We start from the raw sequence: 57,671 nt of genomic DNA, 5'->3' as shown, positions 1-57,671 counted from the left end.
CGCCGTGCTGCTGCAGCAGGAGCGGTCCACCGTGCTGTGGGTGACGCTCAACGGCGGTGTCGCATGGGTGGTGTACGGCGCGATGCACTACGTCGGCGGCATCTCGCCGGTGGCGTCCACGGCGGTGGCGGCGGGCCTGGTCGGGCTGTTCGGGCAGTTGCTGTCCCGCTACCGGTTCGCGTCCGCGCTGCCGTACACCACCGCCGCGATCGGGCCGCTGCTGCCGGGCTCGGCGACGTACTTCGGTCTGCTGTCGATCGCACAGAACAACATCGACAAGGGGCTGGTGTCACTGGCCAAGGCGGTGTCGCTCGCCATGGCCATCGCGATCGGGGTGAACCTGGGCTCGGAGATCTCCCGGCTGTTCCTCCGGGTGCCGGGTGGCTCCGCCGCGGGGCGCCGGGCGGCGAAGCGCACGAGGGGCTTCTGAGCGGCGGGGCTCAGGGGGCGCGGTAGTAGTCCCCGTCGTAGGGGTGCTGCTGGTTCCGGACGTCCTGCCGGCCGCCGTACGGCTGCTGCGGGTACTGCTGCGGCGGGTACTGCTGCGGCGGGTACTGCTCGCCGTAGTACTGGTCGTAGTCCCCCTGCCCGTACTGCTGCTGCTGTTCCTGCGGGTACTGCCCGTACTGCTGCTGTTCCTGCGGGTACTGCCCGTACTGCTGCTGTTCCTGCGGGTACTGCCCGTACTGCTGCTGGTTGCCGTACGCCTGGCTCTGTTCCTGGTACACCGGCTCCACGCGGCGCAGGCGGGTGGTGGCGTCGTCCATGACCGGCTGCTGGTACTGCCGCTGGGACGGAGGGTGTTCCTGGTACGCGGCGGCCGGCTCCTGCGGGCTGGTCTTCGCCTTGGCGCGGGCCCGCAGGAACTCGATGGCGATCGGGACCACCGAGACCAGGACGATCAGGATCAGGATCGCCTCGATGTTGTTCTTGACGAAGGCGTGCTGGCCCAGCCAGGAGCCGAGCAGGGTCACACCCGCGCCCCACAGCACGCCGCCGATGACGTTGAAGACCAGGAACGAGCGGTACCGCATGCCGCTGACGCCCGCGATGATCGGCGTGAAGGTACGCACGATGGGCACGAAGCGGGCCAGCACCAGGGACTTCGGGCCGTACTTCTCGAAGAACTCGTGCGCCTTGGCGACGTTCTCCTGCTTGAACAGGCGGGAGTCCGGGCGGTTGAAGAGCGAGGGTCCGACCTTCTTGCCGAACATGTAGCCGGCCTGGTCGCCCAGGACCGCGGCGAGGCAGATCAGCGCGATGGCTCCCCACAGGGGGAAGTCCATCTGCTTCGACGTGATCAGCAGACCGCAGGTGAACAGCAGGGAGTCGCCCGGCAGGAAGAAGCCGACGAGGAGGCCGGACTCGGCGAAGACGACGAGGAGCAGGCCCCAGATGCCGTAGTCACCGAGGAGGGTGTTCGGATCCAGCCAGCTCGGGCCGAGTGCAAGCGTCATCACGGTTCCGGGCTCCTGAGGGGGTGGGGAGATGCGGCGGCCGTACGGCCGGATGGGTGCTGCCGCACAAAGTATCAACGCCAGGTGTCCGCCCCGGGTTCCAAGGGCGCCGAAGAGGATGCGCCGTGGGCCCGCCGGATCCGGGCTGTGAGCCTCCCCCAAGCACTCGGCCAGCCCCGCGACCAGGCCATGGAGCGGCTGGTGGAGCAGGCACCCGCGCGGCGCCGACGCGGCGCCGGCGTTCCGCTTCGACGTGGCCGAGGCGGCGGACGCGGGCACGGAGGTGTGCGCGTACGGCACGGCGGTGGTCCCGGCCCGGGGGGTGACGCTGCGGCCGCCGCCCGGGCCGGGACCGGTCAGGAGGCGTGGCGGGCGGCGTTGGCGAGGATCGCCTCGCGCATGTACGCGGCCAGGCCCGGCCGGATGTTCTCGTAGGTCGCCGTGAAGCGCGGGTCGGCGACGTACATCTCGGCGAGGCACGTGTGCATCTCGTGCCCGCAGTCGTAGTAGCTGCCGGAGATGAACCGGCGGTGGTCCTCGGCCACGTCCATCGCCGCCTCGGAGCCGGCCGGCGTGCCCGCGTCGAGCAGCTGCGCCATGCGCCGGTGGATGGCGTCCTGCTCCTCGTTGATCCGCTTCCAGTCCTCCTTGGTGTACGCCGCGGTACGGCGCTGGGACTGCCGGTAGGCCTCCGTGTTCCCCCAGCGCTCCTGGACCTCGTCGGCGTACTGGTCGGGGTCGAAGTTCCCGAACACCTCGAACTTCTCCTCCGGCGTGAGATTGATCCCCATCTTGTGTGCCTCCATGGCGTGCTCCACGGCCGCGGCCATCTTCTGCAGCTTCTCGATCCGGGCGGTCAGCAGTTCGTGCTGGCGGCGCAGGTGCGCACGCGGGTCTGCCTTTCCGCCGGCCTGCTCGTCGAGCAGGGCCGCGACCTCCTCGAGCGGAAAGCCGAGCTCCCGGTAGAACAGGATCTGCTGCAGCCGGTCGAGGTCGGCGTCGTCGTAGCGCCGGTGGCCCGCGTGGCTGCGCCCGCCCGGGACGAGCAGGCCGATGTCGTCGTAGTGGTGCAGCGTGCGCACCGTCACCCCGGCGAATCCGGCGACCTGGCCCACGGAGTAGCTCACTTCCGCTCCCTTCTCGGTACGCCCTCCACCCTGAGGCCTGACGTGGCGTGAGGTGCAAGCCCGTCCCCCGCTCTGAATGTTGCACCCTTTTTGCCGGGTTGATCCGCTTATGGTGTGCCCGTGGCCCAGGACACCGCGCAACAGGCACCCGCCCACGGGGCGGCCCCGGCACGCGCCCTGCTGCCATTGATCCTGCCCGCCCTCGTCGTCGGGGTCGGCTCGAGCCTGCTCCTGCTGGTGGTGAGCGGGCTGGCCGAGCGGCTCCAGAAGGTGCTGTGGGGCGACCTGCCCGACGCACTGGGCATCGGCCCCTACTCCGTGGCGTGGATGCTGGTCATGCTCACCGCGACCGGGATCATGGTGGGGCTGGTGGTGTGGAAGGTGCCGGGGCACGCGGGACCCGACCCGGCCACGCTGGGTCTCTCGGCCGCGCCCATGCCTCCGATCGTGATCCCGGGCCTGCTGGTGGTCACCATGCTGATGCTGGCGGGCGGCCCCAGCCTCGGCCCGGAGAACCCGATCATCCTGGTGAACGTGGCGCTCGCCTTCTGGGTGGGCCGCCGGCTGCTGCCCCGGGTACCGGGCGTGGTGTGGCCGTTGCTGGCGGAGGCGGCGACGATCGGCGCACTGTTCGGCACGCCGGTGGCCGCGGCGCTGGTCATCTCCGAGGCCATGGCCGGACGGCCGGTGCGCGGTGCGCTGTGGGACAACGTCTTCGCGCCGCTGGCCGCGGGAACCGCCGGGGCCATGACGATCAACCTGCTGGCCCAGCCGGTCTTCGATCTGCGCCTGCCCGAGATGGGCGGTCCCCGTTGGGTGGACGTGGCGGCCGCCCTGGTGGTCGCCTCCCTGGCCGCGGTGCTCGGCATGTGCGCGGTGTACGCCTTTCCGTACGTCCACAGGGTCTTCTCCCTGCTGGGGCACCCCATGCTGGCGCTTCCGCTCGGCGGACTCGTGCTGGGCCTGCTGGGCGCCCTGGGCGGCCGTCTGACGCTCTTCAAGGGGCTGTCGGAGGTGGAGGAGCTGGCCCGGAACCCGGAGGGCTGGTCGGCGGGGCAGTTCGCGACGATGTCGGTGGTGAAACTGGCGGCGCTGCTCGTCGCCGCGTCCTGCGGCTTCCGCGGCGGGCGGATCTTCCCGTCCGTCTTCATCGGCGCCGCCTTCGGTCTGGCCGCCCACGCCGCGGTGCCGGCGGTGCATCCGGCGGTGGGCGTGGCGACGGGCGTACTGGGCATGCTCCTGGCCGTCACCCGGCAGGGCTGGGTGAGCCTGTTCACGGCGGCGGTCCTCGTCGGCTCGCCGTCGATCCTCGCCCTGCTCTGCGTCGCCTCGCTGCCCGCCTGGTTGCTGGTGACCGGACGGCCGCAGATGCAGCTCAAGGAGGACGGGACGGCGATCAGATGACCGGCCCGGCCGTTGGTTCCCCTTCCCAGGAGGCTGTTGCATGCCGCTTCACCGAGGGCACGAGAAGCCCGATGAGCGTCCCCTGTCCGTCAACCCCTTCTACGGGGAGGCGAATCCGGCCGTCGAGATGACCGAGGCCCCGCCCAAGCACCGGCTGCCGGAAGCGCCCCTGATGCCCTCGACGGCGTACCAGGTCGTGCACGACGAGCTGATGCTGGACGGCAACTCCCGGCTGAACCTCGCCACGTTCGTCACCACGTGGATGGAGCCGCAGGCGGGCACCCTGATGAACGAGTGCCGCGACAAGAACATGATCGACAAGGACGAGTACCCGCGCACCGCCGAGCTGGAGCGGCGCTGTGTGGCCATGCTCGCCGACCTGTGGAACGCGCCGGACCCCTCGGCCGCCGTGGGCTGTTCGACCACCGGGTCGAGCGAGGCGTGCATGCTCGCGGGGATGGCCCTCAAGCGGCGCTGGGCGGCGCGCAACGCCGACCGCTATCCCGCGCGGGACGTACGGCCGAACCTCGTCATGGGCGTCAACGTCCAGGTCTGCTGGGAGAAGTTCTGCAACTTCTGGGAGGTGGAGGCCCGCCAGGTGCCCATGGACGGCGACCGCTTCCACCTCGATCCGCAGGCCGCCGCCGAACTGTGCGACGAGAACACCATCGGGGTCGTCGGCATCCTCGGCTCCACCTTCGACGGCTCCTACGAGCCGATCGCCGACCTGTGCGCGGCCCTGGACGCCCTGCAGGAGCGAACCGGCCTGGACGTCCCGGTGCACGTGGACGGAGCGTCCGGGGCGATGGTCGCGCCCTTCCTGGACGAGGACCTGGTGTGGGACTTCCGTCTCCCGCGCGTGGCCTCGATCAACACCTCCGGGCACAAGTACGGGCTGGTCTACCCGGGTGTCGGCTGGGCGCTGTGGCGCGACAAGGAGTCGCTGCCCGAGGAGCTGGTGTTCCGGGTCAACTACCTGGGCGGCGACATGCCGACCTTCGCCCTCAACTTCTCCCGGCCCGGCGCCCAGGTCGTCGCGCAGTACTACACGTTCCTGCGGCTGGGCCGCGAGGGCTACCGGCTGGTGCAGCAGTCCACCCGGGACGTGGCACGCAGCCTCGCCGACCGCATCGAGGCGCTCGGCGACTTCCGGCTGCTGACCCGCGGCGACGAGCTGCCGGTGTTCGCCTTCACCACGGCGCCCGACGTCCAGGCGTACGACGTCTTCGACGTCTCCCGGCGGCTGCGCGAGGCCGGCTGGCTGGTACCGGCGTACACCTTCCCGCCGAACCGGGAGGATCTGTCCGTGCTGCGCGTGGTCTGCCGCAACGGCTTCTCGGCGGATCTCGCCGAACTCTTCGCGGAGGACCTCGGCCGCCTGCTGCCGGACCTGCGCAGGCAACCGCATCCCCAGATCCGGGACAAGGCCGCGGCCACCAGCTTCCACCACTAGTAGTGCTGTGGCCGGAAAGGTTTGCCGGAGAGCTCGCGGCGTCCGGTGCGGTGCATCGCAGGGCGGAGCATCGCCCGCGTACCGGATGTACTCGGGTGATGCGACAACGCGGCGAGGTGCCGTGCCGGGCGTCGCGAGCCGGTGAACCTTTCCGGTCGCAGCACCAGGTCAGCACTAGGTCCTGTCGTCACATGCCCGTCGTCCCAGGGCCCGGGCGGGTTCGCCGCCCGGGCCGGACCGCCCCGGGTCCGGGCCACTGACCGAACTTGATCAGTGGTCGTCCCCCGGATGCCGCTCTCCCGTCGCGTACGGGTTCTCCTCGCCCTCGGCCAGGACCCCGACGAACGGCTCGCCCTCTCCGGCGAAGGTGTAGGCACCGCCCTCCAGCCGCTCCACGAGCCCCCTGGTCCAGGCGGCGTGGGAGTCGGCCGTGTGGACCCAGAGATTCATGATCTCTCCGATGTGACCGAGCCGTTCGGGACCGTCCTCGGGGACGTAGTGCCCGGTGACGGTGGTCCGCCACTGCCCGATCCGCCGGATCCGCTCCCTGAGCAGGGCGATCGCCTCCTCCCTCGGCAGATCGACGAGGAAGCCGACGGCCGCGGACTGGATGTCCGTCTTCTGGTCGTAGGAGACCAGGGCCTCGCGCAACAGGCGGAAGTACTCCTCGTCCCCGGCGTCGGTGATCTCGTACTCGGTGCGGGGCGGGCCGCCGGCCGTGGAGGGGGCGGTCTCGTGCGCGTGCAGCAGCCCCTGCTTCTCCATCTGCTTCAGCGCGTGGTAGATCGAGCCGGGCTTGGCGTTGGACCACTCGTGCGCGCCCCAGTACTCCAGGTCGTTGCGCACCTGGTAGCCGTGGGCCCGCCCGTGCTGACGGACGGCGCCCAGCACGAGGAGACGGATCGCTGACATGCCGTCCAGGTTATTGCCGCGGGCTCAGTCCGCCTGTGCGGCCTGTGCCAGGGCGAGCAGCTCGAACGCGGTCCTGCCGTCCAGCGACTCGCGGATGATGTCGGCGTGACCGGCGTGCCTGGCGGTCTCACGGATCAGGTGCAGGCACAGCCAGCGCATGGAGACCCGCTCGTCGGGCGGGAACCAGGGGTCGTTCGGGAGCGGGAAGGTGTCGTCGAAGCTGGGGACGGACCGTATGAAGGCCTCCGTCCCGGCGGCGACCTTCTCCCAGTACGCCAACTGTGAGGCGACCGTCTCCTCACCGAGGAGCTGGAAGCACTCGTGCCAGTTCGACTCGTCCCGCTCGACCGCCGGTGGTTCCTGCTTCGCCCGGGCCACCCAGCCCTGCTCCGTCTCGGCGACATGCTTGAGCAGGCCGCCCAGGGACAGCTCGCCGGCAGTCGGGCGGGAGCGGGCCTGTTCCTCGGTCAGTCCGAACACCGCCCGGCGGAGCCCGCCGCGCTGCTCCTCGAGGAAGGACAGCAGCGCTCCGCGCTCGTCGCCCTGTGCCTCGGCTCGCACGTGAGTGACCATGACCGGCCGCCTTTCGTCGCATTCATCGGCTCCTGCTGACACCGACGACGCTACGGGTTCTTTAGGTCAGAATCCGTCCGCAAGGACCGGCCGCCGAGGAGGATCGTCGGCCCCCGCCGGCACTAGAACGGGAAGCCGCTGCGGCCGTGCTGCACCGAGATCCACTTCACCGTGGTGAAGGCGTCCAGCATCGTCTCGCCGTTCAGCCGGCCGACACCGGAGTGCTTCTCGCCGCCGAAGGGCACGATCGGCTCGTCATGGACGGTGCCGTCGTTCACGTGGAACATCCCGGTGTCGATCCGCTTGGCGAAGGCCACACCGCGCTCGACGTCGGCCGTGTGCACGGCGCCGCTGAGCCCGTAGGGGGTGTCGTTGACGATCCGCACCGCCTCCTCCTCGCCGTCGAACGGGATGAGGAAGGCGACCGGGCCGAAGACCTCCTGCTGAAGCAGCGCGGAGCCGGCGGGCACGTCCGTCAGGACCGACGGCTCGACCAGGTTGTCGGTGGTGTTGCCGTGCACCAGGGCCGTGGCGCCCTCGGCGATCGCCTGCGCCACGGCAGCCGAAACGGCGTTGGCCTGGGTGGAGTTGATCACCGGCCCGATGACGGTCTGCGGGTCGCGCGGGTCGCCGACCTTCAGCGACTTCACCTTGGCGACGAACTTCTCGGTGAACTCCTCGGCGATCGAGCGGTCCACCATGACCCGGTTCGCCGCCATGCAGACCTGGCCCTGGTGGACGTACCGGCTGAAGACGGCCGCGTCGACCGCGTAGTCCACGTCGGCGTCGTCGAGCACCACGATCGCGCTGTTGCCGCCCAGTTCCAGGACCGAGCGCTTGAAGTGGGAGGCGCAGACGGTGGCGACGTGCCGGCCGACCTTGTCGGAGCCGGTGAAGGAGATGACCTTGGGGACCGGGTGCTCGAGGAAGGCGTCCCCGATCTCGGCGATGTCCGTCACGACGACATTGAGCAGACCGCCCGGCAGCCCCGCGTCCTCGAAGATCTTCGCGACCAGGGTGCCGCCCGTGACCGGCGTGTTCTGGTGGGGCTTGAGCACCACGCCGTTGCCGAGGGACAGGGCCGGGGCCACCGACTTGATCGACAGCAGGAAGGGGAAGTTGAAGGGGCTGATCACACCGACCACGCCGACCGGAACGCGGTAGACGCGGTTCTCCTTGCCGTCGATCGGGGACGGGATGATCCTTCCCTCGGGCCGCAGTGCCAGGTGGACCGCCTCGCGCAGGAACTCCTTGGCGAGGTGCAGTTCGAAGGCGGCCTTCAGCCGGGTGCCGCCGAGCTCGGCGGTGATCATCTCGGCGATCTCCTGCTCGCGCTCCTCGATCAGGCGCAGCGCCTTCTCGAACACCCCGCGGCGGGCGTAGGCGTTGGTCGCGGCCCACTCCTTCTGGGCGCGGGCCGCGGCCCGGTATGCCTGGTCCACCTCGTCGACCGTGGCTATGGTGATCGAGGCCAGCTTCTCGTCGTCGTACGGATTGAAGTCGATGATGTCCCAGGAGCCGGTGCCCGGGCGCCACTCGCCGTCGATGTACTGCTGGGCCAGGTCGGTGAAGTAGGACGACATGTGATCCCTCAAATCCCCTGCTGCCGAGGCGGTCGAAGCAGTCGGAACCCGATCAACTTCCGATCACTTCTTCACGGTTATTCACGGTCTGATCGCACGTCATCGTACTTGTGCATCAGGGGAGTTGGACGGGAGTTGGGCGTCCGTCCCACCGCGGCCGGGGAATTCCCCGTGAACCTAGGAGAGCTGGAGGAGCCCGCGCAGCAGGTCACGGCTCTCGTCCGGCCCGGGGCTGTCGTGCTGCAGTTCCTTGAGCGCCTTCTCGTACTGGGCGACGTCCTCGCGCTTGTCCAGGTAGAGGGCGCTGGTGAGCTGCTCCAGGTAGACCACGTCCGACAGGTCGGAATCCGGGAAGCTGAGGATCGTGAAGGCGCCGGACTCGCCGGCGTGGCCGCCGAAGCTGAACGGCATGACCTGCAGCCGTACATGGGGCCGCTCGGAGAGCTCGATCAGGTGCTGCAACTGGCCACGCATCACCTCGCGGTCGCCGTAGGGGCGGCGCAGGGCGGCCTCGTCCAGGACGATGTGGAGCTCCGGGGCGTTCTCCGAGACGAGGTACTTCTGCCGTTCCAGGCGCAGTGCCACGCGCCGCTCGACGTCTGCCTCGCTCGCGCCCTGCATGCCGCGCCGCACCACCGCGCGGGCGTACGCCTCGGTCTGCAGCAGCCCGTGCACGAACTGGACCTCGTAGACGCGGATCAGCGAGGCCGCGCCCTCCAGGCCCACATAGGTGGGGAACCAGCTGGGCAGGACGTCGGAGTAACTGTGCCACCAGCCCGCGACGTTGGCCTCCTTGGCGAGGGAGAGGAGTGAGATGCGCTCCGCCTCGTCCGTGATGCCGTACAGGGTCAACAGGTCTTCCACGTCTCTGGTCTTGAAGCTCACCCGGCCCAGCTCCATCCGGCTGATCTTCGATTCCGAGGCGCGGATCGAGTACCCTGCCGCCTCGCGCGTGATCCCCCGTGCTTCCCGCAGTCGCCTGAGTTGCGAGCCGAGCAGCATGCGCCGCACCACCGATCCGGGCTCTCCCGCGCTCACGTTCGCCAGCCTCCCCAACCGTCTTCAAGGGCCGCAGTCTGCCACTAAATCACTCCGAGCAGTACTCGTGCGATTACGGAAACGGAAAGAGACCGAAGAAACCGCACAGCCGGAGGCAAGAAGGGGGCAAGCGGCGGACGAGAAGATGGCGGAAAAAATGGCCAGTAAGCGGTACGGGAGGGTCCAATTCGGTCTCGTGCACGTGCATCTGCCCTTGCATCTGCTGTACGCATCCGAAACCATGGTCTCGCGCCACCGCTGCATCGCAACGACCGCGAATTCCCGGGAGTGCCTCGCATGGGGACGAATGGATCGACCATGCTCGAGCCGTTACGGCAGGGCCTTCCGCCGCTGGATCCCGCGGCCGTGTCCAACGCCGCCTCCTGCGCTCTGCCGGCCCGCTACGAAGCCGTTCGCGAGGCCAGGCAGTTCACCCGCAGAACGCTCGACCAGTGGGAACTGGGCGACCGCTTCGACGACGTCTGCCTGGTGGTCTCCGAACTGGTCACCAACGCGCTGCGGCACGCGCTGCCGGCGCCGTCGGCGATCCCGCGCGCCTGCGAACAGGGCCCGGAGGTCTCGCCCGTGCGGCTGCACCTGATGCGCTGGAGCGAGCGGCTGGTGTGCGCCGTGCGCGACCCCAGCCAGGACAGCCCGGTCGCCCGCGAGACGGACGACTTCTCGGCCGAGTCGGGCCGCGGTCTGTTCCTCGTCGACTCCTTCAGCGACAGCTGGGGCTGGCACCCGATGGCCGGCGGCCCGGGCGGCAAGGTCGTCTGGGCGCTGTTCCGGCTGCACCCTGCCGAGTGAAGAACCGCGGCGATTTCCCACGCCGCGGTTCTACGCGCGTCATGGTGCGTCCGGCGCCGTGCACCTCATGTCGCCGCCGCACGTCGCCCGGCGCTTCGAGGCCGCCGCCTCAGCCCGCGATCAGATGGTCGAACTCGCCGTCCTTGATGCCCAGCAGCATCGCCTCGATCTCCGCGCGCGTGTAGACGAGCGCGGGACCGTCGGGGAAGCGCGAGTTGCGCACGGCCACGTCCCCGCCCGGCAGCCGCGCGAACTCCACGCAGGAGCCCTGCGAGTTGCTGTGCCGGCTCTTCTGCCAGGCCACCCCGTGCAGCTGCGTGGCCTCCATGCCGTTGTACACGTCGTACCCCCCGTACACGCCCTCAACGTCGTGGTCCACAGGTCGCTCCCCGGTGGTGCACTGGCTGGTGTGGCCATTGATGCATCGGTCAACTGACCCGGATCATAACCCTGTTCATGTGCAGATGCGTGGGCAGATGCACGTGCACGCGGAGTGGTTCGACGGTTACAGCTTTGACGTCCGCTTTACCGAACTCGCTGGAGCGTCTGCCCGAGAGCCCGCAGGACATGCGTCCGCCAGCCCCCGTCCATGATCCTCCGCGCCATCATCTGCGCCGGGTCGTCCGGATCGAATCCCTCGTGCACAAGGAAGAGACGCGTACCGCGGCCCTCGTGTTCCAGTGTCCAGGTGAGTGTCCAGTCCGCGGGACCGGCCGGATCGGCGTCGGCCCAGCGGACGGACAGCATCCGCTCGACGTCGTAGGCGAGGACCTCCACCTCGACGACGCCGGAGAAGCCGGAGTTGGGCCGCGGGACGGAGGTCATCCGGTACCGGTGGCCGACCTCCAGACGGAAGTGCTCGGCGCCCGGCATCTGCCACTGCGCGAGCAGCGCGGGCTCGGTGAGGGCCCGCCAGACCTTGGCGGGCGGGTGCGGGAAGAACTGGTCGACGCGGATGGTGGTGAGGTCGCCGGACTCGCCACCACCGTCTTCAGGTGTGTCGTTCATGTGCGGCCATCGTCGGGCATGCGGTCCAGCAGTTCGCCGAGTTCCTTCATCCGGCCGCGCCAGAACCGCTCGTACGGATGGAGCCAGTCCTGCACCTCGGCGAGCGGGGCCGCCTCGAGGCGGTAGATGCGCTGCCGGCCGGAGCGCCGCTCGGAGACGAGGCCGGCCTCCCGGAGCACCTTCAGGTGCTCCGAGAGGCTGGGGCGGCGCATGTCGAAGTGGTCGGCCAGGGCCTGGACGGGCTGGGGTCCCGCCTCGCGCAGCAGCCGCAGCACCTCGCGGCGGGTGGCGTTGGCGAGCGCGGCGAAGACGCGGTCCTCGGCGGCGATACCCGTCCCGTCCATGGTCCCGTCAGAACCCTTCCTTCTCCGTCAGCAGCATCAGGCCGTTGCCGTCGGGATCCCGGAAGGAGGCCATGCGCCCCCACGGCAGTTCGTCCGGACCCCGCACGACGACCCCGGCCTCCGCGAGCCGCGCGCAGTCGGCGTCGACGTCGGTGGTGACCAACATGATCCCGCGCGCCGACCCGGGCACGAAATCGCCCATGCCCGGACCGGAGAGCGTGAAGACCGTCTGCGCGCCCTCGGGCGCGACCTGGAGCCACCGGCCCGCGGGCAGCTGCCGGTCCGCGGTGACCTCGAAGCCGAGGACGTCCGCGTAGAAGCGCAGGGCGCGGTCCTGGTCGGCGACGGGGAGGGTGACGAAGGAGGCGTGGGTGATGTTCACGGGAACGACAATAGGTAGGTAAATTCCTACGCGTCAATCGTGGGGAAACACCTGCCCGCAGGAATCGCCCACCCTCCTGTCGGCGCCTGGTAGCTTGCTGCGGTCGTACCGGCCGCCGGGCGGCCGACCGGTTCCAGCTTGGGGGCTTCAAGTGACTACGGCGATTTCGGCGGCCAGGGCGACCCCGGGGGCGAGGACGGTGCGAATCGCGGCCGCGGCCCTGCTCGGCGCGCTCGCGCTGACCGCGTGCGACAGCGGCGGCGGCTCCGGCGCCAAGGACGGCGCCTCCGCCACCCCCACCGCACCCTCGACCGCGAACAGCGGCGGCGGCGCGGGCAGCACGGGCGGCACGTCGGCCAAAGGTGCCGAGCTGAACGGCAGCTGGCTCGCCACCAGCGGGGGCAAGGCCGTGGTGCTGATCATCACCGGCAGGCAGGCGGCGCTCTTCGCGACCGACCGGACGACGTGCACCGGGGCCTGGGGCGAGGAGTCCGGGAAGCGCGTGATCCACCTCGGCAAGTGCAAGGCCCGCACGACGGGCACGGTGGACTCCGTCAACAAGACCACCCTCCAGGTTACCTGGGAGGGTGGTCTCGGCCAGGAGACGTACACCCGGTCGGAGGGTGCGGCGCTACCGTCGGGTCTGCCCACGGCGAGCCTCGGCTCCTGACCTACAAGCCAGGCCCGGTGGCGGGGCGGGCAACCGCGCCGCACGCTCGTACGTGATGATCCTTGAGCATCGTCACGACCCTAGGAACCAGCTCATGCGCGCCATTCCGATCACTGTCACCGCCCTCGCCGCGGCCCTCCTCCTCTCCGCCTGCGACAGCGGCGGCAGCAGCAGCGGCAGCGGCACCGACACCGGGAGCAAGAACACCGACAGCACGGCCTGCCGGATCGGTGAGATCGGGCTGCAGGTCGGCCCCGCCAACGCCGCGCCCGCCGCCGGTGACACCGGCAACGTCCCCGTCACCCTCACCAACAAGGGCGCCCGGTGCACCCTGGAGGGCTTCCCGGGCCTCGCCCTGTCCGCCGGGAGCGCCTCGGCGACCGTACCGGCGGACAAGACGGGCCAGCCGCAGAAGCTGACCCTGGCCAAGGGCGACACGGCGTCCTTCACGCTCACCTATGTACGGGGCAAGGAGGGCGACGCGAAGAGCCTGGCGGCGACCTCGCTGAAGATCGGCCTGCCCGGGGCGTCCGACAGTCAGAGCTTCAAGTGGTCGTACGGTCCGGTGCAGGGCAAGAAGGACGCCACCGATCCGGACGCGTCGGTGACGGCTCTCCAGCAGGCTGGGGACTGACGGACTCCGGGCTCGGGACCGGGGACTCGCTCACAACCGGACTCGGGACCGGGGACTCGCTCACAACCGGACTCGGGCTCGCTCACGGCCGGGCTGGAGGCCCGCGGTGGGTGCAAGGGGCGACGTGGCACGTCAGCGAAGTGGCGGGCGGGCCCTGACCTGTGCCCGGTCGGCCGCCTGCGCGCCCTCCGTCCAGCCCGCCGCGTCGCTCACACCGCGCAGGCGGGTGGTGGTCGTCTCGGGGAACATGCTGTCCAGCCGGTCGGTGACCGCGACGTCCCGGCTCGCCAGGACGGGCAGCAGGTCCTCGGTCACCTGGGTGTCGGCGGCGGCCGCGAGGCGGGTGCCGATGCGGTGGGCGTAGGCGGCGAGGAAGGACTGCCGGAAGGTCTTGGTCCGCTTGCGCCCACCCGCCCTTTGCGCCGCCTCGGCCCTTGCCATCGCGGCCGTGGCCTGGACGAGGAGCGAGGTGTAGAGCAGTTCGACCGCCTCCAGGTCGGCCTCGAAGCCGACCACCGTGGAGAAGCCGAGGGTTTCGTTCCACACGGCCCGGCAGTGGTTGGCGCCGGCGACGGCGTCCAGCAACACGGCCTTGGCCTCCTCGTACGGCGGTTCGACGCCGATGCGGCAGGCGCCGGGGGCGTCGGGCGACAGGGTGCGCGCGGCGAGCAGCGCCTCGTCGATGCTGTGCCGGGCCATCAGCTCCTGCGCCTTGGCGCTCAGCGCCTCCGCCTCCTCCGGGAACCCGGTCGCCTCGGCCTTGGCCAGCAGCGCCCGGATCCGGGCGAGCATGCGCGAATCCCCGGCCGCGGCACTCTTGGACGCGGCCCTTCTGGGCGGGTGCGCGGGCTCGTCGAGAGGTTCCAGCGCGGGCAGCCGCAGGAGCAGACGGTACAGCTCCAGGATGGCGGTGACGTGCGAGAAACGGTCGGTGCTCGGCGGCTCCTCGGTGGTCAGCTCCTCGATCTGGGCGGCCCAGCGGGGGCCGCGCGGCCGGTCGTGCGGAGCCTGCGCGCGGACCAGCGCCGCCACGAGCCGTACGTGCACGTCGCCGAGCTCCCGCCGCACGATCCGCACGACATCGGCGGGCTGCCAGCCCCGCCGCCACGCCGCCGCGACGAACTCCTTTCCCCTAGTGGCCAGTTCGGCGTCCGCCGCCGGGTCGGCCGCGAGCAGCGAGGCGCCGGTGTCGAGGGCGTCGTCGGTGGTGGTGTGAAGGGCGGACCGGAGGGCGCGGTCGACGGTGCTGCGGGTGGTCACGCGTCGATCGTGCCATGGGGGCGGAGGAACACTGTCCACACCCTGTGGACAGCGAGAGGGCGTGAGGGAGGGGACAGGCTCGGGGCGATCGTCAACTCCGGGTTGACGGTGGCGCATGTGTCAACCTACGGTTGACACATGACGAACCCCGCCATCAGGTCGACCGTCCGTCTGGACGACCTCATCTCGGCCATCAAGACAGTCCATCAGGAACCCCTCGAGCAACTCCAGGACGCGGTACTCGCGGCCGAGCACCTCGGTGAGGTGGCGGACCACCTCATCGGGCACTTCGTCGACCAGGCACGGCGCTCCGGCGCCTCATGGACCGACATCGGCAAGAGCATGGGCGTCACCCGGCAGGCTGCGCAGAAGCGGTTCGTACCCAAGGAGTCGGCCGATCTCGACCCCAGCCAGGGCTTCAGCCGTTACACGCCGCGCGCCCGCAAGGTCGTCATGGCCGCCCACGACGCGGCCAAGGCGGCCCGGAGCTCCGAAGGCACGCCCGCGCACCTCGTCCTCGGGCTGCTGACCGAGCCGGAGGCCATGGCCGCGAAGGCGGTCGAGGACCAGGGCGTCTCCCTGGAAGCGGTCCGCGAGGCCGCGACCGCCGCGCTGCCGCCCGCGTCCGCCGACCCCCCCGAGCTCGTCCCGTACGGACCGGCCGCCAAGAAGGCCCTGGAACTCACCTTCCGCGAGGCACTGCGCCTGGGCCACAACTACATCGGCACGGAGCACATCCTGCTGGCCCTGCTGGAACTGGAGAACGGCCAAGGCGTCCTGAGCGGCCTCGGCCTCGACAAGGCGCGCACCGAGGAGTACGTGGCGACGGTCTTGGCGCAGTTGCTGAAGGACCGTGAACACGACGACCAGAACGACCGGAAAGACCAGAACGACCGGAACGGGCAGGACCAGGACGGGCAGGACCGGAACGAGCAGGGCGGGAACGAGCAGGACCGGAACGAGCAGGGCGGGAACGAGCAGGGCGGGGCCGGGCATGGCGAGGGCGGGCGGGGCGAGGCCGGGCGGGGCGACTGACCCACCGCCGAAACCGCAGGTCGGAGCCATTGTCAGAGCCGTCTGCGAGACTCGCGGACATGACCGGCCGATGGGCTCTGGCTCCGACCGAGGACGGTGGCGCCGAGGTCGCCCCCCTCGGTCCGGAGGGGCTGCCCGCCGGGCCGGCGCACCGGGAGGCGGACCTCGCCGGGGCCGTCCGCCGCAGACCGGACGTCACGCGGTGGGTGTGGCGTTCCACCCCCGAGGTCTATCCGCGCCTGCTCGCCGCGGGGGTGCGAGTGGAGCGGTGCTACGACATCGAGGACGCAGAGACGCTCCTCCTCGGCCACGAGGGGCACTCCGGCGAGCCCCGGTCGGCGGCCGCCGCGCTGGCGCGGCTGCGCGGCGGCCCCGTACCGCCGGATCCGCCGCAGCGGTCCGCCGAACCCGGTGCGCAGTCCCCGCTCTTCGAGCCGCAGGGCGTCCGCCTGCCCCTCGAGGACCTGATCGCGGTCTACGCCGAGCAGCAGCGGCGGCACGACCGGACGGTCCACCCGGACCGCATGCGGCTGCTGACCGCCGCGGAGTCGGCGGGCATGCTGGTGGCGGCCGAGATGAACCGCGCGGGCCTGCCGTGGAGCGCGGACGTCCACCGCGAGGTGCTGCGCGAACTGCTCGGCGAGCGCTACGCGGGCGGCGGTGAGCCGCGCCGCCTGGCCGAACTCGCCGACGAGGTGTCCACCGCCTTCGGCCGCCGGGTGCGACCCGATCTGCCCGCCGACGTCGTCAAGGCCTTCGCCCAGGCGGGGATCAAGGTCAGGTCCACCCGCCGGTGGGAGATCCGGTCCGTCGACCATCCGGCCGTGGCACCCCTGCTGGAGTACAAGAAGCTGTACCGGATCTGGGTCGCCCACGGCTGGTCCTGGCTTCAGGACTGGGTGCGCGAGGGGCGGTTCCGGCCGGAGCTCCTCGCGGGCGGGACGGTCACCGGCCGCTGGGTGACCAACGGCGGGGGCGCGCTGCAGATCCCCAAGGTCATCCGCCGGGCCGTCATCGCCGATCCCGGCTGGCGGCTGGTCGTCGCCGACGCCGACCAGATGGAACCGCGGGTGCTGGCGGCGATCTCCCGCGACCCCGGCCTGATGGAGGTGGCCGGCCGGGAGAGCGATCTGTACCAGTCCGTCTCCGACCGCGCCTTCTCCGGCGACCGCGCCCAGGCCAAGCTCGCCGTGCTCGGCGCGGTGTACGGCCAGACCTCCGGCGACGGCCTGAAAAACCTCGCCGCCCTCAGACGCCGTTTCCCGAAGGCGGTGGCGTACGTCGACGAGGCGGCACGGGCCGGCGAGGAGGGGCGGCTCGTACGGACCTGGCTCGGCCGGACGTGTCCCCCGGCGGCCGGGACGGCGGAGGACGCGACCCAGGAGGCGGGCCTCCCCCAGGACGACCCGGCCGAGCAGCCTGCCGGGCAGCCCGCCGACCAGGGCTGGATGCCGGGGTACGCCTCCTCCGACTCCCGCGCCCGCGGCCGCTTCGCCCGCAACTTCGTCGTCCAGGGCAGCGCCGCCGACTGGGCCCTGCTGCTCCTCGCCGCGCTGCGCCGCACCTGCCGGGACCTGGCGGCCGAGCTGGTCTTCTTCCAGCACGACGAGGTGATCGTGCACTGCCCGAAGGACGAGGCCGACACGGTGGTCGAGGCGATCCGGGAGGCGGCGGAGCTGGCGGGGCGGCTGACGTTCGGCGAGACGCCGGTACGGTTCCCGTTCACGACGGCGGTGGTGGAGTGCTACGCGGACGCGAAGTGACACCGGCTCGGCGGCCTCGGTGAGTCAGGCTTCGTCCAGGTTCGACGACGCCTCGGCGAGCAGTTCCCGCAACTCCCGTGCCACGGCCTTGTCGTCCGTCCCGTCCAGCGCCGCGAGCGCCGCCCGCCACTGCTCGTACGCCTCCTCCACGCGTCCCTGCTCGCGCAGCAGGAGCCCGTGCTGGTGGCGGGCGAGTCCACCGGTGTAGCGGTCGGCGCGGGCGTCGGCACGGCGCAGCAGTTCGGCACACTCGCGCTGGGCGCGTTCGCTGCGGCCCAGCCGGCGCAGTGCCCGGACCAGCCCGAGCCGGGTCTGGGACTCGCCGTGCCAGTCACCGTGTCCGCCGAGAATGCGCAGGCTCTCCTCGAAGTGCCGGGCCGCGGCCGCCGGTTCGCCGAGGGTGAGGTGGGCGTAGCCGATGTTGCAGTGCGCGGTGTGCTGCACGATGACGGCGCCGATCCCGTCGCCGATGGCGAGCGAACGCCGGTGCTGCTCGATGGCGGCGCGTGGATCGGTGTGCTCGTAGAGGTTGCCGAGGTGGCTGTGGGTGACGGCTTCGCCGTAGGGGTCGTTCAGCCGCCGCGAGTACTCCAGGCTCTGCCGCAGCGCCTGGCCGGACTCCTCGTACCGGCCGAGCCCTTCGAGGAGGAGCCCGCGGTTGTTGAGACCGCGCCGGATGCGGGAGGCCACACCGAGCCGGCGCCAGATCGCCAGCGAGCGGTCGTTGAGGGCCAGGGCGTCGCTGTGCCGGCCGGTCAGGAAGTGCAGCCCGGCGAGATCGCCCAGCGCATACGCCTCGCCGGCCTCGTCCCCCAGCCGGCGCGCCACCCCGAGCGCGGCCCGCCCGAGCACCGCCATCTCGGCGACCCGCCCACTGCGTTGCACGTAGGGGAAGTAGAGGCGCAGAAGGGTAGAGAGGTGGGTGAGGTGGGTGAGGTGGGCGGTTCGCCGGTCACCGGAGCCGGCCCCGGCCGCCCCCACGTACCGCTCCGTCAGGGCGACGACGTTCTCCAGCTCCGCGTCGCCCCAGGCGAAGGCCTCTTCGGCGGAGTTGAAGGGCGGCACGGCCCTTACGCCGGCGGTGTGCTCGGGCGGTTGGGCAGCGGTGGGGCGGCGGCGGTCGTCCCGTTCGTGCCCGGGCTCCAGGATCGCGGTGAGGGCGTGCTCCGCGACGGCGGCGTACCAGCGCAGGGCGGCCTCGGCGGCGTCCGGGGCCATGGGAGGGGAGTCGGCGTCGGCAGCCGCGTCCGGGGCTGTGCCGGCCCGGGTGCTGCCGGGGGCCGCGCCGACGGGCGCATCCGCATCGGCGGACGCGTCCGCCTCGGCCGGCGCGTCCGGGGCTGTGCCGGCCCACGGCCCCGGGGCCGCGTCGGCGAGTTCGCGGGCGAAGTCGCGTACCAGGTCGTGCGGGGCGTACCGGCCGTACGCCGACTCCTCCAGGAGAGCCACGTCGACGAGCCGGTCGAGGGCGGCCTCGGCGCGGCGGACGCCGGTGCCGGTGAGGCGGGCGAGCAGCGGGGCACCGTAGGCGGGCAGGTCGAGCGCGCCGATGCGGCACAGGACGAGTGCCGCGTCCCGGTCGGCCTCGCGTTCGGAGGCGGCGAGCGCGTCGTGGGCGACGGCCAGCGAGCGGCGCACGCTCAGGTCGTCATACTCCAGGTGCCGCAACCGCCCTCCGGTCGCCGCCAGTTGACGGGCCAGTACGTCCGGGGTGAGGGCGCTGCGGGCGGCCAGACGGGCCGCGACGACGCGCAGGGCGAGCGGAAGCCGGCCGGTGAGTTCGACGAGCGGGTGCCCGGCGTCCAGGCCGTCCCCGCCGTCCCGCCCGGAGACGGCGCACAGCAGAGCCGCGCTGTCCTCGCCGGACAGCGGCGCGAGCGGGAAGCGCCGGGCGCCGTCGAGCGCGGTCAGCGGGGAACGGCTGGTGACGATCACCGCACAGCCGGCTCCCGCCGGCAACAGCGGCCGTACCTGAGCGGCGCTCTCGGCGTCGTCGAGCACCATCAGCGTGCGCGTCGGAGCGAGCAGGGACCGCAGCAACCCGGCGGCCGCGTCCGGGGATTCGGGGATACGGCGCGGGTCGGTGCCCAGGTCGCGGAGCAGGGAGCGCAACGCCTGGGCGGGGGCGAGCGGAGCCATTCCGGGCGTGGCGCCGTGCAGATTGACGTAGAGCTGACCATCGGGGAAACGTTCCAGCAGCCCGTGCGCCGCATGCAGCGCGAGGGCACTCTTGCCGACGCCGGCCATGCCGCTGAGGACGGCCACGGGGCTACCGCCGTCGCTGTCGTTGCTGTCGCTGTCGTTGCTGTCGCTGTCGTTGCTGTCGCTGTCGTTGCTGTCGTTGCTGTCGCCGCTGTCCTGGTCGGTGCCGGTCAGCACCCGGCGTATGGCCTGCAGTAGGTCCTGCCGTCCGGTGAAGTGAGCCGGAGGCGGCGGAAGCTGGGCGGGCCGGGGCGGTGGCTGGGGAGCGCCCTCGTCCGCCGCGGGCTCGTCCGGGTTCTTGACGGTGTCCCTGGCGGTGTTCTCGGCGACGTTCTCGGGATCATCCGACACGTCCGGCACGCCAGGCGCGTGCGGCAGGCCAGTCACGTTCGGCACGTCCTCCGCGTCGCGGAGGATCTGCAAGTGGGCCTCGCGAACGGCCGGGCCCGGTTCGACGCCGAGCTCCTCGACCAGGCGGGCGCGCAGGTCACGGTGGACGGCCAGCGCCTCGGCACGGCGGCCGGTACGGTGCAGGGCGAGCATCAGCTGACGGTGGTACGCCTCGCGCAGTGGATGCTCGGCGGCCAGCGCCGCGAGTTCCGGTACGAGTCCGGCCGACCCGGCCGACCCCGCCGCCCCGGCGGGCCGGTTGCCACCGAGGGCGAGCTCGGCGTCGTAGCGCCACTCCAGGAGCAGCAGCCGTGCCTCCTCCAGGCGCTGCACGAGGGCGTATCCGCCGACATCGGCGGGCAGGCCACTGAGGGGTGCACCCCGCCACAGTGCGAGCGCCGCCGCGCAGGCGCGCACAACCCGCGCCCAGTCCGCGCCCGCGTGCGCGGCGCGCGCCTCGGCGAGCCGGGCCTCGAAGATGTGGAGGTCCAACTCCCCCCGCTCGACCCGCAGCAGATATCCGGGCGGTACGGTGCGCAGCCGTTCGGGGTTGTCGAGGAGCCGGCGCAGCCGCGTCACGTGGTTGTGCAGCGAGGCCTGCGCGGAGGCCGGCGGTGCGCCACCCCACAACGCGTCCTTCAGCGCGTCGGCGGAGACGACCCGCCCGGCTTCCAGCAGCAGCGCGGCGAGCAGGGCACGCACCTTGGGACTGCCGATGGAACGGACGGCGAGGCCGGGAAGCTCTTCCAGACGGCTGCGATCGCCGTACGCGACAGGCTCGCCCACGACGGACTCGCCCACGACAGGATCGCCCACGACGGGTTCACCCACGACGGACTCGGACGCCGCAGGCTCGAACAGGACGGGCGGTCCCAGCAGTCCGAACCGCGGCTCGCACCGCATCACGACGTCCACTGCTGCCTTCCCGAGCGGCCGCGACCGACCGCGCTCCCACGGCGGACAGCCACGGCGCTGGCGGATTTTCGCCCTCGTCGCAGCGGTTTCCCGCCACCTTTCGCAGACGTGCCCGGCCGACCTCCGGTACGGTGCGGGCCATCTACCGGTGCACACCGGCGACTTCGCGCCAACCGGTCGGAGACCGGTCCGCGACCACCGGGAGAACCATTGGCCACATATTAGCGATCCGTTGGCCCGACCTGATGTGATCATTTCATCGGATCCGGTCCGACGGTGCGCGCGTACGTCGCGTCGCTCGGGGGAGTGTCGCCGCCGGCCTGGTCCGGGCACGCGAGGGGTCCCGGTCGGCGGAGGTGAACGACCGGGACCTCGTCCGCGTACACGGATGCATACAGGGATGCGTCTACGGACCCGTACACGAACGCACGAACGCACGAACCGCGCCCATGCACGCATGCACGTATCAAGGACAGCCCGTACCCGGGGCGGACGCGGACCGGTGCCCGCTCGGGCGGCTTCCCGTCAGACGACCGGCGGCCGGCCCAGCCGGGTGAGCCGCCAGACGGTACGCCAGCGCATGGGCCGCCGTTCGCCCGCCGGCTGGCGCAGTCCCTCCACGAACCCGCCGAACCACGTCCGCAGCCCGGCGAGCGACCGCGTCCGCAGCAGTGTGAGGAGCGTCCACACGCCCAGGTGGACCGGGATCAGCGTGAGTGGCAGCCGCCGCCGGACCAGCCAGACGCGGTTGCGGGCGGTCACCCGGTAGTAGATGGCGTGCCGGGCGGGCGAGGTCTTCGGGTGCCGCAGGAGCAGCTCGGGCGCGTAGAGGATCTTCCAGCCGGCGTCGGCGGCGCGCCAGGCCAGGTCGGTCTCCTCGTGCGCGAAGAAGAACTCGGCGGGCCAGTCCCCGGTCTGGTCGAGCATCTTCATGCGCAGGGCGTGCCCGCCGCCGAGGAAGCCGGTGACGTATCCGCCCCGCATCGGGTCGGAGGCGCCGATCCGGGGCACGTGCCGCTGCTGGGTCTCGCCGTGCTCATCGGCGATGCGGAAGCCGACGATGCCGAGCCGGGGGTCGGCGGCGTAGAGGTCCCGTACCCGGCGCAGCACGTCCGCGTCGACCAGCAGCCCGTCGTCGTCGAGTTCCACGACCACGTCCACGTCGGCGAACTCCCGGAGCCGGGTGAGGGCGACGTTGCGTCCGCCGGGACAGCCGAGGTTGTCGTCGACGTCGATGGTGGTGACCTCACCGGGCAGGGAGAGGCGGCGGGCGAACTCGGGCAGCCGGCAGCCGTTGCCGACGATCACAATGCGGGCGGGGGCGAGGTCCTGCTTGGCCACCGACTCAAGGAGGGCGTCGACCTCGGCGGGCCGGTTCCCCATGGTCACGACGGCGACGGCGATCCTCGGCTCCACCGGTTCCACCACGGTCAGCTCACTCCATCCCGCGACGACGGCGCCCGTGCTCCCACCGCAGGGCGCTCCTCGTTCACCAGGATGTTGCCTCAGCTCCGCCGGTTGTGCCGGCGCCGAATCGCTTTGCGTCCTCTTTCCCCTGTCTTACCGCTTCCCCCTGTCTTACCGCCCGTTTCCCCACGACGGTTCGTACGCTACTCCTGAAGATCCACACTCGCCCGAACCGGCGACATCAGGGGGGAGAACCGACATGCGACTGCGCTGTGCCGTCCTCGACGACTTCCAGAACGTCGCGACCACCGTCGCCGACTGGTCGCCGCTCAAGGACCGGGTCGAGGTGGTGCCCTTCACGGACCACCTCGCCACGGAGGACGACGTGGCCACTGCACTCGCCGACGCCGACATCGTCGTCACCCTGCGCGAACGCGTCCCCTTCCCCGCCTCGCTCCTGAACCGCCTCCCCCGCCTGAAGCTGCTGATCGCCTCCGGCATGCGCAACTCGGTGATCGACTACACGGCGGCTCGGGCGAACGGCGTGACCGTCTGCGGCACGGAGAGCTCCTCCACCCCACCCGTGGAACTGACCTGGGCCCTGCTGCTGGGCCTGGCCCGCGGCATCGTCACCGAGAACGACGCCCTGCGGTCCGGCGGCCCCTGGCAGTCAACGGTGGGAGCCGATCTGCACGGCCGCCGCCTGGGACTGCTGGGCCTGGGGAAGATCGGCAGCCGGGTGGCGCGGATCGGCCTCGCCTTCGGCATGGAGGTCACGGCCTGGAGCCACAACCTCACCGGGGAACGGGCGCAGGAGGTCGGCGCGACCCTGGCGCCCTCCAAGGAGGACCTGCTCGCCACCAGCGACTTTGTCTCCGTCCACCTGGCCCTGAGCGACCGCACCCGCGGCCTGCTGGGCGCCCCGGAACTGGCTCTCCTGAAGCCGGCGGCGTACCTGATCAACACCTCCCGCGCGGCGATCGTCGACCAGGACGCCCTGCTGACCTCCCTGCACGAGGGCCGCATCGCCGGCGCGGGAGTCGACGTCTTCGATACCGAACCACTCCCCGCGAACCACCCGATGCGCACCGCCCCCCGCCTCCTGGCCACCCCCCACCTGGGCTACGTCTCACAGGCGAACTACGAGCGCTACTACGGCCAGGCGGTCGAAGCCATCGATGCCTTCCTGACCGGCACCCCGGTACGGGTCCTGGGCTGATCCCCCGAGCCGTCGTCCCTCACGGGGAGCCGCCCGGGAAGGCTTCCTTCAGGGCGAGGGCGGTGTCGCACCGGTCGCGCACTTCGTCGTCGTGACCAAGGCGGTTGAGGCGAGGGGGGCCGGTCCCGATCCGCAGGGACCGAGTTCCGGGGCGGCGCCGACGATTCCCCGGCCCCCGGTGCTGATCGGTGTCTCCCCGGTCCAGCCACTGTTTCTGGACCGGTTCGGCATCCCGGAAACGTCACGCATTCATCACAGCCTCTACATATGATCCGATCATTCAACTGACTTATCGTCATGATCGTTTCTGTGACGAAGACTTACGTGCCCAGGAACCTGGCGGCGGCCCTCGCAACCGCCCTCCTGGCCGCGGCTGCATCCACGGCCGCTGTTCCGTCCGCGGCGGCCGCGCCCCGGACCGACAGCCGGATCGTCTCGCTGAAGATCTCCCCGCAGCCCGTGGCCAAAGGCAGGACCCTCACCGTGACGGGTGAGCTGCAGCACCGCACCTCGGCCTGGCGGTCGTACGGCGGTCAGCGGGTCGCCGTCCTCTTCCAGCCGCTCGGCTCCTCCACCTGGACGACCGTGACCACGGCGGGCACCAACAGCACCGGACACTTCACCGCCGGGTCGAAGGCGTCCCAGGACGGCACCTGGGTGGTCGGCTACGCCGGCGACGGCACCCACTTCGCCAGCCGCTCGGCGCAGGACTACGTCGACGTCCACTGAACGCAAAAACCCCAGGTCAGAATCCATCTGCCCTGGGGTTCCAGTGGAGCCGCTTTCGGGATTCGAACCCGAGACCTACGCATTACGAGTGCGTTGCTCTGGCCATCTGAGCTAAAGCGGCGCGCCGCCGGCACTATGGTGCGATCGGCAACGTCGGTAAGTCTACACAGTTTCCCGGGGTGCTTCGTACACGCCCCGGAGGGGCCCGGCGGGTGGGCGCTCCGGGGCGGGTCGCAGGGGTTATGAGCAGCGCTTTCCCGGTGCCGGCGGGGTGCCGTGGAGGAGGTAGGTGTCGATCGCGGAGTCGATGCAGCGGCTGCCTCGGCCGTAGGCGGTGTGGCCGTCGCCGTCGTAGGTGAGCAGGCGGGCCGAGGAGAGCTGGCGGGACAGGGACTGGGCCCAGCGGTAGGGGGTCGCCGGGTCGCGCGTGGTGCCGACGACCACGATGGGGGCGGCGCCCTTCGCCACGATGCGGTGCGGCTGGCCGGTGGACACCACCGGCCAGTACGCGCAGTTCAGGGAGGCCCAGGCGAGGCCCTCGCCGAAGACCGGGGAGGACTTCTCGAAGGCGGGCAGCGACTTCTTCAACTGGGCGGGGGTGGTGAAGGCGGCCGGGAGGTCCAGGCAGTTCACGGCGGCGTTGGCGTACATCAGATTGCTGTAGTGGCCCTCGGCGTCCCGCTCGTAGTAGCTGTCGGACAGGATGAGCAGGCCCGCGCCGTCGTTCTCCTTCATCGCCGAGGACAGCGCCTCGCGCAGTTGCGGCCAGGCCGCCTGGTCGTACATGGCCGCGATCACGCCCGTGGTGGCGAGCGCCTCGCCGAGCCTGCGGCCGTCCGCGTCACCGGTGGGCAGGGGCTGTGCGTCGAGCTTGCGGAAGAACGCCTTCAGACGGGCGCCGGCCTGCGCGGGCGTCGTGCCGGGGCCGCCCAGCGGGCAGTCGCCCTGCCGTACGCAGTCCTTCGCGAACGACTTGAACGCCGTCTCGAAGCCCGCCGTCTGGTCCAGGTTCGTCCGGCGCGCGGACAGCGAGGGGTCCATGGCGCCGTCCAGGACGAGCCGGCCGACCCGCTCCGGGAACAGCCCGGCGTACGTCGCGCCCAGGAACGTCCCGTACGAGGCCCCGACGTAGTTCAGCCTGCGGTCGCCCAGCGCCGACCGCAGGATGTCCATGTCGCGCGCCGCCTCCACGGTGGAGACGTGCCGCAGCAGACGGGCGTCGTGCGCGCCGCAGCCCTCCGCGAACTTCCGGTACGCGCCGACGAGCGCGTCGGTCTCCTTGCGGTTGTCGGGCGTGATGTCGGTCTGCGTGTACTTGTCCATGCCCCGGTCGTCGAGGCACTTGACGGGCTCGCTGTGGGCGACCCCCCGCGGGTCCACGGCCACCATGTCGTAGCGTGCGCGGATCTCGGCCGGGTAGCCGACACCGGCGTACTGCTGCAGATAGCCGATGGCCGAGCCGCCGGGTCCGCCCGGGTTCACCAGGAGTGAGCCGAGGCGCCGGCCGGGGCCCGTGGCCTTCTTGCGGGCGACGGCCAGCTTGATGTCGCCCGCAGCGGGCCGCGCGTAGTCGAGCGGGGCCTTCATCGTGGCGCACTGGAAGCCGGGGACCCCGCAGTTGTGCCAGGTGAGCTTCTGTCCGTAGTACGGCGAGAGGGCCGCCGGTGTGGACTGCGGCAGCGCGGCCAGCACCGTCTCCGCGGCGGGGGTGGCCTGGCGCGGCGTGCCGGCTGCGGAGCAGGCCGAGACGAGGAGGGCGGCGGCCACCATGAGGGCGCCGCCCGTGCGGGCCGTGCGCAGGGCGATGGGGGCCCGCAGGGTTCGGGGACTGCGGCTGCTTGGACGGTCGTCCGGGCCACTGGTCGGACCACCACTCGGACCGCTGCTCGGACGAAGGGCGCGCCTGATGTGCATCAACCGAGCGTAACCTTCCACCGTCGAATGAGTGCTCTCCGTGCACAGCGTGCCTCGTACGAGTGACGAGCTCGTACGAGTGACGAGGGCAAGGGCGAGGACGAGGGCAAGGGCGAGGGCGAGGGCGAGGACGAGGGCGAGGGCGAGGGCGAGGACGACGGCGTCGCCTTCCGTCAGCCCGCTCTCAGTGCCATCGTCATCGCCTCCACCGCCAGGAGCGGGGCCACATTGCGGTCGAGGGCGTCGCGGCAGGCGGCGATCGCCTCGATACGGCGCAGGGTGGACTCCGGTGAGCTGCCGCGGGCGACGCGCTCCAGGGTGTCCGCGACGTCCGCGTTGGCGATCGCCACGCGGGAACCGAGCTGGAGGGCGAGGACGTCGCGGTACAGGCCGGTGAGATCGGTCAGCGCGAGGTCGAGGCTGTCGCGCTGTGTGCGGGTGCGGCGGCGCTTCTGCTTGTCCTCCAGGTCCTTCATCACACCCGCCGTACCGCGCGGCAGCCGGCCGCCCTGGACCGCGCCCAGCGCCGCTTTCAGCTCATCGGTCTCCTTGGTGTCCAGCTCCTCGGCGAGCGCCTTGGCGTCCTCCGCGGCGGCGTCCACCAGCTCCTGTGCCGCCTTGAGGCAGCCGCCGATCTCGCCGATGCGCAGGGGGAGCTTCAGGACGGTGGCGCGGCGCTCGCGGGCGGCCGGGTCGGTGGCCAGGCGGCGGGCGCGGGCGACGTGCCCCTGGGTGGCGCGGGCGGCGGCGGCCGCCACGCCGGGTTCGACCCCCTCCCTTCGTACGAGCATGTCGGCGACGGCGGCCACCGAGGGGGTGCGAAGGTTCAGGTGGCGGCAGCGGGAGCGGATCGTGGGCAGGACGTCCTCGATGGAGGGCGCGCACAGCAGCCAGACCGTGCGGGGCGCGGGCTCTTCGACGGCCTTCAGGACGGCGTTGGCGGACTTCTCGTTCAGCCGCTCGGCGTCCTCGACGAGGATCACCTGCCAGCGGCCGTTCGCCGGGGAGGTGAACGACTTGCGGACGGTGTCCCGCATGTCGTCGGCGAGGATCTGCGTGCCGACGGCCGCGACCGTGGTGACGTCGGCGTGGGTGCCGACCAGTGCCGTGTGACAGCCGTCGCAGAAGCCGCAGCCGGGGGCTCCGCCGAGGGCACGGTCCGGGCTCACGCACTGCAGCGCGGCGGCGAAGGCCCGCGCCGCCTCAATGATGCCCGCGCCGGGCGGCCCCGTGAACAGCCAGGCGTGCGTCATCTTCGACGCCTCCGGCGGCGGCGCGTCGGTGGCGACCGCGGTGACCAGGGCGTCGGCGTCCCGGGCAGCGGCACCCAGCTGCTCGCTGACCCTCTCCTGCCCGACGAGGTCGTCCCACACGCCCATGGGTCACGCCGCCCTTTCGTCCTGTTCCGTGCTGCGGGATCCATTGTGCGGGGGACCACTGACAACGGGTGACATCGGGCGCGGACCTCCCGCAGAGCGCCCGGCGCCGGCGGGGACCGACACGCCCGCCGGCCACCGGGGCTCAGTGCCCGCGGCCCGGGCTCAGCCCCTGCGGCCCGGGCTCAACCCTTGCGGCCCCGTCCCCGGCCCCGGCCACGCCCGCCTCCGCCGCCGTGGTCGTCGTCGAACTCCTCGTCGTCCTCGCGCGGGCCCAGCAGTTCGTCCGCCAGTGTCGGCAGGTCGTCCAGCGGCGTCTCCTCGGCCCAGTCCGGGCGGGGGCGTCGTCGTGCGCCTGAGTCGGCGTCGACCTGCGGCAGCTCGCGCGTGCGGTCGTCGGAGCCGTCGGGCCGGGCGGACGCGGACCGCTCGTCCCGGAAGAGGCCCGGAGGGACCCGGTCCGCGGGAGTCTCATCCCGCACAGGCGGCAGTACGGCAGTCTCGTCGACGGCCCCGGCCGGCTGCACCGGCGGCAGTACGGCAGTCTCGTCCGCGGCCCCCGGCGGGACCGGGGGCACCGGTGGCTTGGGCAGCTTGGCCGTGACCTCGGACGCGGACTCCCCGCTCCCGCGAGAGACCTCCCGCGCGGGAGCACTCGAGCTCCCGGAGGCGGCACCGGACGGTCCGCGCGAGGGGCGGCCCGGCGACCGTTCGTCGCCCCGCTCGCCCCGCTGTTCCCGCTCGTCGCGCACCGGCGGCAGTACGGCCGTCTCGTCCGCCGGGCCGCCCGACGCGTTCGTCGGCGCGACCACGGGGGTCGGCACGGTCGAAGCGTCCGGCGGTACCGCCGCGGCCGCGGGTGCCGTGGGCCTGGGGCCCGCCTGTGCGGTGGCCGCCGCTTGTTCCGCGGCCCGCCGGGCCTCCTCGGCCCGCAGCAGCGCCTCCTCGGCCTTCTGCTGCTTCTCCAGGCGCCGCGCCTCGGCCTCGGCGCGCAGCCGGGCCTCCTCCTCGGCCTGCTTGCGGCGCCGCTCCTCCTCGGCCTTGCGCCGGGCCTCGGCCTCGGCCCGGGCCTGCTCCTCGGCGAGCAGCCGGGCCTGCTCCTCCTCCGCCCGCCGGCGCGATTCCTCGGCGCGCTGCCGGGCCTCCTCGGCCTGCCGCTCGGCCTCGCGCCGCTGCGCCTCCTCCAGTTCGCGCCGCTTGCGCTCCTCCTCCTCGGCACGCAGCCGGGCGAGCTGTTCCTGGCGCTCGCGCTCCAGGCGCTCCTCCTCGGCCTTCCTGCGGGCCTCCTCCTCCGCCTTGCGCCGCGCCTCCTCCTCGGCCTTGCGCCGCGCCTCCTCCTGGGCCTTCAGCTCGGCCTCGGACAGCGGCAGCATCTGGTCGAGGCGGTGCCTGACGACCGTGGTCACCGACTCGGGCTCCTGGCCGGCGTCCACCACGAGGTACCGGCCGGGGTCGGCGGCGGCCAGCGTCAGGAAACCGGACCGCACACGCGCGTGGAACTCGGCGGGCTCCGACTCCAGGCGGTCGGGTGCCTCCGTGAACCGCTCGCGGGCGGTCTCCGGGGAGACGTCCAGCAGGACTGTGAGATGCGGCACCAGCCCGTTGGTCGCCCAGCGCGAGATCCGTGCGATCTCGGTCGGGGACAGGTCACGGCCGGCGCCCTGGTAGGCGACCGAGGAGTCGACGTACCGGTCCGTGATCACCACGGCGCCCCGCTCCAGCGCGGGCCGTACGACCGTGTCGACGTGCTCCGCGCGGTCGGCGGCGTACAGCAGCGCCTCCGCGCGGTGCGACAGTCCCTGCGAGGACACGTCCAGCAGGATCGACCGCAGCCGCTTGCCGACCGGCGTGGCGCCCGGCTCACGCGTGAGGACGACCTCGTGGCCCTTGGCCCTGATCCAGTCGGCGAGCGCCTCGGCCTGCGTGGACTTCCCGGCCCCGTCACCGCCCTCCAGGGCGATGAAGAAGCCGGACGCCGCCGGTGCGGTCACCGGGTCGTCGCCGCCGCGCAGGGCGTCGACCAGGTCCTGCCGCAGCGGTACGCCGGAGCGGTCGTCGACCTTGGCGAGCACCAGCGCGGCCACCGGCAGCAGCAGCGCACCGACCAGCATCAGCGTGAAGGCGGCGCCGCCGTGCGCGAACACGAACCGGCCGTTCTCCAGCCGGTGCGGGCCGATCCCGGCCGCGACCACCGGCGCGAGCACGGCGCCCAGCGCCACGAAGACGCGCACCACCGCGTGCAGGTGCTCGGTCATGCGCGGCCGGCGGTAGTCCTCGGCCTCCTGGTCGAGCAGCGCGTGCCCCGTGTTGGCGGCCACGCCCGCGCCGGCGCCGGCCAGCGCGAGGATCAGCAGAACGGTGGTGACGTCCGGGACGAGCCCGGCGGCGAGCAGCGCGACACCGGTGAGGGCGATGGCCAGCGCCAGCAGCCGGCGCCGCGACAGCGACACGAGCGCCCTGGGTGCCGTACGGATGCCGACGACGACCCCGCCGGTCAGAGCGAGCACCGCCAGCCCGTACAGCACCGGGCCGCCGCCCAGGTCCTTGGCGTGCAACGCGCAGACGGAGACCGCGGCGGCGATCGCCCCCGCGACGGACGCGGAGGCGAGCACGAGCAGCGGGATGGCCCCCGTACGGCCCTTGTCGACGCCGGTGCCGGTCTTGGGGCGGCGCAGTCCCTCCAGCGGCGACCGCGCGCGCGGGGTGCGCGTGCCGGGCAGCTCCAGGTAGGTCAGCACGGACAGGGACGCGGCGAACAGGCCGGCCGCGACGTACGCGCCGAGGGCCGCCTGGTGCTGGTCGAACCAGTCGATGCCGGTGCCCAGGAGGTTGTTGAACAGGGACGCGGCGACCAGGGCGGCGGCCGCCAGCGGGATCGCCACGAAGTTCGTCCGCAGCGACAGCCGGCGCAGGGCGTCCATGTGGTCGGGCAGTGGACGCACCGTGGCGCCCTCCGGAGGCGGGGCCGGCAGCAGCGCGGGGGCCGCGCTCTCCCGGCACACCGTCCAGAACCGCTCGGCGACCCCGGCCACGAAGACGGTGACCAGGAGGAAGGCCAGGGCGTCGTCCGGTGTCCAGTCGATCCACAGCGGCGCGACGATCAGCAGCGCCGCCCGCACACCGTCCGCACCGACCATGGTCCAGCGGCGGTCGAGCGGCCCCTCCTGGGAGGTGAGCGAGGTGAGCGGGCCGAGGAGGACCGCGCCGAAGAGCACGGTCGCCAGGATGCGCGCCCCGAAGACGGCCGCCACCGCGAACGCCACCCCTCGGTAGCCACCGCCGAAGGAGCCTTCGGCGATCGCCGCCTGGAGGGCGAGCAGGACCAGCACGAGGAGCGCGAGGGTGTCTCCGATGCCGCCCACCAGCTGCGCGCTCCACAGCCGCTTCAACTGCGGCCGGCGCAACAGCGCGCGGACGGCGCGCTCGCGGGAATCCGCGACCAGCGTGGCGTCGGGGGCGATGGGGTGGGCCGTTGGCTGCTCGGCTCGCGTCATGCGTTCAGCCTATCGGGACGCACCGACAGCGGGTGATGACCGTCCGAACGCGCGCACGCCCCGACACCAAAGTGATGCCGGGGTGTTCGTATTGCGCTCGAGCCGTGAAGGACGGGCGGGGCCGCCGTGCGGGACCGGCCAGGCGGGCCGGGACCCCGCAGCGCGGCGCGCTCAGCCCTCCGTCGCCTTGGCGGCCGTCGCCTTCTTCGCGGCGGCCTTCTTGGCCGTCGTGGCCTTGGCGGCCGTCTTCCTGGCGGTGGTCGTCTTCTTCGCGGCGGTCTTCTTCGCCGCCGTGGACGCCGTCTTCTTCGCCGTCGTCTTCTTGGCCGACGCCTTCTTCGCGGTCTTCTTGGCGGGCGCCTTGGCACGCTTCTCCGCGAGCAGTTCGAACCCACGCTCGGGGGTGATCGTCTCGACGCTGTCACCCGAGCGCAGGGTGGCGTTGGTCTCGCCGTCGGTGACGTACGGGCCGAAGCGCCCGTCCTTGACCACGACCGGCTTGCCGCTGACCGGGTCCTCGCCCAGCTCCTTCAACGGCGGCTTGGCGGCCGCGCGACCCCGCTGCTTGGGCTGGGCGTAGATCGCCTGCGCCTCTTCCAGCGTGATCGTGAAGAGCTGGTCCTCGGACTGCAGCGACCGCGAGTCCGTGCCCTTCTTCAGGTACGGGCCGTAGCGGCCGTTCTGCGCGGTGATCTCCTGCCCGTCGGCGTCGGTGCCGACGACGCGGGGCAGCGACATCAGCTTCAGCGCGTCGTCCAGGGTCACCGTGTCCAGGGACATCGACTTGAAGAGCGAGGCCGTGCGCGGCTTGACCGCGTTCTTGCCCGTCTTCGGAGTGCCCTCGGGGAGCACCTCGGTGACGTACGGGCCGTAGCGGCCGTCCTTGGCGACGATCGTGTGGCCGGTGGCCGGGTCGGCACCGAGCTCGAAGTCGCCGCTCGGCTTGGCGAGCAGTTCCTCGGCGAGCTCGACGGTCAGCTCGTCGGGCGCCAGGTCGGTCGGGATGTCGGCACGCTGGTGCTGCTCGGTGTCCTTCTCGCCGCGCTCGATGTACGGGCCGTAGCGGCCGACCCGCAACACGATGTCGTTGCCGACCGGGAACGAGGACACCTCGCGGGCGTCGATGGCGCCGAGGTCGGTCACCAGCTCCTTGAGGCCGCCGAGGTGGTCCCCGTCGCCGTTGCCGGCGTCGGCGGCGCCGCCCCCGCCCCCCGTGGCGAAGCCACTGCCGGGCACTGCCTCGCCGAAGTAGAACCGCTTCAGCCACGGCACGGCCCTGGCCTCGCCGCGCGCGATGCGGTCGAGGTCGTCCTCCATCCTGGCGGTGAAGTCGTAGTCGACCAGCCGCCCGAAGTGCTTCTCCAGAAGGTTCACCACGGCGAAGGACAGGAAGGACGGCACGAGCGCCGTGCCCTTCTTGAACACATAGCCGCGGTCGAGGATCGTGCCGATGATCGACGCGTACGTCGACGGGCGGCCGATCTCGCGCTCTTCGAGCTCCTTGACCAGGCTGGCCTCGGTGTAGCGGGCCGGGGGCTTGGTGGCGTGCCCGTCGACCGTGATCTCCTCGGCCGCCAGCGCGTCGCCCTGGCTCACCTGGGGCAGTCGGCGCTCGCGGTCGTCGAGCTCGGCGTTCGGGTCGTCGGCGCCCTCGACGTACGCCTTGAGGAATCCGTGGAAGGTGATCGTCTTGCCGGACGCGCTGAACTCGACGTCCCGGCCGTCGGCGGCCTGGCCGCCGATCCTCACCGTGACGGAGTTGCCGGTCGCGTCCTTCATCTGGGAGGCGACCGTGCGCTTCCAGATCAGCTCGTAGAGCTTGAACTGGTCGCCGGTCAGTCCGGTCTCGGCCGGGGTGCGGAAACGATCGCCCGAGGGGCGGATCGCCTCGTGCGCCTCCTGCGCGTTCTTGACCTTCGCGGCGTACGTACGCGGCTGCGGCGGCAGGTAGTCGGCGCCGTACAGCTGCGTGACCTGGGCGCGGGCGGCGGAGATCGCCGTGTCACTCAGGGTCGTGGAGTCCGTACGCATGTACGTGATGTAGCCGTTCTCGTACAGCTTCTGCGCGATCTGCATGGTCGCCTTCGCACCGAAGCCGAGCTTGCGGCTCGCCTCCTGCTGCAGCGTCGTCGTACGGAACGGGGCGTACGGCGAGCGGCGGTACGGCTTGGACTCGACGGACCGGACGGAGAACCGCGTGTTCTCCAGGGCGGCGGCCAGGGCGCGGGCGTTCGCCTCGTCGAGGTGGAGGGTGTTCGCGCTCTTGAGCTGCCCCAGGGAGTCGAAGTCGCGGCCCTGCGCGACACGCCGGCCGTCGACGGCCTGCAGCCGGGCGACCAGGGACGACGGGTCGGAGGGGTCCCCCGCGCGGCCGGTCGCGAAGGTGCCCGTCAGGTCCCAGTACTCGGCGGAACGGAACGCCATGCGCTCGCGTTCCCGCTCGACCACGAGCCGGGTCGCCACCGACTGGACACGGCCCGCCGACAGCCGCGGCATGACCTTCTTCCACAGCACCGGAGAGACCTCGTAGCCGTAGAGACGGTCGAGGATGCGGCGGGTCTCCTGGGCGTCGACCAGCCTCTGGTTGAGCTGGCGCGGGTTGGCGACCGCCTCCCGGATGGCGTCCTTGGTGATCTCGTGGAAGACCATCCGCTTGACCGGGATCTTCGGCTTGAGCACTTCCTGCAGATGCCAGGCGATGGCCTCGCCCTCGCGGTCCTCGTCGGTCGCGAGGAAGAGCTCGTCGGAGTCCTTCAGCAGGTCCTTGAGCTTCTTGACCTGGGCCTTCTTGTCCGCGTTGATCACATAGATCGGCTGGAAGTCGTGTTCTACGTCCACACCGAGGCGGCGGACCTCGCCGGTGTACTTCTCGGGGACCTCCGCGGCCCCGTTCGGAAGGTCGCGGATGTGCCCGACGCTCGCTTCGACCACGTAGCCGGGGCCGAGGTAGCCCTTGATCGTCTTCGCCTTGGCAGGCGACTCGACGATGACGAGTCGGCGGCCGCCCTGTGCGGTCTCGCTGGTCGGGGACAACTTCGCTCTTCTCTCCGGTCGGCGCTGGGTCTCCCCGGGCTTGGTCTCCCGGGGTGGGGTCGTGCTGACGCTGCGGAGTGTGACGGTACATCCCGCCCCCGTGTCAAACGGGAAAAGCCCGCAACGGCCACTCGAACGGTAACCCGACTACCGCCCTTCCTGCCGCCCGGAGTGCCCACCAGCCCTTTCGAGCCGATGCGGAGGGTAATCTTTCAGTTACCGGAACCCGGGCACCGTGGCGACTGTCACAGGTGCGTGAAGCACCACGCGCCGAGGGCCAGGGCCACCAGGGCGGCGGCCGTCGCGACGGTGGCCGACGCGACCCGGTGGGCGCCGAGGGCGACGGGTTCGCGGTGCCGCACCCGGACCGCCGTCCACCCCAGCAGAGCCGCTCCGAACAGGGCGAACACCGATCCTGTGAAGATCGCCGGTCCGCTCTCCATGTACGTCCCCTCCCCTTGCCGGATACCCCGGTGCGGGAGGCTGGCACCCACGGACGACGGCCGGGCCAACCCCGGGTGAACGCCAGGCGGACCGCATCCGCGCCGTCATGCCCGGCGGACGCCCGCCACCTCGGCGATCATGGAACACATGACCGAAAAATAGTCGAAGAAGACGGGGCCGACCCGACCGACGGGGCTCCACGACCCGAGGGGGCCCGACCCGAGGGGGCCCGACCCGAGGGGGCCCGACCCGAGGGGGCCCGACCCGAGGGGGCGCGACGTCCCGGCAGGGGCCGGACCGACCCGACGGGGAGCGGACCGACCCGGCCGCCCCTCGGCGCCAGGGTCAGTCCGCCGGCTCGAGGAACCCCTGCTCCACCAGGAGCCGGATCTGCGCGGGCGTACGGTCGCGCAGCAGCACCGGGTCCTCGCCCATCAGCTGGGCGATGGCGTCCAGGATGCGGCCGGCGCTCAGCGTGCCGTCACAGACGCCGGCGAAGCCCGCGCCGACGGTGTCGACCGCGGTGGCGCGGCGCATCCCGCGGTGCTGGCGCAGCACGACGTGCTCCGGGTCCTCGGCGCCGGGCAGACCGACCTGCTCCTGCACGACCTCGCGGACGAGCCGGAAGTGCGCGTCGAGCAGGGCCGCGTCGTCGTGGTTCCGCAGGTAGTCGAGGCGTGCGAAGTGCGCCCGGACCGTGTCGCCGAGCGGCTGCTCGATCGCGTGCGGCCACTCCTCCACGGTGACCGAGGGCACGGCGGCCCCGGTTCTGCGCAGGGTGATCCAGCCGAAGCCCACGGCCCTCACCTTCCGCGCCTCGAACTCCTCCAGCCACGCGTCGTACCGCGCCTGGTACTTGGCCGGGTCGTCGCGGTGGTCGCCGGCGTCCCTGAGCCACAGCTCGGCGTACTGCGTGACGTCCTGCACCTCGCGCTGCACGATCCAGGCGTCGCACCCGCGGGGCACCCAGGACCTGAGCCTGTCCTGCCAGTCCTCCCCCTCCACGTGCTGCCAGTTGGCGAGGAACTGCGCGAACCCGCCCCTGTTCAGCCGCTCCCCCGCCTGCTGGACGAGGGTGCGGCACAGGTCGTCCCCGCCCATCCCGCCGTCGCGGTAGGTGAGCCGGGCACCGGGGGAGATCACGAAGGGCGGGTTCGACACGATCAGGTCGAACTTCTCGTCGTCGCGGATCGGCTCGAACAGCGAGCCCTCGCGCAGATCCGCGGCCGGGGCTCCGGACAGGGCCAGCGTGAGCGCGGTGATGTGCAGCGCGCGTGGGTTGACGTCGGTCGCGGTCACGCGCGTCGCGTGCCGGCCGGCGTGCAGGGCCTGGATGCCCGAGCCGGTGCCGAGGTCCAGAGCGGAGCCGACGGGCGTACGGACCGTGATGCCGGCCAGCGTCGTGGAGGCGCCGCCGACGCCGAGGACGACGCCCTGCTCACGGCTGCCGATGCCGCTCGCGCCGCCGACCGCGCAACCCAGGTCGGACACGATGAACCAGTCCTCGCCGTCGAGTCCGCCGTACGGCCGGACGTCCACGGTCGCGGCGAGTTCGTCTCCGCCGACGCGCACCAGCCAGCCGGTCTCCAGGCACGTCTCGACGGGCAGGACGTCCGCCACGCGCGCGTGCGGCACGGGCTGCTGCAACAGGAACAGCCGCACGAGCATCTCCAGCGGCGTGTCCCCGCGCGTGGCCCGCAGCGCGGGCACGGTCTCGCTGCGGGCCAGCGCCGCGTACGCGGGCGCGCCCAGCAGCTCGAGCAGTCCGTCGGCGGTGAAGGAGGCGCCGAGCAGCGCCTGTCGGAGCCGGGCGGCGACGTCCGGGCGATCGGCGGCGGGCAGGGCGGTCAGGCGGGAGTCACTCACGTCCCCCATTGTGTCGGCTCGGACCGACATCGCACGCGCGCTTGCCGCGCGCTTTCGGCCGTCCCGCGCCGGCCGGCCGTTCGGCGCCTGCGCGTCGGCGGTTCACCGACACGCCCATCAGCGGTTCACCGACCTGCCCGTCAGCGGTTCACCGACCTGCCCGTCAGCCGTTCACCGACCCGCCCGTCAGCCGTTCACCGACCCGCCCGTCAGCCGTTCGCCGCCGGGGCGGAAGCGGACGCGGACGCCGACTTGCAGCTCGGCTGCTGGGCCATCGCCTTGCCGACGTCACCCTCCTCCAGGTTCTTCAGGGCGTCGCTGCCGGTCTTGCTCAGCTTGTCCAGCTGGGTGGCGATGCCCTTGAGGCCGTCCGCGAACTTGGCCTGGTCCTTGGTGTTCAGCTTGTCCACCTGCTGCTTCAGGGAGACGTACGAGGCGCTGAGGTCGTTGAGCTCCTTGACCGCGTCCTGCTGCTTCTTCCGGCCGTTGTCCACGTTGGGGGCACCGGCCCTGCTGACGGCGGCGCCGATCGCCTTGTAGGCGTCGGACATGTCCTGGAAGGCCTGCGCGTCGGTCTTCTGCACCGCCGTCGTCGGGCTGTTGTCCGAGGTCTGCTTCTGGATCGCGGCGCTGGCGGCCTCGATCTTCTTCGCCTGCGGCTGCACCGCGTCGCACACCTGCTTGGCCCAGGTGTTCAGCGCGTCGTTCTTGTTGTCGGCGCTGTTGCTGCTGCATCCCGTCAGTGCCAGTCCCAGTACCGCACCGCCGGACAGTGCGGCCGCGAGCTTCTTGTTCACCGGTTTGGTCCCTTCCATGGCTCTCGGCCCCGGAACATACACGCCGTATGGGCGACAACCGGGAGCCGAACGCCCTGTATGGGGGGTCTTGCAGCCATTTGCACCAAGCGAGAGAAGGCTCACGGAGTGGGCGCACCCGCACACACAGCGGGCGGGCAGCGCGTCCTGCACGCCGCCCGCCCGCCTCTTGAGCTGGACCCGAAGTAAGACCGCCTACGAAACCACCGCAGGATCGATCGGCTTGGACACCCGCTCGGCGTTGTCTTCGTCACCCACGGCGATTCCGCGCCGCTTGGAGATGTAGACCGCGCTGACGATGACGACCAGCGCGAGGACCGCGATCGCGATCCGTACGCCGAGGTTCTTGTCGTCGCCGTAGCTGAACTTGATGACCGCGGGCGCGATGAGCAGCGACACCAGGTTCATCACCTTCAGCAGCGGGTTGATCGCGGGACCGGCCGTGTCCTTGAAGGGGTCGCCGACCGTGTCTCCGATGACCGTGGCGGCGTGGGCCTCGCTGCCCTTGCCGCCGTGATGGCCGTCCTCGACCAGCTTCTTGGCGTTGTCCCAGGCGCCGCCGGAGTTGGCGAGGAACACCGCCATCAGCGTGCCCGCGCCGATCGCGCCCGCGAGGTAGGCGCCGAGCGCGCCGACGCCGAGCGTGAACCCGATGAAGATCGGCGCCATCACGGCGAGCAGTCCGGGCGTGGCCAGCTCGCGCAGGGCGTCCTTGGTGCAGATGTCGACGACCTTGCCGTACTCCGGCTTCTCGCTGAAGTCCATGATCCCGGGCTTCTCACGGAACTGCCGCCGCACCTCGAAGACCACCGAACCCGCCGACCGCGACACCGCGTTGATCGCCAGCCCCGAGAAGAGGAAGACGACCGCCGCGCCGGCGATGAGGCCGACCAGGTTGTTGGGCTGGGAGATGTCCATGATCAGGGTCATCGGTGCGCCCGGGCCGGACAGTCTCTCGCCGACGTCCTGGGCACCGGTCGTGATCGCGTCACGGTACGAGCCGAAGAGCGCCGACGCCGCCAGCACGGCGGTGGCGATGGCGATGCCCTTGGTGATGGCCTTGGTGGTGTTGCCCACCGCGTCCAGGTTGGTGAGCACCTGCGCGCCGGCGCCCCGGACGTCACCGGACATCTCGGCGATGCCCTGGGCGTTGTCGGAGACCGGACCGAAGGTGTCCATGGCGACGATCACGCCGACCGTGGTGAGCAGGCCGGTGCCGGCAAGCGCCACCGCGAACAGCGCCAGCATGATCGACGTACCGCCGAGCAGGAACGCCCCGTACACGCCGAGGCCGATCAGCAAGGCGGTGTAGACGGCCGACTCCAGACCGACCGAGACACCGGCGAGGATGACGGTGGCCGGGCCGGTGAGCGAGGTCTTGCCGATGTCCCGTACGGGACGCCGGTTGGTCTCGGTGAAGTAGCCGGTCAGCTGCTGGATCACGGCGGCCAGCAGGATGCCGATCGCCACGGCGACCAGCGCGAGGATGCGCGGATCGCCGTCCTTGCCCCGGATCGCCAGGTCGGTGACCCCGGTCAGACCGGCGTAGGTGGAGGGCAGATAGGTGTAGACGGCGACCGCGACCAGCGCGAGCGAGATCACCGCGGAGATGAAGAAGCCGCGGTTGATCGCGCTCATGCCGCTCCGGTCGGCGCGGCGCGGCGCCACCGCGAAGATGCCGATCATCGCGGTGATCACGCCGATGGCCGGCACCAGCAGCGGGAAGGCGAGCCCGTCGTTGCCGAAGGCGGCCTTTCCGAGGATCAGCGCGGCGACCAGGGTCACGGCATACGACTCGAAGAGGTCGGCCGCCATGCCCGCGCAGTCGCCGACGTTGTCGCCCACGTTGTCCGCGATGGTCGCGGCATTGCGCGGATCGTCCTCCGGAATGCCCTGTTCGACCTTGCCGACCAGGTCGGCGCCGACGTCGGCGGCCTTGGTGAAGATGCCGCCACCGACTCGCATGAACATCGCGATCAGCGCCGCGCCGAGGCCGAATCCTTCCAGCACCCTCGGCGCGTCGGCCGCGTACACCAGCACCACGCAGGAGGCGCCCAGCAGGCCGAGCCCCACCGTGAACATGCCGACGACGCCGCCCGTGCGGAAAGCGATCTTCATGGCTTTGTGCGAGACGGTGGTGAGATCCTTTTCCGGCTCGCCTTCCGCCGGAGTCGCTTCCCGGGCCGCTGCGGCGACGCGCACATTGCTGCGCACGGCGAGCCACATGCCGATATATCCGGTGGCGGCCGAGAACGCCGCACCGATCAGGAAGAACACCGAGCGTCCGGCGCGCTGATTCCAGTCGTCCGCGGGCAGCAGCATGAGCAGGAAGAACACCACGACGGCGAATACGCCGAGGGTGCGCAGCTGGCGGCCCAGATAGGCCTTTGCTCCTTCCTGGATCGCTTCCGCGATCTTCTTCATGCTGTCGGTGCCCTCGCCCGCCGCGAGCACCTGGCGCACCAGGACGCCGGCGACCACGAGGGCGGCCAGCGCGACGGCCCCGATGACCGCCACGATGATCCGATTGTCGCTGGTGAGTACTGCGGCTGCGAAGGTTGTGGGTTGGCCCAACTGATGAGGGGTAGAAAGCCCCGCCATTCGTCCTCCTTGACGCTTGGGCTGAGCTCAAGATGTGGACGGATTGTAGGTACCGGAACCTGATCAAAACAGTGCGCGGTAAATGGAATCAGCCTTCACATGCTCCTCAGCAAATGATCGCCGGGCAGCCACGGAACCCGAAAGCGGTAATGCCTCAAAAGCATTGACGCTTGATCCATTATCGGCCTATCGATCGTGAACGAATTCACGAAATCATTGCATGACTACTGTATGCCCGGTCAGCGCCGTGCGGACATGCCGAAGGGCCCCACTCGGTGGGGCCCTTCGGGACAGTCGCTGTGTGCGTTCGGCTCGGCGCAGGCGGTGCGCGGCCGACTAGGAGAGCACCACGGCCGGCGGTGTGGTCGGCCAGGTCATCTTGATCAACCCGCCGTGTTCCCCCGCCGAGACCTCCACGTCGTCGACGAGGCCGCTGATGACCGCGAGGCCCATCTCGTCCTCTTCGGCCTCCGCCTCGTCCGCGGCCGAGGGGGCGTCCCCTGCACCGTGCGGCGCGTGCGGGGCCTCGTCGCCGACCTCGATGGAGAACTGTTTCTCGTCCTCGATCAGCATCACCTTCACCGGCGCCGCGATCCCGCCGCTCTGGTGCAGCCCGACGGCACGGGTGCAGGCCTCGCCGACGGCGAGCCTCAGCTCGTCGAGGACGGCCTCGTCGACTCCGGCCCTGCGTGCCACCGCTGCCGCCACCAGCCGGGCGGTCCTGACATGCTCGGGCAGCGCGCTGAAGCGGAGTTCGACGGTGGCCATGCATCCCCCTCGGAGCTACGGGCGTGCTGTCGAGGGGCCGGGCCACCGAGAGCCCGGTCCCCCGCATGAACTTCTTCCGTCCCGGACACCACCGGCCCGGGCCACGGTCAGTCGGTGGCCGCCACCGCTTCGTCGACCGAGGTGTGGATCGGGAACACCTTGGTCAGACCGGTGATACGGAAGATCTTGAGAATGCGCTCCTGGTTGCACACCAGTCGCAGCGAGCCCTCATGGGCACGCACTCGCTTCAGACCGCCGACCAGGACGCCGAGACCGGTGGAGTCGAGGAAGTCCACGCCCTCCATGTCGACGACGAGGTGGAAATTCCCGTCGTTCACCAGCTCGACCAGCTGCTCGCGCAGCTTGGGCGCGGTATATACGTCGATTTCGCCACCGACCTCGACGACCGTACGATCGCCGACGGTACGGGTCGACAGGGACAGGTCCACGGATCCTCCAGCACCTTGCTATCGAGCGGTCGCCCGTTGGGCACCTCGGCTTGAAGCCCCCAGGACGGTTCGCCAGCCGCGATGGCATTCAATCACTTACCGGCAGGCGTGCACGACGCCTTGGCCCCATTGTCCGTCACGCCGGTGACACACTCGGTGCCGATGGCCAAGAATCACCGATCCGATCGATCCCCGACGGACGCCGCAACCCGCCTGACACCGGGCGCGGTTCTGGACCGGCTCGCCTCCGGGCCGAGCCGGGCTGCGCGCATCACTCATACGGAGCACTTGCCCCCGCGGGCGGGTCGCCATGCCGTCTGGCCCGACCGGATTCGCTCCGAGGTCATCGCCGCCGTGCAAGCCTGCGGAATCGAACACCCCTGGGCTCACCAGGCACGCGCCGCCGAGCACGCGCTCGACGGCGACTCGGTGGTGGTCGCCACGGGTACGGCGTCCGGCAAGTCGCTCGCGTATCTCGTCCCGGTGCTCTCCACGCTCCTGGACGGTTCCGAGGCTCCGAACGGCCGTGGCGCCACCGCCCTCTACCTGGCCCCCACCAAGGCCCTGGCGGCCGACCAGTGCCGCGCGGTACGGGAACTCGCCCGGCCGCTGGGCAACGCCGTACGGGCCGCGGTGTACGACGGCGACACGCCGGTCGAGGAACGCGAATGGGTCCGCCAGTACGCCAACTACGTCCTCACCAACCCCGACATGCTGCACCGCGGCATCCTGCCCTCCCACCCCCGCTGGTCCTCCTTCCTGCGGTCCCTGAAGTACGTGGTCATCGACGAGTGCCACACCTACCGGGGCGTCTTCGGCTCGCACGTCGCCCAGGTCCTGCGCCGGCTGCGCCGCCTGTGCGCGCGCTACGGAGCCTCCCCCGTCTTCCTGCTGGCCTCCGCGACGGCGGCGGAGCCCTCGGTGGCGGCCCGCCGACTCACCGGCCTGCCCGTGCTCGAGGTGGCCGACGACGCCTCGCCCCGCGGTGAACTGGTGTTCGCCCTCTGGGAGCCGCCGCTCACCGAACTCCAGGGCGAGAAGGGCGCACCCGTCCGGCGTACCGCCACCGCCGAGACCGCCGACCTGCTGGCCGACCTCACCCTGCAGGGCGTCCGCTCGGTCGCCTTCGTACGCTCCCGGCGTGGCGCCGAGCTGATCTCGGTGATCGCCCAGGAGCGGCTGGCCGAGATCGACCGGCCACTGGCCCGGCGTGTCGCGGCCTACCGCGGTGGCTACCTCCCCGAGGAGCGCCGCGCCCTGGAACGCGCCCTGCACTCCGGCGAGCTGCTGGGCCTGGCCGCGACGACCGCCCTGGAGCTCGGCGTCGACGTCTCCGGCCTGGACGCCGTACTGATCGCCGGTTACCCGGGCACCCGCGCGTCCCTGTGGCAGCAGGCGGGCCGGGCGGGCCGCGCCGGGCAGGGCGCCCTGGCAGTGCTGGTCGCCCGCGACGATCCGCTGGACACCTTCCTCGTCCACCACCCGGAGGCTCTGTTCGACCAGCCGGTGGAGTCCACCGTCCTGGACCCCGACAACCCCTACGTCCTCGCCCCGCACCTGTGCGCGGCCGCCGCCGAGCTGCCGCTCACCGACGAGGACGTCGAGCTGTTCGGGCCGGCGTGCGCGGAGCTGCTGCCGCAGCTGGAGGCCGCGAAGCTGCTGCGCCGCCGGACCAGGGCCTGGCACTGGACGCGCCGGGAACGGGCCGCCGACCTGACCGACATCCGCGGCGAGGGCGGACGCCCCGTGCAGATCGTCGAGGCAGGAACGGGACGGCTGCTCGGCACGGTCGACGAGGCCGCCGCGCACACGACCGTGCACGAGGGCGCGGTCCACCTGCACCAGGGCCGTACCTACCTGGTGCGCTCGCTCGACCTGGACGACTCGGTCGCCCTGGTCGAGGAGGCGAACCCGCCGTACACGACGGTCGCCCGCGACACGACGTCGATCTCCGTCCTGGAGACGGACGTCGAGCTCCCCTGGGGCGATGGCCGGCTGTGCTACGGCTCCGTCGAGGTCACCAACCAGGTGGTCTCCTTCCTGCGCCGGCGGGTCATCACCGGTGAAGTGCTGGGTGAGACGAAGCTCGACCTCCCTCCGCGTACGCTGCGCACCCGCGCGGTGTGGTGGACGGTCACCGAGGACCAGCTCGACCGGGCCCGGATCAACCCGGAGATCCTCGGCGGCGCGCTGCACGCCGCCGAGCACGCCTCGATCGGCATGCTGCCGCTGTTCGCGACCTGCGACCGCTGGGACATCGGCGGCGTCTCCATCCCGCTGCACCCCGACACGCTCCTGCCCACGGTGTTCGTCTACGACGGTCACCCCGGCGGCGCGGGCTTCGCCGAGCGTGCCTTCCACACCGCCCGCGCCTGGCTCACCGCCACCCGCGAGGCCATCGCCTCCTGCGAGTGCGATGCCGGCTGCCCGTCCTGCATCCAGTCCCCCAAATGCGGCAACGGCAACGACCCTCTGCACAAGCGGGGCGCCGTACGTCTGCTGACGGAGCTGCTGAAGGGAGCCCCCGAGGAAAAGGAGACGGAGGCTTAGCCCACCGGAGTGAACGGTGCCGTGGGTACCGCCGGACCCGCGGATGCGGGGGGTGCCCTCGGACCCGCGGCTGCCGGTGGTCCCGCCCTGGCTCTTGCGCGCGCCGAGAACGGTCCTCTCTCCGAAACCGTGGTGACGTCCGAGACGTCGCCCACGATCGCGCACCGCAGGAGCCGGGTGTCCTGCGCCCGTGCCACCCGGTCCGCCCGGGCGCAGGCCGCGGCGCCGCCCTCGGCCCAGTGGTCGGCCGCCGCCAGCGCCGCGAGGTCGGCGGCCCCGGCCGCGCGGTGCCGGGTGACCACGGCCTGCCCCAGGGCGAGACCGATGCCGAACACCACGCACAGCAGGGTGATCGCACCGACGCTCCAGACGGTGGCGGAGCCACGGTCGCGCTCGGAGAAGCGGCACCTCACGGCACGTCGCCAGTCCGCCCGGAAGCGGCATCTCACAGCACGTCGCCGATCCGCCCGGAAGCGGCGTCTCACGGCGCGGCCCCGGTCCGCCCGGAAGCGGCGTCTCACGACCGCACCCCCTGCCGGGTCAGTGCCCCCACCGTGTCCTCCGCCTGGGCCACGGCCTCCTCCCTCAGTTCGAAGGGCAGGGCCCCCAGTCCCGGCGGGTCGGCCACCACGACCACGTGCACGTGTTCTCCCTCCCGGGTCACCGTGACCTTCGCGCCGTGCGGTGCCGCCTCGCGGGTCACCTCGGTGACCGCCCCGTCCGGATCCTGACGGGCGGCGGCCCGGGCACCCACCCGGGCCGCGTCCACGCACTGGATCTGCGCGAGCACGACCAGCAGCCCCCACACCAGCGTGGTCACCACCAGCACCAGCACGGGCAGGACCATGGCGGCCTCCGCCGTCACGAACCCCTGATCGGCTGCCCGACCGCCCCGGCGTTCACATCCGCGCACTGAGCGCTCGTTTCACGATGTTCTGCAGCTCCGTCTTGACCTGCCCGCTCGTCACCACCTCGTACAGCAGGACGGCGAACGCCACCGCCGCGATGATCCCCATCGCGTACTCGGAGGTGACCATTCCCGCGTCCCGGCGCATCCGGTTCACCAGGGCACGCACCCCTGCCCGCGCCTTTTCGTACATCTCAACCCCCGTGAGGTCTCGGTCCGTTGTTCATGCGACGCGTCACGCGTCACTCGCCATACGTCACGCGCCATACGTCACGCGCCATACCTCCGCGTCACGCGATCCGATCTGCCGCGTGGCTCTTCACACCCACCGGCCCGTCAGCCACCACCCCCTCTCAGCACACCGCCCGCGAGGCCGATCACCACGGGCAGCACGCCGACCGCGACGAAGGCGGGCAGGAAGCACAGCCCCGTCGGCGCGGTGACCAGCACGGCCGCCCGGCGGGCCCGGGCCGTGGCGGCACGTGCCCGGTCGGCGCGGGCGTCGCCCGCCAGCCGGGCCGCCGGACCTGCGGCGGGCAGCCCGGACTCGTCGGCCCGCTCCAGCAGTCGCGCCAGGGCCGCGGCGCCCGGTATCGCGGCGATCCCGCGCCAGGCGTCGGCCGGTTCACCGCCGAGCCGTACCTCCGCCGCGCCCCGCGCCAGCCCTTCTCCCACGGGCCCGCCCAGAGCCTCGCCGACGGCCTGCGCGGCGAGGACCGGACCGGCCCCGGCCGCGATGCAGGCCGCCAGGAGATCGGCGGCAAGGGGAAGTTGGCGGGCCGCCTCGGCCGCGTCGAACTCCTCCGGCGGGCGGCCGGCCGTCCGCCGCCGGTCCCACCACCACAGCGCGGCAGCGCCGGCCAGCCCGACCGCCACTGCGGTGAGCCCGCCGGCCGGCACCCACCCGGCGCCGGCCACTCCCACCAGCGGCAGCCATCGCCGTACGGCACCCGGCGCCGTCAACCACCGCCCGGCGCGCCCACGTCCCGCCTCCGACGTCCGCCGATCCTGCGTCGCCCGCCGCGTCCGAAGCAGCGCGGCCATCCGCCGCCGCACTCTCCGCTCCCGGCGCACCGCCTCCAGCCACCGCACCAGCAGCACCAGAAGCACTGCCGCCCCCACGGCCGCCCCCAGCCTGTGGACAACATCCGCGCTCATGCCGCCTCCGCCCGTCGCACGATGCGCAGGGCCCACCACAGCCCCACGCCCTCCAGCACTCCGCCGACGACCAGGCACCCCAGCCCCGCTCCCGTGTGCAGCAGCACGTGCAGGGGATCGGCGCCCATCGCGGTGCCCAGCAGGAGCCCCAGGGCCGGCAGGCCGGCCAGCATCACCGCCGTGGCCCGTGCGCCCGCCAACTGGGCCCGCAGATCAGCACGTTGGTCCCGCTCGGCGCGCAGCGCCCCTTCGAGCCGGTCCAGCCCCGCCGCGAGGCCCGCGCCCTGGTCCACGGCCACCCGCCAGCAGGCCGCGAGTCCCCGCAGCCCCTCGGCGCCCGGTTGCCGGGCCGCCACGGCGAGCGCTCCGGGCACGTCCCCACCGAACCGCGCCGCCGCCAGCACCGCCGCCCTGGCGTCCCCGAGCCCGCCCGAGTCCTGCGTGGCGCGCAGCAGTGCCTCACCCGGCTGCCGCCCGGCCCGAACCTCACCGGCCAGCGCCCCGCACAGGGCGATCACCGCGTCCGCCCGGCGTTCCCGGGCCCGGCGCGCGGCCCGGGCCAGACGGCTCCGGCGCAGGAGTGGCACTCCCGCCGCTCCCGCCACGGCCGGGAGCACCGAGGCACCCAGCACCGCCAGCACCAGTCCCGCCGCCAGCGCCCACCACTCGGCCCGCAACCGCCCACGCGCACGGACCAGTTCGCGCACAGCCCGGTCCCACACGGGCGGCCCCGTGGCCACCACCCCAGCGCCGGCGAGCAGCAGCCGCGCCCGCCGCGTCCCGGAACGCCGCCCGCCCAGCAGCCACGCCGCCGCCCCGGCACACGCCACCGCCGCCCCCAGGGACAGCGGCCCCCAGGGCGTCGCACCGACAGCAGTCGCCGCCCCGGACACCGAAACCATGGACAACTCACCCATCCCGCTCACCACTTCCCCTCCTGGGTCTCCGGGTGGAGCAGCCCCCGCAGCCGCTCCCACCCGCGTTCCTCCACGAACGCCCGCGCGCCCCAGCGCAGCGCGGACACCGTGCGCACCAGCCCCGACGCGTCCCGCTCCAGCACCCGCACCTCGGCGATCCGCCGCCGCCCGGAGCGGTCCCGAACGACGTGCAGCACCACCGACAGCGCGGCCGCCAACTGGCTGTGCAGCGCGGCCCGGTCGAGCCCGGCGGCGGTGCCCAGCGCCTCCAGCCGGGCGGGGACGTCCGCGGCCGCGTTGGCGTGCACCGTGCCGCACCCGCCCTCGTGGCCCGTGTTCAGCGCGGCCAGCAGATGGACGACCTCCCCTCCGCGCACCTCACCCACGACCAGGCGGTCCGGCCGCATCCGCAGCGCCTGGCGCACCAGGTCCTCGAGCGTGACGAGGCCCGCGCCCTCCTGGTTGGCGGGTCTGGCCTCGAGGCGGACGACGTGCGGATGGTCGGGCCGCAGCTCCGCGGAATCCTCGGCGAGCACGATCCGCTCGCCCGGCCCGACCAGCCCCAGCAACGCGCTGAGCAGCGTGGTCTTGCCGCTGCCCGTTCCACCGCTGATGAGGAACGACAACCGCGCCTCCATCAGCGCCCGCAGCACGTGGTCCCCGCCCGGTGGCACCGTGCCCGCCGCCACCAGCTCGCCGAGCGTGAACGCGCGCGGCCGGACCACTCGCAGGGACAGACAGGTGCAGCCGACGGCGACCGGGGGCAGCACCGCGTGCAGCCGGGTGCCGTCGGGCAGGCGGGCGTCGACCCACGGGCGGGCGTCGTCCAGCCGGCGTCCGGCCACCGCGGCCAGGCGCTGTGCGAGCCGTCGTACGGCCGCGGCGTCGGGGAAGGCGACGGCGGCCCGCTCCAGTCCGCCGCCGCGGTCCACCCAGACCCGGTCCGGGGCCGACACCAGGACGTCGGTCACCGAGGGGTCGGCGAGCAGGGGTTCCAGCGGGCCGCTGCCGATCAGCTCGGAGCGCAACCGCTCGGCCGCGCCGAGCACTTCCGCGTCCCCGAGCACCCGGCCCTGCTCCCGCAGCGCCTGGGCCACGCGCGCGGGCGTCGGCTCGGCCCCGCTCTCGGCCAGCCACTGCCGCACCCCGGCCAGCAGCTCCGCGGACATCTCGGAGGCCGTGTCCCGCGCCGACTCCCGGGAAGGGCCGCCCGCAGCAACGCCCCGTTCGCCCGCCCGCCGTGTTTCGGCCGCCGTCCTCATGCGGCACCCGCCTCGATCAGGGCCCGCTCCCAGAAGGCCGCGCAGAAGCGTGCCAGTGGTCCGCGGGCGGCCGTGCCGGGCGGCGTCCTGCCCTCGCCGGGTCGCCGCAGCCCGGACTCCACGGGCACCTCGCCGGCCAGTGGCAGACCGAGCAGCCGGGCCACCTCGCGGTCGTCGAACCCGGGCGCGTAGGGACCCCGTACGGCCACCCGCAGATCGCGCAGGACCATGCCGACGGCGGACGCGACCCGCGCTGCGGCCGCCACGGCGCGCAGTTCGGCGGGAACCACGAGCAGTCCGAGGTCCAGCTGGGCGAGGGCCTCGGCGACTCCTTCGTCGACGCGGCGGGGCAGGTCGACGACCACGGCGCCGCCGCGTCGCCGGGCGGCGGCCAGGACCGCCCGGACGGCCTGGGGCGGGACGGCGACGCAATCGCCGCGGTCCCAGCTGAGCACGCGCAGCGAGTGCAGTTCGGGCAGCGACTCCTCCAGCGCGCCGCCACCGACCCTCCCGCGTGAGGCCGCGAACGCCGGCCAGCGCAGTCCCTCGGCCGTCTCCCCGCCGAGCAGGACGTCGAGCCCGCCGCCGAGCGGATCGGCGTCGACGAGCAAGGTGCGCAGGCCCTCCCGCGCGGAGGTGACGGCCAGCGCACAGGCCAGCGTGGACGCCCCCGCCCCGCCGCGGCCGCCGATCACGCCCACGGTCAGCGCGGGCCGGCCGACGCCCTCGGCGACGTCCGCGATCCGGTCGACCAGCCACTGCTCGCCGTCGGGCAGCACCAGCACATGGTCGGCGCCGATCTCGACGGCGCGCCGCCAGACTCCGGAGTCGTCCTGGTCGCGGCCCACCAGCACCACCCCACGTCTGCGTGCGGCCCCGCGCACACGCCGCGCGGCGTCGTCGCCGACCAGCACCAGCGGCGCGGCCTCCCAGCTGCCTCTGCGCTCGGGCACCCCGTGGTGGACCTCGGGCGTGGCGCCCGCCGCCGCGCACAGGCGCAGCAGGTCGTCGAGGAGCTCGGCGTCCTCGGTGACGATGAGCGGTCCGCCCTGCCGTCCTGCGGCGCCGGGCGGCGGATCGTGTGTGACGGTTCCGGTCATGGGCCGGTCCCCCTTCGCTGCATCTCTCGCGCAGCCCCTGCGGCCCCGCGAATCCCAGACACGTGAAGACCGGCGACCGGCCTTCATATGGCGGCCGATACGAACCGGCCATACACGCCCGACAAACGGAACCGGCCATGAACTCGCCGCGAGCGGTGCGCGCAGGAATCACGGTGCAGCGATCCGGAAAATGATGTGGATCTTGGTCGAAAACTGTGGACAACTCGGCGGCTGTGAATATCGTCATCACCCAAACCGGTGACCCCTGTACCGACTCGCGTACGACTTTCACAGCGCAGCCTCTCGACTACACACCGTGACGGATGACGGGCAGGGGCGCGGAAGCCCCGCAACGTGGCACGTTCGGGCCGGCAGCCTTGCACAGAAGGGGAGAAACGCGAAAAACCCACCCGGACATGCGACGACCCCCGCCGGGGGGGAGAGCGGGGGTCGTCTCCACGGCCGACTCGGGGGGGGGAGGAGTCGGACCGGGTTAGCACGGTCGCGAACGATCCGTGACTTCCATGGTGTACCCGAGAGCCCTCTCAGGCAAACCCACGCGCCCACCTTACGCCGAATGGGCTGCCCCTATGCTCAGTGGCGTGGAAAACCACTCCTTGCCCCGCACAGCGGCCTTCTTTGATCTGGACAAGACGGTCATTGCGAAGTCGAGCACGCTCACCTTCAGCAAGTCGTTCTACCAAGGCGGACTGATCAACCGCAGGGCCGTCTTGCGTACCGCGTATGCCCAGTTCGTCTTCCTCGCCGGAGGCGCCGACCACGACCAGATGGAGCGGATGCGCCAGTACCTGTCCGCGCTGTGCCGCGGCTGGAATGTGCGTCAGGTCCGGGAAATCGTCGCCGAGACGCTGCACGACCTCATCGATCCGATCATCTACGACGAGGCCGCGTCCCTGATCGAGGAGCACCACGCCGCGGGGCGCGATGTCGTCATCGTGTCCACGTCCGGCGCCGAAGTGGTCGAGCCGATCGGCGAACTGCTGGGCGCCGACCGGGTGGTGGCCACCCGGATGGTGGTCGGCGAGGACGGCTGCTTCACCGGCGAGGTGGAGTACTACGCCTACGGCCCCACGAAGGCGGAGGCCGTCCGGGAACTGGCCGGGTCCGAGGGTTACGACCTCGACCGCTGCTACGCGTACAGCGACTCGGTCACCGACCTGCCGATGCTGGAGTCGGTCGGGCATCCCCATGCCGTCAATCCGGACCGCGCGCTGCGCCGGGAGGCGCTCGCACGCGGGTGGCCGATTCTCGACTTCCACCGGCCGGTGCGGCTCAAGCAGCGGCTGCCCGCGTTCTCCGTACCGCCGCGTCCGGTGCTGGTCGCGGCCGCGGCGATAGGAGCGGCGGCGGCCACCGCGGGGCTGGTCTGGTACGCGAACCGGCGCCGGAGCGCGCTCGCCTGAGCCGCCCCTTTTTCGCCGCCGGGAAATCACGTCGAGATCCCGGCGCCCGTTTAAGTCCCGTTTGAACCTAAAAGTAAAGAAGTGCAGCCAGGGGTTCCGCTTGCTCCTGGCTTGCAGTACAAAGGACTCAACGGCCCGCGAGACCAAAGGACATCCGAAAGGATCACCTTTAAAACGCATTTGGCCCACGGACCGAGCATGAACACCGGGCACCCACGCGACGTCGACCCGTCGATTACGGGCCAGCCGCACCAGGTGACGGGCAAAGATCCCGACCTGATGGGCGACATATCGAGGACGCTTGGTAACTCGGTGAACATGCCAGCGGCGGTACGAGTTCCTCGTACCGCCGCAACCTTGCTCCGGGGCGCTTCCCAGCGCCTCACGCCGCCCCGCGCTGCAGCGCCTCGCACACCGCCGTCGACTCGCGCACACCCAGCTCGACCGCCCTGGCGCAATGGGCGATCCAGGCCGCCATGCCCTCCGGAGTGCCGGAGACATAGCCCTCCAGGGCGCCCAGATAGGCGGCGCGACCCAGCTCGGCGTGGCCCACCTCGGCCGGGCAGACCGACTTCGGGTCGAGGCCACTGCCGACCAGAACGATGCGCTCGGCCGCCCGCGCGACCAGACCGTTGTGGGAAGCGAAGGGGCGCAGCGCCAGCAGTTCGCCGTGCACGACGGCCGCCGTCACCAGGGCGGGCGCGGAGCCGCCCGCGACGATCAGCCCGGACAGGCCCTCCAGCCGCCCGGACACCTCGGCGGCGCTGGGCAGCGGCAGCTCGACCAGCGGCTCCTCCGCACCCTCGCCCGCCTGGCGCGGCCGCCCGACCGTGTCCTCATCGCTCGCGGCGGCCACCAGATGCAGCCGGGCCAGGACCCGCAGGGGCGACTGCCGCCAGATGGACAGCAGCTGACCGGCCTCGGCCGTCAGCCTCAGCGCCGCACCCACCACGCGCGCCTCGTCGTCGCCGCTGAAGTCGGTGCGCCGGCGCACCTCCTCCAGGGCCCAGTCCGCGCCGGACAGCGCCGCGGAGCCGCGCGCCCCGCGCAGCGCCGCCTCGGAGGTGATCTCGCTGCTCCGGCGCCTCATGATCCGGTGCCCGTAGACCCGGTCCACGGCTTTGCGCACGGACTCCACGGACTCGGCCACACCGGGCAGCGAGCCCAGGGCCGCAAGGGGGTCCCCCCTGTTCGAGCTCATTCGAGAGCTTGGGGGAGGATCGGCGGTCGCGCCTGTCGTACTCATGAGTACGACCCTACGCACCCGAGCGACCCACCCCACGAAGGAGTGGTCTTCTTCACGCACCACTGCCACGCAAAGCGACCGAACCACTACGCTTCGTGAACATGAAAATTGCTTTCGTCGGGAAGGGCGGCAGCGGCAAGACCACTCTGTCCTCCCTGTTCGTCCGCCATCTCGCGGCCTCCGGCGCACCCGTCGTCGCGGTCGACGCCGACATCAACCAGCACCTGGCAGCCGCACTCGGCCTGGAGGAGACGGAGGCGGCCGCGCTGCCCGCGATGGGCGACCGGCTGACGCTGATCAAGGACCATCTCCGCGGCTCCAACCCCCGCATCGCCTCCGCCGAGACGATGATCAAGACCACCCCGCCCGGTGAGGGCTCGCGGCTGCTGCGCGTGCGCGAGGAGAACCCGGTCTACGACGCCTGCGCGCGGCTGGTGGAACTCGACGGCGGCGCCGCCCGTTTGATGGTCACCGGCCCCTTCACGGACGCCGACCTGGGGGTCGCCTGCTACCACTCCAAGACGGGAGCGGTGGAGCTGTTCCTGAACCACCTGGTGGACGGCCGCGACGAGTACGTCGTGGTGGACATGACGGCCGGTTCGGACTCCTTCGCCTCCGGCATGTTCACCCGTTTCGACATCACGTTCCTCGTCGCCGAGCCGACCCGGAAAGGGGTCTCCGTCTATCGCCAGTACAAGGAGTACGCCCGCGACTTCGGGATCGTCCTGAGAGTCGTCGGCAACAAGGTGCAGGGCCAGGACGACCTCGACTTCCTCCGCGCCGAGGTCGGGGACGACCTGCTCGTGACCGTCGGGCACTCGGACTGGGTGCGCGCCATGGAGAGGGGCCGGCCGCCCCGCTTCGAGCTCCTGGAGGACGCCAACCGCCGCGCACTGCGCGTGCTGCAGGTGGCCGCCGACGCCACGTACGAGCTGCGGGACTGGGAGCGCTACACCCAGCAGATGGTGCACTTCCACCTGAAGAACGCCGACGCGTGGGGGAACGAGCGCACCGGGGCCGACCTGGCCGCGCAGATCGACCCCGGCTTCGTCCTCGGCGAGGGCGTCACCGCCCCCGCGTGACGGCGGCTACGGCCTGGGCGCCCCGGGCACGCCCTTGGGCGCCGGAGCCCGGTGCCCGGACAGGAAGGACGCCCAGCCCTGTTTGGGGGTCTCGCCGACCTCCAGGCTGCGCAGCTTGGCGAGGGTCTGCGGGTCCTGGGCGTCCAGCCAGTCGGCCAGCTGGTGGAAGGAGACGCAGCGCACCTCTGGCTTGTTGCACACCTCCTTCACGACCTCCTCGACGGCGCGCATGTAGGTGCCGCCGTTCCAGGACTCGAAGTGGTTGCCGATGATCAGCGGCGCGCGGTTGCCGTCGTAGGCCCGGTAGAAGCCCTGGAGCAGGCCGTCGCGCATCTGGTCGCCCCAGTAGTCGAACTTGTCGGGGTCGCCCTGGGTCTGCGTGCCCGACTGGTTGACCATGAAGTTGTAGTCCATGGTCAGCTGCTCGAAGGTGTGACCGGGGAACGGCACCAGTTGCATGGACAGGTCCCACAGACCCTCCCGCTTCTTCGGCCACACCTGGTTGTTGACGCCGCTGCTGTCGTAGCGGAAGCCGAGCTGGCTCGCCGCCTTCATGAAGTTCTTCTGCCCCTCCAGACACGGTGTGCGGGCGCCGATGAGCTCCTTGTCGTAGTCGAAGGGCAGCGGGGCCGCGTTCTTCATGCCGGCGTTGGTCTTCCAGGTCTTCACGAACTGCTTGGCCTGGGTGATCTCGCTCTTCCACTCGTCCACCGACCACTGGCCGACCCCGCCCTCGGGGCCGCAGAAGTGGCCGTTGAAGTGGGTGCCGATCTCGTTGCCCTCCAGCCACGCCAGGCGCGCCTGCCTGGCGGTGTCGGCGATGCCCTTCGCGTCGTTGAAGCCGATCTCGGAGCTGCCCGGCGCGTGCTGCGGAGGGCGGTACAGGTCGCGCTTCTCCTCCGGCAGCATGTACACGCCGCTGAGGAAGTACGTCATCGTCGCGTCGTTCTCCTTGGCCACCTTGCGGAAGTGCGAGAACAGCTTCTGGCTGTCCTCGCCCGCGCCGTCCCACGAGAACACGACGAACTGCGGGGGCTTCTCACCGGACTTGAGCCGTTCCGGTCTGGGCAGGTGCGGCTGGGCTCCGGTGTACGAAGTGGATCCGTCACCGATCAGACGGAGGACACTCCCGGGAGCCGGCGCACCTTGCTGCGCGCCGTGTGCGCCCTGCTTGGGGGCGTGGGTGTCGCTCGCACAACCGGCGAGCGACGAGGCGCAGGCCGCGGCGGCGACAACCCCCGTGGCGATCCTCTGGGTGGCGGCCATGTTCCGCCCACCTTCTTCCTTCTCTCGTCCAACGCCAGACGGCGTGTGCTGGTGATGTGCCGGACATGCCGACAGCGCCGCCAAGGTCGCACGGACCCGAGAAGGAATTAATACGACAAGCCGATAAAAAGACCGCTTCACTCATCGAGGTGACTCACTGACCCATTTGCGCCAAATATTCATGCATGGCCTTTACGTTGCATTACGTTTGCTTTACCCGGTCATGATTCAGCTGATCCAGTTGGAATCGCCGACCCGGTCCGCCCAGTGATCCATCCCGCCGCTGCACGCCGTGACCCACGGCCGCGACCCGACCCCCGCTCCCGCGGGGACCACCAGTTCCGCGACCGCGCCACCCGGAGGAGACGGGAACATGTCAGCCTGCGTCCCCACCCACACCGCCGACCCCACTCGGGCCGAGCGCTCCCACCCCCAGCACAGCCCGCCCCCGCGGCCGCCCCGCTTCCGCCTCGCGGGCGCCGATCCGTCGGCCGCAGTCGCGGTCTTCCTGATCGCCCTGCCCCTGTCCCTCGGCATCGCCCTGGCCACCGGCGCCCCGCTCCAGGCCGGCCTCGTGGCCGCCGCCGTCGGCGGCCTCGTCGCCGGACGGCTCGGCGGCTCCCCCCTTCAGGTCAGCGGTCCCGCCGCCGGGCTCACGGTCGTCACCGCCGACCTGATCCACCGCTACGGATGGCGTTCGACCTGCGCCATCACCGTCCTCGCCGGCCTCGCCCAACTGGGCCTCGGCTGCCTGCGGGTGGCCCGCGGCGCGCTCGCCGTCAGCCCCGCCGTCGTACACGGCATGCTCGCCGGCATCGGTGTGACCATCGCCGTCGCCCAGTTGCACATCGTCCTCGGCGGGAGCCCGCAGAGCTCCGTGATCGACAACCTCCTGGCGCTGCCCGCCCAGTTGGCCGGCCTCGACCCGGCCGCCCTCGCCGTGAGCGTGCTGACCCTGACCCTGCTGCTGCTCTGGCCACGGCTTCCCGGCGGGGCCGGCCGGCTCCTGCGCCGGGTACCGGCCGCGCTCGTCGCCGTGGCCGGGGCCACCGCGATCGCCGCGCTCGCGGGACTGAACCTGCCCAGGGTCGACCTGCCGTCCTGGCGCAGCCACGCCCTGGCCGGACTGCCGCAGGGCCCGGCCCTCGGACTCGTCGCCGCGGTGCTCAGCACCACGCTGGTGTGCAGCGTGCAGTCGCTGCTCGGCGCGGTCGCCGTGGACAAACTGGTGGCGGGCCGCTCCGGACCGGCCGCCCGTGTCGGACGCTCCGACCTGGACCGCGAACTGCTCGGGCAGGGCGCCGCCAACGTCGTCTCCGGCGCGCTCGGCGGACTGCCGGTCGCGGGGGTGGCCGTGCGGAGTTCGGCGAATGTGCGCGCAGGTGCCGTGAGCCGGAACTCCACGATGCTGCACGGCGTTCTCGTAGTGGTTGCCGCGCTGCTGATGGTCCCGATCCTGGAGCTCATCCCGCTCGCCTCGCTCGCCGCCCTGGTGATGGCCGTCGGCATCCAGATGGTGTCCCTGCACCACATCCGCACGGTGACCCGCCACCGAGAGGTGCTGGTGTACGCCGTCACCACCCTCGGCGTGGTGGCCCTCGGCGTCCTGCAGGGCGTGGCCCTCGGGATCGCCGTGGCCGTGGCCGTCGCCCTCCACCGCCTCACCCGCACCCGCATCACGCACGACGAGAAGGAAGGGGTCCATCACGTACACGTACGAGGACAGCTGACGTTCCTCGCGGTGCCGCGGCTCAGCCGGGCCCTGCACCTCGTGCCCCAGGGGTCGGACGCGGTCGTCGAGCTGGACGGCTCGTTCATGGACCACGCGGCATACGAGTCACTGCAGGACTGGCAGCGGACGCACACCGCGCAGGGCGGCTCCGTCGAGCTCACCGGGCGCACCGGGCGCCGGGCAGGAGTCCGCATCGCCGAGCCCACCGGCCCGGCCGGTGCCGAATGCCGCTGCCGCCCCTGGACGCCCTGGCGCAACCACCAGTGCGAGGGTGGTCCGCGGACGGTGCCGGCGTCGGAATCGGCGTCGACGCCCAGGTCTGCGTCTGCGTCTGTGCCTGTGCCTGCGTCTGTGCCTGCGTCCGCGTCCGCGTCCGCACCCACATCCACCCGGCAGCCGGGCGGGCGTACGGACGGGGAGAGGGACGGCGGACGAAGTCCGGACTCCGGCCTCGGTTCATCCCCTGGCGCCGGTCCCGGGCAGGGGCAGAGGTCCGACCCCGGCTCGGGCTCGGGGCCGCGCTCGGGCCACGCCTTCCGATCCGGCACGAGTCCCGCCTCCGGGCCTGGCTCCGGCCACACCTCCGGAACCGGGGCCGCGTGCGGCCACGCTTCCGGTGCCGCAACGGGTTCCGGCACCGCACCCGGCACGGGTTCCGGCAGCTCACCAGGCAACGGCCCCGGTCCCGCGCCCGCCTCCGGTCCCGGCGCGGGACCCCGACCCGGAGCCGCTCCAGGGTCCGGCGGTCCCAGCCGGGAGCAGTTGGCGCGTGGCATCAGCACGTTCCAGCGCAACACCGCACCGCATGTGCGCGACGAGCTGGCTCGGCTGGCGCGGGAGGGGCAGCGGCCGTCCCAGCTCTTCCTCACCTGCGCCGACTCACGCCTGGTCACGTCGATGATCACCTCCAGCGGCCCCGGCGACCTCTTCGTCGTGCGGAACGTGGGCAACCTCGTGCCGCCGCCCGGTCAGGAGGGCGGCGACGACTCGGTGGGGGCCGCGATCGAGTACGCCGTGGACGTACTGGGGGTGCGCTCCATCACGGTGTGCGGCCACTCCGGGTGCGGGGCCATGCAGGCACTGCTGGACTCCGGCTCGGACTCCGGCTCCGGCTCCGGGTCCGGGTCGAGTCGTACGTCGCTCGGGCGGTGGCTGCGGCATGGGCTGCCCAGCCTGGAGCGGACGGCCGACGAGAGCCGCTGCGTCCCCGGACTGGCCGGGCGCCGGCCGGCCGACGCGGTGGAGCAGCTGTGCCTGACCAACATCGTCCAGCAGCTGGACCACCTGCGCGCCCACGCCCCGGTCGCCCGAGCCCTGTGGGAGGGCGCGTTGGAGCTGCACGGGATGTACTTCCACGTCGGCGAGGCACAGGCGTATCTGCTCACGGGGACGGAAAGGAACGAGGTCTTCACGGGCGTGGCAGCGACGGAGGACCTGCACAGCCCGGCGTGACCGCTCCCCTGACCGCCCCGCCCCGGACCGGACCGGACCGGCACCGGACCGGACCGGCCCACCGGCCACCGCCCCGCCCCGTCAGCGCCCCGTCCCGTCAGCGCCCCGCCGGGCGACACGCCCGGCGGGGCCATCTCGGGCGGGCCGCCGGAAAGCCGTGCTGAACTTGGGCGGCCCGCGGTCCGTGGGAAGGAGTGGCACCCACCCCCGGGCAGCACTCGCGGGCAGCGCTCCCGGGCCGCCGCGCAAGCGTTCCCGCAAAAAGGTCTAAACCAATTTGCCGTCGACCCTTGTCAGCGGGCCCCCAGGTCTGATGAGCTGTGGCCTGGGACACAACGGACACCCTGAGAAAGGGAGATGTCGTGAGCAACGAAAGCCTGGCCAACCTGCTGAAGGAAGAGCGCAGGTTCGCGCCGCCCGCCGACCTGGCCGCGCATGCCAATGTCACGGCGGAGGCGTACGTACAGGCCAAGGCTGACAGGCTCGGCTTCTGGGCCGAG

At 72.0% G+C, this 57,671-nt stretch carries 45 protein-coding genes, 1 tRNA gene and 3 pseudogenes (1 of these 49 running past the window's edge); 16 read left to right on the top strand and 33 right to left on the bottom strand.

Translation table 11 applies throughout. The features are described from left to right. On the top strand, window positions 1-430 hold the 3' end of the coding sequence (locus tag ACH4UM_RS33610; protein WP_398187783.1) for a threonine/serine exporter ThrE family protein. 1,313 nt of this gene lie to the left of the window's left edge; only the last 430 of its 1,743 coding nucleotides appear in the window; the start codon falls outside the window, past its left edge; it ends in the stop codon at window positions 428-430. Window positions 431-440: 10 nt separating this feature from the next. Here ACH4UM_RS33610 and ACH4UM_RS33605 read toward each other — a convergent pair whose 3' ends face one another. Further along, window positions 441-1,460 carry a DedA family protein gene (locus ACH4UM_RS33605; protein WP_398187780.1) on the bottom strand — a complete coding sequence of 340 codons (1,020 nt, stop codon included), beginning with the start codon at window positions 1,458-1,460 and terminating at the stop codon, window positions 441-443. Window positions 1,461-1,622: 162 nt separating this feature from the next. Here ACH4UM_RS33605 and ACH4UM_RS33600 point away from each other — a divergent pair. Next, window positions 1,623-1,776, top strand: a pseudogene (locus tag ACH4UM_RS33600) (heavy metal-binding domain-containing protein); the annotation flags it as partial. A gap of 37 nt (window positions 1,777-1,813) precedes the next feature. Here ACH4UM_RS33600 and ACH4UM_RS33595 read toward each other — a convergent pair. Continuing rightward, complete coding sequence (locus ACH4UM_RS33595; RefSeq protein WP_398187777.1) at window positions 1,814-2,584, bottom strand: MerR family transcriptional regulator; 771 nt, start codon at window positions 2,582-2,584, stop codon at window positions 1,814-1,816. A 120-nt stretch (window positions 2,585-2,704) separates the two neighbouring features. On the opposite strand from ACH4UM_RS33595, the gene ACH4UM_RS33590 reads away from it, so the two are divergent. Together ACH4UM_RS33590 and ACH4UM_RS33585 are read left to right on the top strand one after the other, a co-directional pair. Further along, window positions 2,705-3,988, top strand: a complete 1,284-nt coding sequence (locus ACH4UM_RS33590; RefSeq protein WP_398187774.1) for an ion channel protein — start codon at window positions 2,705-2,707, stop codon at window positions 3,986-3,988. Window positions 3,989-4,028: 40 nt separating this feature from the next. Further along, window positions 4,029-5,441 (top strand): glutamate decarboxylase, encoded by a 1,413-nt coding sequence (locus tag ACH4UM_RS33585; RefSeq protein ID WP_398187771.1) that lies wholly within the window; start codon window positions 4,029-4,031, stop codon window positions 5,439-5,441. Window positions 5,442-5,711: 270 nt separating this feature from the next. On the opposite strand, the gene ACH4UM_RS33580 is transcribed toward ACH4UM_RS33585, so the two are convergent. The 4 genes from ACH4UM_RS33580 to ACH4UM_RS33565 form a co-directional block, all read right to left on the bottom strand. Next, on the bottom strand, window positions 5,712-6,353 hold the full coding sequence (locus ACH4UM_RS33580; RefSeq protein WP_398187769.1) for a PadR family transcriptional regulator: 642 nt from the start codon (window positions 6,351-6,353) through the stop codon (window positions 5,712-5,714). A gap of 24 nt (window positions 6,354-6,377) precedes the next feature. After that, window positions 6,378-6,926 (bottom strand): DinB family protein, encoded by a 549-nt coding sequence (locus tag ACH4UM_RS33575; RefSeq protein ID WP_398187766.1) that lies wholly within the window; start codon window positions 6,924-6,926, stop codon window positions 6,378-6,380. A 122-nt stretch (window positions 6,927-7,048) separates the two neighbouring features. After that, the gene (locus ACH4UM_RS33570) at window positions 7,049-8,509 is read right to left on the bottom strand and encodes an aldehyde dehydrogenase family protein (protein ID WP_398187763.1); all 1,461 of its coding nucleotides are present in this window, start codon (window positions 8,507-8,509) and stop codon (window positions 7,049-7,051) included. Window positions 8,510-8,686: 177 nt separating this feature from the next. Then, window positions 8,687-9,511: a helix-turn-helix domain-containing protein gene (locus tag ACH4UM_RS33565; RefSeq protein WP_398187945.1), complete on the bottom strand. Its 825-nt coding sequence runs from the start codon at window positions 9,509-9,511 to the stop codon at window positions 8,687-8,689. Between the two features lie 354 nt (window positions 9,512-9,865). Between ACH4UM_RS33565 and ACH4UM_RS33560 the strand changes: the two genes are divergently transcribed. Next, on the top strand, window positions 9,866-10,357 hold the full coding sequence (locus ACH4UM_RS33560; RefSeq protein ID WP_398187760.1) for an ATP-binding protein: 492 nt from the start codon (window positions 9,866-9,868) through the stop codon (window positions 10,355-10,357). A 109-nt stretch (window positions 10,358-10,466) separates the two neighbouring features. Here ACH4UM_RS33560 and ACH4UM_RS33555 read toward each other — a convergent pair whose 3' ends face one another. From ACH4UM_RS33555 to ACH4UM_RS33540, 4 genes are all read right to left on the bottom strand, one after another. Continuing rightward, entirely contained in the window at window positions 10,467-10,736 is a 270-nt protein-coding gene (locus tag ACH4UM_RS33555) for a DUF397 domain-containing protein (RefSeq protein ID WP_398187757.1), read from the bottom strand. A 146-nt stretch (window positions 10,737-10,882) separates the two neighbouring features. Continuing rightward, on the bottom strand, window positions 10,883-11,365 hold the full coding sequence (locus ACH4UM_RS33550) for an SRPBCC domain-containing protein (RefSeq protein ID WP_398187754.1): 483 nt from the start codon (window positions 11,363-11,365) through the stop codon (window positions 10,883-10,885). Further along, window positions 11,362-11,709 (bottom strand): ArsR/SmtB family transcription factor, encoded by a 348-nt coding sequence (locus tag ACH4UM_RS33545; RefSeq protein ID WP_398187751.1) that lies wholly within the window; start codon window positions 11,707-11,709, stop codon window positions 11,362-11,364. The genes ACH4UM_RS33550 and ACH4UM_RS33545 overlap by 4 nt, the downstream gene beginning before the upstream one ends. Window positions 11,710-11,716: 7 nt before the next feature. Continuing rightward, window positions 11,717-12,091 (bottom strand): VOC family protein, encoded by a 375-nt coding sequence (locus ACH4UM_RS33540; RefSeq protein WP_398187748.1) that lies wholly within the window; start codon window positions 12,089-12,091, stop codon window positions 11,717-11,719. Window positions 12,092-12,242: 151 nt separating this feature from the next. Between ACH4UM_RS33540 and ACH4UM_RS33535 the strand changes: the two genes are divergently transcribed. Beyond that, window positions 12,243-12,761, top strand: a complete 519-nt coding sequence (locus ACH4UM_RS33535) for a hypothetical protein (protein ID WP_398187745.1) — start codon at window positions 12,243-12,245, stop codon at window positions 12,759-12,761. Between the two features lie 94 nt (window positions 12,762-12,855). Continuing rightward, on the top strand, window positions 12,856-13,395 hold the full coding sequence (locus tag ACH4UM_RS33530) for a DUF4232 domain-containing protein (protein ID WP_398187742.1): 540 nt from the start codon (window positions 12,856-12,858) through the stop codon (window positions 13,393-13,395). A gap of 132 nt (window positions 13,396-13,527) precedes the next feature. Here ACH4UM_RS33530 and ACH4UM_RS33525 read toward each other — a convergent pair whose 3' ends face one another. Beyond that, complete coding sequence (locus ACH4UM_RS33525; protein ID WP_398187739.1) at window positions 13,528-14,655, bottom strand: DUF2786 domain-containing protein; 1,128 nt, start codon at window positions 14,653-14,655, stop codon at window positions 13,528-13,530. 138 nt (window positions 14,656-14,793) lie between these two features. Between ACH4UM_RS33525 and ACH4UM_RS33520 the strand changes: the two are divergent. Together ACH4UM_RS33520 and ACH4UM_RS33515 are read left to right on the top strand one after the other, a co-directional pair. Then, window positions 14,794-15,519 (top strand): annotated as a pseudogene (locus ACH4UM_RS33520) (Clp protease N-terminal domain-containing protein); the annotation flags it as partial. 230 nt (window positions 15,520-15,749) lie between these two features. Further along, a complete protein-coding gene (locus ACH4UM_RS33515; protein ID WP_398187736.1) occupies window positions 15,750-17,453 on the top strand; it encodes a bifunctional 3'-5' exonuclease/DNA polymerase in 1,704 nt (567 codons plus the stop codon). A gap of 48 nt (window positions 17,454-17,501) precedes the next feature. Here ACH4UM_RS33515 and ACH4UM_RS33510 read toward each other — a convergent pair. After that, window positions 17,502-20,948: pseudogene (locus ACH4UM_RS33510) on the bottom strand (BTAD domain-containing putative transcriptional regulator); the annotation flags it as partial. Window positions 20,949-21,485: 537 nt separating this feature from the next. Beyond that, the gene (locus ACH4UM_RS33505; RefSeq protein WP_398187733.1) at window positions 21,486-22,388 is read right to left on the bottom strand and encodes a glycosyltransferase family 2 protein; all 903 of its coding nucleotides are present in this window, start codon (window positions 22,386-22,388) and stop codon (window positions 21,486-21,488) included. A 238-nt stretch (window positions 22,389-22,626) separates the two neighbouring features. Here ACH4UM_RS33505 and ACH4UM_RS33500 point away from each other — a divergent pair, with 238 nt between their 5' ends. Then, window positions 22,627-23,586: a D-2-hydroxyacid dehydrogenase family protein gene (locus ACH4UM_RS33500; RefSeq protein ID WP_398187730.1), complete on the top strand. Its 960-nt coding sequence runs from the start codon at window positions 22,627-22,629 to the stop codon at window positions 23,584-23,586. Between the two features lie 309 nt (window positions 23,587-23,895). Continuing rightward, entirely contained in the window at window positions 23,896-24,315 is a 420-nt protein-coding gene (locus ACH4UM_RS33495; protein WP_398187727.1) for a hypothetical protein, read from the top strand. A gap of 44 nt (window positions 24,316-24,359) precedes the next feature. Here the strand turns inward: ACH4UM_RS33495 and ACH4UM_RS33490 are convergent. The 11 genes from ACH4UM_RS33490 to bldG all read right to left on the bottom strand — a co-directional run bounded on the left by ACH4UM_RS33490 (window position 24,360) and on the right by bldG (window position 41,075). Continuing rightward, window positions 24,360-24,436, bottom strand: a tRNA-Thr gene (locus ACH4UM_RS33490). A gap of 119 nt (window positions 24,437-24,555) precedes the next feature. After that, entirely contained in the window at window positions 24,556-26,229 is a 1,674-nt protein-coding gene (locus ACH4UM_RS33485; RefSeq protein WP_398187725.1) for an alpha/beta fold hydrolase, read from the bottom strand. Window positions 26,230-26,402: 173 nt separating this feature from the next. Beyond that, the gene (locus tag ACH4UM_RS33480; protein WP_398187722.1) at window positions 26,403-27,608 is read right to left on the bottom strand and encodes a DNA polymerase III subunit delta'; all 1,206 of its coding nucleotides are present in this window, start codon (window positions 27,606-27,608) and stop codon (window positions 26,403-26,405) included. Window positions 27,609-27,790: 182 nt separating this feature from the next. Next, window positions 27,791-31,099 carry a dTMP kinase gene (gene tmk / locus ACH4UM_RS33475; protein ID WP_398187719.1) on the bottom strand — a complete coding sequence of 1,103 codons (3,309 nt, stop codon included), beginning with the start codon at window positions 31,097-31,099 and terminating at the stop codon, window positions 27,791-27,793. 171 nt (window positions 31,100-31,270) lie between these two features. After that, window positions 31,271-34,132, bottom strand: coding sequence for a type I DNA topoisomerase (topA, locus tag ACH4UM_RS33470; RefSeq protein ID WP_398187717.1), 2,862 nt, complete (start codon window positions 34,130-34,132; stop codon window positions 31,271-31,273). Window positions 34,133-34,377: 245 nt separating this feature from the next. After that, a complete protein-coding gene (locus ACH4UM_RS33465) occupies window positions 34,378-34,575 on the bottom strand; it encodes a hypothetical protein (RefSeq protein ID WP_398187714.1) in 198 nt (65 codons plus the stop codon). Between the two features lie 346 nt (window positions 34,576-34,921). After that, window positions 34,922-36,451 carry a methyltransferase gene (locus ACH4UM_RS33460; RefSeq protein ID WP_398187711.1) on the bottom strand — a complete coding sequence of 510 codons (1,530 nt, stop codon included), beginning with the start codon at window positions 36,449-36,451 and terminating at the stop codon, window positions 34,922-34,924. Window positions 36,452-36,651: 200 nt separating this feature from the next. Continuing rightward, window positions 36,652-37,257, bottom strand: coding sequence for a small secreted protein (locus tag ACH4UM_RS33455; RefSeq protein ID WP_398187708.1), 606 nt, complete (start codon window positions 37,255-37,257; stop codon window positions 36,652-36,654). A 195-nt stretch (window positions 37,258-37,452) separates the two neighbouring features. Further along, on the bottom strand, window positions 37,453-39,858 hold the full coding sequence (locus tag ACH4UM_RS33450; protein ID WP_398187705.1) for a sodium-translocating pyrophosphatase: 2,406 nt from the start codon (window positions 39,856-39,858) through the stop codon (window positions 37,453-37,455). Window positions 39,859-40,194: 336 nt separating this feature from the next. Then, complete coding sequence (locus ACH4UM_RS33445; RefSeq protein WP_398187702.1) at window positions 40,195-40,626, bottom strand: ATP-binding protein; 432 nt, start codon at window positions 40,624-40,626, stop codon at window positions 40,195-40,197. A gap of 107 nt (window positions 40,627-40,733) precedes the next feature. Next, window positions 40,734-41,075 carry an anti-sigma factor antagonist BldG gene (gene bldG / locus ACH4UM_RS33440; protein ID WP_009189842.1) on the bottom strand — a complete coding sequence of 114 codons (342 nt, stop codon included), beginning with the start codon at window positions 41,073-41,075 and terminating at the stop codon, window positions 40,734-40,736. Between the two features lie 81 nt (window positions 41,076-41,156). Between bldG and ACH4UM_RS33435 the strand changes: the two genes are divergently transcribed. Then, entirely contained in the window at window positions 41,157-43,625 is a 2,469-nt protein-coding gene (locus ACH4UM_RS33435) for a DEAD/DEAH box helicase (RefSeq protein WP_398187698.1), read from the top strand. On the opposite strand, the gene ACH4UM_RS33430 is transcribed toward ACH4UM_RS33435, so the two are convergent. The 7 genes from ACH4UM_RS33430 to ssd all read right to left on the bottom strand — a co-directional run bounded on the left by ACH4UM_RS33430 (window position 43,622) and on the right by ssd (window position 48,969). Then, window positions 43,622-44,038, bottom strand: coding sequence for an Rv3654c family TadE-like protein (locus tag ACH4UM_RS33430; RefSeq protein WP_398187695.1), 417 nt, complete (start codon window positions 44,036-44,038; stop codon window positions 43,622-43,624). The two genes, ACH4UM_RS33435 and ACH4UM_RS33430, sit on opposite strands and share 4 nt — an antisense overlap. A gap of 104 nt (window positions 44,039-44,142) precedes the next feature. After that, window positions 44,143-44,538 carry a TadE family type IV pilus minor pilin gene (locus tag ACH4UM_RS33425; protein WP_398187692.1) on the bottom strand — a complete coding sequence of 132 codons (396 nt, stop codon included), beginning with the start codon at window positions 44,536-44,538 and terminating at the stop codon, window positions 44,143-44,145. Beyond that, the gene (locus ACH4UM_RS33420) at window positions 44,525-44,725 is read right to left on the bottom strand and encodes a DUF4244 domain-containing protein (protein ID WP_398187689.1); all 201 of its coding nucleotides are present in this window, start codon (window positions 44,723-44,725) and stop codon (window positions 44,525-44,527) included. Before ACH4UM_RS33420 ends, ACH4UM_RS33425 begins: the two co-directional genes overlap by 14 nt. A gap of 143 nt (window positions 44,726-44,868) precedes the next feature. Continuing rightward, a complete protein-coding gene (locus tag ACH4UM_RS33415; protein ID WP_398187686.1) occupies window positions 44,869-45,690 on the bottom strand; it encodes a type II secretion system F family protein in 822 nt (273 codons plus the stop codon). Further along, window positions 45,687-46,592: a type II secretion system F family protein gene (locus ACH4UM_RS33410; RefSeq protein WP_398187942.1), complete on the bottom strand. Its 906-nt coding sequence runs from the start codon at window positions 46,590-46,592 to the stop codon at window positions 45,687-45,689. The genes ACH4UM_RS33415 and ACH4UM_RS33410 overlap by 4 nt, the downstream gene beginning before the upstream one ends. Before the next feature lie 20 nt (window positions 46,593-46,612). Further along, window positions 46,613-47,776 carry a TadA family conjugal transfer-associated ATPase gene (locus ACH4UM_RS33405; RefSeq protein WP_398187683.1) on the bottom strand — a complete coding sequence of 388 codons (1,164 nt, stop codon included), beginning with the start codon at window positions 47,774-47,776 and terminating at the stop codon, window positions 46,613-46,615. An 89-nt stretch (window positions 47,777-47,865) separates the two neighbouring features. Then, a complete protein-coding gene (gene ssd / locus ACH4UM_RS33400) occupies window positions 47,866-48,969 on the bottom strand; it encodes a septum site-determining protein Ssd (protein WP_398187680.1) in 1,104 nt (367 codons plus the stop codon). 590 nt (window positions 48,970-49,559) lie between these two features. Here ssd and ACH4UM_RS33395 point away from each other — a divergent pair. After that, a complete protein-coding gene (locus tag ACH4UM_RS33395; protein WP_398187678.1) occupies window positions 49,560-50,393 on the top strand; it encodes an HAD family hydrolase in 834 nt (277 codons plus the stop codon). Between the two features lie 382 nt (window positions 50,394-50,775). On the opposite strand, the gene ACH4UM_RS33390 is transcribed toward ACH4UM_RS33395, so the two are convergent. Further along, window positions 50,776-51,639, bottom strand: a complete 864-nt coding sequence (locus tag ACH4UM_RS33390; RefSeq protein WP_398187676.1) for an oxidoreductase — start codon at window positions 51,637-51,639, stop codon at window positions 50,776-50,778. A gap of 101 nt (window positions 51,640-51,740) precedes the next feature. On the opposite strand from ACH4UM_RS33390, the gene ACH4UM_RS33385 reads away from it, so the two are divergent. After that, window positions 51,741-52,721, top strand: coding sequence for an ATP-binding protein (locus ACH4UM_RS33385; protein ID WP_398187675.1), 981 nt, complete (start codon window positions 51,741-51,743; stop codon window positions 52,719-52,721). A 6-nt stretch (window positions 52,722-52,727) separates the two neighbouring features. Here ACH4UM_RS33385 and ACH4UM_RS33380 read toward each other — a convergent pair whose 3' ends face one another. Continuing rightward, the gene (locus ACH4UM_RS33380) at window positions 52,728-53,987 is read right to left on the bottom strand and encodes a hypothetical protein (protein ID WP_398187672.1); all 1,260 of its coding nucleotides are present in this window, start codon (window positions 53,985-53,987) and stop codon (window positions 52,728-52,730) included. 373 nt (window positions 53,988-54,360) lie between these two features. On the opposite strand from ACH4UM_RS33380, the gene ACH4UM_RS33375 reads away from it, so the two are divergent. Then, window positions 54,361-57,171: a SulP family inorganic anion transporter gene (locus ACH4UM_RS33375; protein ID WP_398187669.1), complete on the top strand. Its 2,811-nt coding sequence runs from the start codon at window positions 54,361-54,363 to the stop codon at window positions 57,169-57,171. Between the two features lie 320 nt (window positions 57,172-57,491). Continuing rightward, a partial coding sequence (locus tag ACH4UM_RS33370) for a hypothetical protein (RefSeq protein WP_398187666.1) occupies window positions 57,492-57,671 on the top strand: 180 nt, incomplete at its 3' end.

Origin of the sequence: Streptomyces sp. NPDC020801 (genome assembly GCF_044334385.1) — a bacterium.
GTDB lineage: Bacteria > Actinomycetota > Actinomycetes > Streptomycetales > Streptomycetaceae > Streptomyces.
The sequence above is the reverse complement of the archived record's forward strand: the minus strand, read 5'-3'. Positions and strand labels throughout refer to the sequence as shown.

Coding starts and splice junctions, on each gene's coding strand:
- ACH4UM_RS33515 (WP_398187736.1), top strand. CDS start 15,750: ATGACCGGCCGATGGGCTCTGGCTCCGACCGAGGACGGTGGCGCCGAG.
- ACH4UM_RS33485 (WP_398187725.1), bottom strand. CDS start 26,229: ATGCACATCAGGCGCGCCCTTCGTCCGAGCAGCGGTCCGAGTGGTGGT.
- ACH4UM_RS33415 (WP_398187686.1), bottom strand. CDS start 45,690: ATGAGCGCGGATGTTGTCCACAGGCTGGGGGCGGCCGTGGGGGCGGCA.
- ACH4UM_RS33545 (WP_398187751.1), bottom strand. CDS start 11,709: ATGGACGGGACGGGTATCGCCGCCGAGGACCGCGTCTTCGCCGCGCTC.
- ACH4UM_RS33455 (WP_398187708.1), bottom strand. CDS start 37,257: ATGGAAGGGACCAAACCGGTGAACAAGAAGCTCGCGGCCGCACTGTCC.
- ACH4UM_RS33565 (WP_398187945.1), bottom strand. CDS start 9,511: ATGCTGCTCGGCTCGCAACTCAGGCGACTGCGGGAAGCACGGGGGATC.
- ACH4UM_RS33585 (WP_398187771.1), top strand. CDS start 4,029: ATGCCGCTTCACCGAGGGCACGAGAAGCCCGATGAGCGTCCCCTGTCC.
- ACH4UM_RS33395 (WP_398187678.1), top strand. CDS start 49,560: ATGCTCAGTGGCGTGGAAAACCACTCCTTGCCCCGCACAGCGGCCTTC.
- ACH4UM_RS33380 (WP_398187672.1), bottom strand. CDS start 53,987: ATGGCCGCCACCCAGAGGATCGCCACGGGGGTTGTCGCCGCCGCGGCC.
- ACH4UM_RS33575 (WP_398187766.1), bottom strand. CDS start 6,926: ATGGTCACTCACGTGCGAGCCGAGGCACAGGGCGACGAGCGCGGAGCG.
- ACH4UM_RS33530 (WP_398187742.1), top strand. CDS start 12,856: ATGCGCGCCATTCCGATCACTGTCACCGCCCTCGCCGCGGCCCTCCTC.
- ACH4UM_RS33405 (WP_398187683.1), bottom strand. CDS start 47,776: ATGTCCGCGGAGCTGCTGGCCGGGGTGCGGCAGTGGCTGGCCGAGAGC.
- ACH4UM_RS33550 (WP_398187754.1), bottom strand. CDS start 11,365: ATGAACGACACACCTGAAGACGGTGGTGGCGAGTCCGGCGACCTCACC.
- ACH4UM_RS33390 (WP_398187676.1), bottom strand. CDS start 51,639: ATGAGTACGACAGGCGCGACCGCCGATCCTCCCCCAAGCTCTCGAATG.
- ACH4UM_RS33480 (WP_398187722.1), bottom strand. CDS start 27,608: ATGGGCGTGTGGGACGACCTCGTCGGGCAGGAGAGGGTCAGCGAGCAG.
- ACH4UM_RS33385 (WP_398187675.1), top strand. CDS start 51,741: ATGAAAATTGCTTTCGTCGGGAAGGGCGGCAGCGGCAAGACCACTCTG.
- ACH4UM_RS33465 (WP_398187714.1), bottom strand. CDS start 34,575: ATGGAGAGCGGACCGGCGATCTTCACAGGATCGGTGTTCGCCCTGTTC.
- ssd (WP_398187680.1), bottom strand. CDS start 48,969: ATGACCGGAACCGTCACACACGATCCGCCGCCCGGCGCCGCAGGACGG.
- ACH4UM_RS33460 (WP_398187711.1), bottom strand. CDS start 36,451: ATGGGGGACGTGAGTGACTCCCGCCTGACCGCCCTGCCCGCCGCCGAT.
- ACH4UM_RS33500 (WP_398187730.1), top strand. CDS start 22,627: ATGCGACTGCGCTGTGCCGTCCTCGACGACTTCCAGAACGTCGCGACC.
- ACH4UM_RS33375 (WP_398187669.1), top strand. CDS start 54,361: ATGTCAGCCTGCGTCCCCACCCACACCGCCGACCCCACTCGGGCCGAG.
- ACH4UM_RS33560 (WP_398187760.1), top strand. CDS start 9,866: ATGCTCGAGCCGTTACGGCAGGGCCTTCCGCCGCTGGATCCCGCGGCC.
- tmk (WP_398187719.1), bottom strand. CDS start 31,099: ATGACGCGAGCCGAGCAGCCAACGGCCCACCCCATCGCCCCCGACGCC.
- ACH4UM_RS33445 (WP_398187702.1), bottom strand. CDS start 40,626: ATGGCCACCGTCGAACTCCGCTTCAGCGCGCTGCCCGAGCATGTCAGG.
- ACH4UM_RS33580 (WP_398187769.1), bottom strand. CDS start 6,353: ATGTCAGCGATCCGTCTCCTCGTGCTGGGCGCCGTCCGTCAGCACGGG.
- ACH4UM_RS33570 (WP_398187763.1), bottom strand. CDS start 8,509: ATGTCGTCCTACTTCACCGACCTGGCCCAGCAGTACATCGACGGCGAG.
- ACH4UM_RS33410 (WP_398187942.1), bottom strand. CDS start 46,592: ATGGTTTCGGTGTCCGGGGCGGCGACTGCTGTCGGTGCGACGCCCTGG.
- ACH4UM_RS33435 (WP_398187698.1), top strand. CDS start 41,157: ATGGCATTCAATCACTTACCGGCAGGCGTGCACGACGCCTTGGCCCCA.
- ACH4UM_RS33420 (WP_398187689.1), bottom strand. CDS start 44,725: ATGTACGAAAAGGCGCGGGCAGGGGTGCGTGCCCTGGTGAACCGGATG.
- ACH4UM_RS33450 (WP_398187705.1), bottom strand. CDS start 39,858: ATGGCGGGGCTTTCTACCCCTCATCAGTTGGGCCAACCCACAACCTTC.